General features: G+C 47.9%; 44 protein-coding genes and 1 tRNA gene (1 of these 45 running past the window's edge). 20 read left to right on the top strand and 25 right to left on the bottom strand.

Annotated elements, in window-relative coordinates; translation table 11 throughout:
- Positions 1–448: 448 nt before the first annotated feature.
- From R3289_RS13725 to R3289_RS13755, 7 genes are all read right to left on the bottom strand, one after another.
- A complete protein-coding gene (locus R3289_RS13725; protein WP_318926259.1) occupies positions 449–2,155 on the bottom strand; it encodes an AMP-binding protein in 1,707 nt (568 codons plus the stop codon).
- 30 nt (positions 2,156–2,185) lie between these two features.
- Positions 2,186–3,319, bottom strand: a complete 1,134-nt coding sequence (locus tag R3289_RS13730) for a Glu/Leu/Phe/Val dehydrogenase (RefSeq protein ID WP_318926260.1) — start codon at positions 3,317–3,319, stop codon at positions 2,186–2,188.
- A 505-nt stretch (positions 3,320–3,824) separates the two neighbouring features.
- Positions 3,825–3,909 (bottom strand) — tRNA-Leu (locus tag R3289_RS13735).
- A 195-nt stretch (positions 3,910–4,104) separates the two neighbouring features.
- Complete coding sequence (locus tag R3289_RS13740) at positions 4,105–5,100, bottom strand: LacI family DNA-binding transcriptional regulator (RefSeq protein ID WP_318926261.1); 996 nt, start codon at positions 5,098–5,100, stop codon at positions 4,105–4,107.
- A gap of 181 nt (positions 5,101–5,281) precedes the next feature.
- On the bottom strand, positions 5,282–6,022 hold the full coding sequence (gene chbG / locus R3289_RS13745; protein ID WP_318926377.1) for a chitin disaccharide deacetylase: 741 nt from the start codon (positions 6,020–6,022) through the stop codon (positions 5,282–5,284).
- A gap of 70 nt (positions 6,023–6,092) precedes the next feature.
- Entirely contained in the window at positions 6,093–7,406 is a 1,314-nt protein-coding gene (locus R3289_RS13750) for a 6-phospho-beta-glucosidase (protein ID WP_318926262.1), read from the bottom strand.
- 197 nt (positions 7,407–7,603) lie between these two features.
- Positions 7,604–8,935, bottom strand: coding sequence for a PTS sugar transporter subunit IIC (locus R3289_RS13755; RefSeq protein ID WP_318926263.1), 1,332 nt, complete (start codon positions 8,933–8,935; stop codon positions 7,604–7,606).
- Between the two features lie 578 nt (positions 8,936–9,513).
- Between R3289_RS13755 and R3289_RS13760 the strand changes: the two genes are divergently transcribed.
- Complete coding sequence (locus R3289_RS13760) at positions 9,514–10,005, top strand: RDD family protein (protein ID WP_318926264.1); 492 nt, start codon at positions 9,514–9,516, stop codon at positions 10,003–10,005.
- A gap of 60 nt (positions 10,006–10,065) precedes the next feature.
- On the opposite strand, the gene lptG is transcribed toward R3289_RS13760, so the two are convergent.
- Entirely contained in the window at positions 10,066–11,136 is a 1,071-nt protein-coding gene (gene lptG, locus R3289_RS13765; RefSeq protein ID WP_318926265.1) for an LPS export ABC transporter permease LptG, read from the bottom strand.
- Positions 11,136–12,236 (bottom strand): LPS export ABC transporter permease LptF, encoded by a 1,101-nt coding sequence (lptF, locus tag R3289_RS13770; RefSeq protein WP_318926266.1) that lies wholly within the window; start codon positions 12,234–12,236, stop codon positions 11,136–11,138. Before lptF ends, lptG begins: the two co-directional genes overlap by 1 nt.
- Positions 12,237–12,429: 193 nt before the next feature.
- Here lptF and pepA point away from each other — a divergent pair, with 193 nt between their 5' ends.
- From pepA to R3289_RS13795, 5 genes are all read left to right on the top strand, one after another.
- Positions 12,430–13,938, top strand: a complete 1,509-nt coding sequence (pepA, locus tag R3289_RS13775; RefSeq protein WP_318926267.1) for a leucyl aminopeptidase — start codon at positions 12,430–12,432, stop codon at positions 13,936–13,938.
- 82 nt (positions 13,939–14,020) lie between these two features.
- Positions 14,021–14,473: a DNA polymerase III subunit chi gene (locus R3289_RS13780; protein WP_318926268.1), complete on the top strand. Its 453-nt coding sequence runs from the start codon at positions 14,021–14,023 to the stop codon at positions 14,471–14,473.
- A gap of 28 nt (positions 14,474–14,501) precedes the next feature.
- Positions 14,502–17,363, top strand: a complete 2,862-nt coding sequence (locus tag R3289_RS13785; RefSeq protein WP_318926269.1) for a valine--tRNA ligase — start codon at positions 14,502–14,504, stop codon at positions 17,361–17,363.
- Positions 17,364–17,598: 235 nt separating this feature from the next.
- A complete protein-coding gene (locus tag R3289_RS13790; RefSeq protein ID WP_318926270.1) occupies positions 17,599–18,006 on the top strand; it encodes a DUF2061 domain-containing protein in 408 nt (135 codons plus the stop codon).
- Positions 18,007–18,099: 93 nt separating this feature from the next.
- Complete coding sequence (locus R3289_RS13795) at positions 18,100–19,005, top strand: helix-turn-helix domain-containing GNAT family N-acetyltransferase (RefSeq protein WP_318926271.1); 906 nt, start codon at positions 18,100–18,102, stop codon at positions 19,003–19,005.
- A 69-nt stretch (positions 19,006–19,074) separates the two neighbouring features.
- On the opposite strand, the gene R3289_RS13800 is transcribed toward R3289_RS13795, so the two are convergent.
- Positions 19,075–21,513 carry a beta-mannosidase gene (locus R3289_RS13800; protein ID WP_318926272.1) on the bottom strand — a complete coding sequence of 813 codons (2,439 nt, stop codon included), beginning with the start codon at positions 21,511–21,513 and terminating at the stop codon, positions 19,075–19,077.
- Between the two features lie 201 nt (positions 21,514–21,714).
- Positions 21,715–22,110, bottom strand: coding sequence for a ribonuclease E inhibitor RraB (gene rraB / locus R3289_RS13805; RefSeq protein ID WP_318926273.1), 396 nt, complete (start codon positions 22,108–22,110; stop codon positions 21,715–21,717).
- 752 nt (positions 22,111–22,862) lie between these two features.
- On the opposite strand from rraB, the gene R3289_RS13810 reads away from it, so the two are divergent.
- From R3289_RS13810 to R3289_RS13850, 9 genes are all read left to right on the top strand, one after another.
- Entirely contained in the window at positions 22,863–24,308 is a 1,446-nt protein-coding gene (locus R3289_RS13810) for a YfcC family protein (RefSeq protein WP_318926274.1), read from the top strand.
- 869 nt (positions 24,309–25,177) lie between these two features.
- Positions 25,178–26,398: an arginine deiminase gene (gene arcA / locus R3289_RS13815; protein ID WP_318926275.1), complete on the top strand. Its 1,221-nt coding sequence runs from the start codon at positions 25,178–25,180 to the stop codon at positions 26,396–26,398.
- Between the two features lie 88 nt (positions 26,399–26,486).
- Positions 26,487–27,398, top strand: a complete 912-nt coding sequence (gene arcC, locus R3289_RS13820) for a carbamate kinase (protein ID WP_318926276.1) — start codon at positions 26,487–26,489, stop codon at positions 27,396–27,398.
- A 127-nt stretch (positions 27,399–27,525) separates the two neighbouring features.
- Positions 27,526–28,536 carry an ornithine carbamoyltransferase gene (locus tag R3289_RS13825; RefSeq protein WP_318926277.1) on the top strand — a complete coding sequence of 337 codons (1,011 nt, stop codon included), beginning with the start codon at positions 27,526–27,528 and terminating at the stop codon, positions 28,534–28,536.
- A 534-nt stretch (positions 28,537–29,070) separates the two neighbouring features.
- Positions 29,071–30,000 carry an aspartate carbamoyltransferase gene (gene pyrB, locus R3289_RS13830; protein WP_318926278.1) on the top strand — a complete coding sequence of 310 codons (930 nt, stop codon included), beginning with the start codon at positions 29,071–29,073 and terminating at the stop codon, positions 29,998–30,000.
- 16 nt (positions 30,001–30,016) lie between these two features.
- Complete coding sequence (gene pyrI / locus R3289_RS13835; protein ID WP_318926279.1) at positions 30,017–30,481, top strand: aspartate carbamoyltransferase regulatory subunit; 465 nt, start codon at positions 30,017–30,019, stop codon at positions 30,479–30,481.
- Positions 30,482–30,677: 196 nt separating this feature from the next.
- Positions 30,678–31,475 carry a serine protease gene (locus R3289_RS13840; RefSeq protein ID WP_318926280.1) on the top strand — a complete coding sequence of 266 codons (798 nt, stop codon included), beginning with the start codon at positions 30,678–30,680 and terminating at the stop codon, positions 31,473–31,475.
- A 236-nt stretch (positions 31,476–31,711) separates the two neighbouring features.
- Positions 31,712–32,149, top strand: coding sequence for an arginine repressor (locus R3289_RS13845; protein ID WP_318926378.1), 438 nt, complete (start codon positions 31,712–31,714; stop codon positions 32,147–32,149).
- Positions 32,150–32,313: 164 nt separating this feature from the next.
- Positions 32,314–32,700 (top strand): RidA family protein, encoded by a 387-nt coding sequence (locus tag R3289_RS13850; protein WP_318926281.1) that lies wholly within the window; start codon positions 32,314–32,316, stop codon positions 32,698–32,700.
- 61 nt (positions 32,701–32,761) lie between these two features.
- On the opposite strand, the gene idi is transcribed toward R3289_RS13850, so the two are convergent.
- From idi to nudF, 8 genes are all read right to left on the bottom strand, one after another.
- Positions 32,762–33,289, bottom strand: coding sequence for an isopentenyl-diphosphate Delta-isomerase (gene idi, locus R3289_RS13855; protein ID WP_318926282.1), 528 nt, complete (start codon positions 33,287–33,289; stop codon positions 32,762–32,764).
- Between the two features lie 139 nt (positions 33,290–33,428).
- Entirely contained in the window at positions 33,429–34,151 is a 723-nt protein-coding gene (locus R3289_RS13860) for a 1-acylglycerol-3-phosphate O-acyltransferase (RefSeq protein WP_318926283.1), read from the bottom strand.
- A 222-nt stretch (positions 34,152–34,373) separates the two neighbouring features.
- The gene (gene parC, locus R3289_RS13865) at positions 34,374–36,644 is read right to left on the bottom strand and encodes a DNA topoisomerase IV subunit A (RefSeq protein WP_318926284.1); all 2,271 of its coding nucleotides are present in this window, start codon (positions 36,642–36,644) and stop codon (positions 34,374–34,376) included.
- A gap of 125 nt (positions 36,645–36,769) precedes the next feature.
- Positions 36,770–38,653: a DNA topoisomerase IV subunit B gene (gene parE / locus R3289_RS13870; RefSeq protein WP_318926285.1), complete on the bottom strand. Its 1,884-nt coding sequence runs from the start codon at positions 38,651–38,653 to the stop codon at positions 36,770–36,772.
- A gap of 181 nt (positions 38,654–38,834) precedes the next feature.
- A complete protein-coding gene (gene yqiA, locus R3289_RS13875; RefSeq protein WP_318926286.1) occupies positions 38,835–39,413 on the bottom strand; it encodes an esterase YqiA in 579 nt (192 codons plus the stop codon).
- Positions 39,414–40,238 (bottom strand): 3',5'-cyclic-AMP phosphodiesterase, encoded by an 825-nt coding sequence (cpdA, locus tag R3289_RS13880; RefSeq protein WP_318926287.1) that lies wholly within the window; start codon positions 40,236–40,238, stop codon positions 39,414–39,416.
- 62 nt (positions 40,239–40,300) lie between these two features.
- A complete protein-coding gene (locus R3289_RS13885) occupies positions 40,301–40,729 on the bottom strand; it encodes a DUF1249 family protein (RefSeq protein ID WP_318926288.1) in 429 nt (142 codons plus the stop codon).
- A complete protein-coding gene (nudF, locus tag R3289_RS13890) occupies positions 40,726–41,376 on the bottom strand; it encodes an ADP-ribose diphosphatase (protein ID WP_318926289.1) in 651 nt (216 codons plus the stop codon). The genes R3289_RS13885 and nudF overlap by 4 nt, the downstream gene beginning before the upstream one ends.
- 291 nt (positions 41,377–41,667) lie before the next feature.
- Between nudF and tolC the strand changes: the two genes are divergently transcribed.
- Positions 41,668–42,951, top strand: coding sequence for an outer membrane channel protein TolC (gene tolC / locus R3289_RS13895; RefSeq protein ID WP_318926290.1), 1,284 nt, complete (start codon positions 41,668–41,670; stop codon positions 42,949–42,951).
- A 115-nt stretch (positions 42,952–43,066) separates the two neighbouring features.
- Here tolC and hldE read toward each other — a convergent pair whose 3' ends face one another.
- The 4 genes from hldE to R3289_RS13915 all read right to left on the bottom strand — a co-directional run bounded on the left by hldE (position 43,067) and on the right by R3289_RS13915 (position 51,182).
- Positions 43,067–44,497 carry a bifunctional D-glycero-beta-D-manno-heptose-7-phosphate kinase/D-glycero-beta-D-manno-heptose 1-phosphate adenylyltransferase HldE gene (hldE, locus tag R3289_RS13900; protein WP_318926291.1) on the bottom strand — a complete coding sequence of 477 codons (1,431 nt, stop codon included), beginning with the start codon at positions 44,495–44,497 and terminating at the stop codon, positions 43,067–43,069.
- A gap of 86 nt (positions 44,498–44,583) precedes the next feature.
- The gene (gene glnE / locus R3289_RS13905) at positions 44,584–47,460 is read right to left on the bottom strand and encodes a bifunctional [glutamate--ammonia ligase]-adenylyl-L-tyrosine phosphorylase/[glutamate--ammonia-ligase] adenylyltransferase (protein WP_318926292.1); all 2,877 of its coding nucleotides are present in this window, start codon (positions 47,458–47,460) and stop codon (positions 44,584–44,586) included.
- Between the two features lie 158 nt (positions 47,461–47,618).
- Positions 47,619–49,220, bottom strand: a complete 1,602-nt coding sequence (locus R3289_RS13910; protein WP_318926293.1) for a methyl-accepting chemotaxis protein — start codon at positions 49,218–49,220, stop codon at positions 47,619–47,621.
- Between the two features lie 447 nt (positions 49,221–49,667).
- Complete coding sequence (locus R3289_RS13915) at positions 49,668–51,182, bottom strand: inorganic triphosphatase (RefSeq protein WP_318926294.1); 1,515 nt, start codon at positions 51,180–51,182, stop codon at positions 49,668–49,670.
- Positions 51,183–51,366: 184 nt separating this feature from the next.
- Here R3289_RS13915 and R3289_RS13920 point away from each other — a divergent pair, with 184 nt between their 5' ends.
- The 3 genes from R3289_RS13920 (at position 51,367) to R3289_RS13930 (ending at position 54,080) form a co-directional block, all read left to right on the top strand.
- A complete protein-coding gene (locus R3289_RS13920) occupies positions 51,367–52,047 on the top strand; it encodes a TIGR00153 family protein (protein WP_318926295.1) in 681 nt (226 codons plus the stop codon).
- 32 nt (positions 52,048–52,079) lie between these two features.
- The gene (locus R3289_RS13925) at positions 52,080–53,348 is read left to right on the top strand and encodes an inorganic phosphate transporter (RefSeq protein ID WP_318926296.1); all 1,269 of its coding nucleotides are present in this window, start codon (positions 52,080–52,082) and stop codon (positions 53,346–53,348) included.
- 114 nt (positions 53,349–53,462) lie between these two features.
- Complete coding sequence (locus R3289_RS13930; RefSeq protein ID WP_318926297.1) at positions 53,463–54,080, top strand: TIGR04211 family SH3 domain-containing protein; 618 nt, start codon at positions 53,463–53,465, stop codon at positions 54,078–54,080.
- 93 nt (positions 54,081–54,173) lie between these two features.
- Here the strand turns inward: R3289_RS13930 and R3289_RS13935 are convergent, their stop codons facing one another.
- Both R3289_RS13935 and R3289_RS13940 read right to left on the bottom strand, forming a co-directional pair.
- Positions 54,174–55,055 (bottom strand): general secretion pathway protein GspB, encoded by an 882-nt coding sequence (locus R3289_RS13935; protein WP_318926298.1) that lies wholly within the window; start codon positions 55,053–55,055, stop codon positions 54,174–54,176.
- Positions 55,055–56,722, bottom strand: a complete 1,668-nt coding sequence (locus tag R3289_RS13940) for an ExeA family protein (protein ID WP_318926299.1) — start codon at positions 56,720–56,722, stop codon at positions 55,055–55,057. Before R3289_RS13940 ends, R3289_RS13935 begins: the two co-directional genes overlap by 1 nt.
- A gap of 151 nt (positions 56,723–56,873) precedes the next feature.
- Between R3289_RS13940 and R3289_RS13945 the strand changes: the two genes are divergently transcribed.
- On the top strand, positions 56,874–57,671 hold the 5' portion of the coding sequence (locus R3289_RS13945; RefSeq protein WP_318926300.1) for a multifunctional CCA addition/repair protein. It continues 438 nt past the right edge of the window; only the first 798 of its 1,236 coding nucleotides appear in the window; it begins with the start codon at positions 56,874–56,876; its stop codon lies beyond the right edge, outside the window.

Consider the following 57,671-nt stretch of genomic DNA (forward strand, 5'->3'; position numbering starts at 1 on the left):
CTGAGCCACGCTCAAACACTTCCATCACAGTTTTGTTGTATCCTTCGATACGGCTCAAGGATTTTTACTGATTCTCTTGTTTCAACCGAAGTTGAAGCATAAATTGCCTGTGCCAATATCATTCCTCTGCAGGAATCATACTGTTCGGTCACTCAGTTCATTGATAAATCTTTCGACTTAACCTTTTCACGAGTGCCCACACAGATTGCATGGTCAAATTGTTAAAGAACATACTGACTAGGTTGCTGGCTAAGCGCCGTGCTCCGTGTCAGTGAGGCGGCATTATAGAGACATTGATCGTATTGGCAATAGGTATTTAGAAGAAAATTCAAATAAACTGCCCGTACGAACAAATAACAATCAACCTGATCAAAGGCGCTCATAAAAGATACGCCCTGGCTGTTTTTATCGATTGACCAAATCATTAATATGTATGACTCAATCAACCTCAACCTTGCTCTGAGTGTAATTGTGCCAATTCCAGCTCCTTCATTCGGAATTTTTGCAATTTACCTGTCACGGTCATCGGAAACGTATCAACAAATCGAATGTACTTGGGGATCTTGAAGTGCGTTATTTGCCCTTGGCAATATTCTCGGATGTCGTCTTCAGTAACCGTTTCACCGGCATGCAACTGGATCCAAGCCACCAGTTGTTCACCATAATACTCATCCGGAATACCAAAGACCGCAACCTGCTGGATCTTAGGGTGAGAAAATAAAAACTCTTCGATTTCTCTGGGGTAGATATTTTCACCGCCACGAATAATCATCTCTTTTATTCGCCCGGTAATTTTGACATAACCTTCATCATCCATTGTTCCCAGATCGCCGGAATGTAACCAACCATGCTCGTCTATTGCTTCTTTAGTACCTTTCGTATTGCCATAGTAACCTTGCATTAAGTGATATCCGCGGAAACAAATCTCACCAATCTCACCTAACGGCACGGTTTCTCCGCTTTGAATACTCACTACCTTCACTTCCTGATGGGGTAAGTTTTTACCGACCGTTTCTGTCCGTCGCTCAAGACTGTCATCACGCGAGGTTAAATGGGTTAGTGGCGATGCTTCGGTTTCACCATAACCAATCAGTATTTCACGGCAATGCATATCTTCCATTACCCGTACCATGAGAGGCGGCGGACAAGGCGCCCCTGCCATGATCCCGGTACGCAAGCTACTCATATCATAGCGGTCAAAATCAGCGTGTTCTAATTCGGCAATAAACATGGTCGGCACCCCATGTACCGCCGTGCATTTCTCACTATCAATAGCATGCAATACCGCCGTGGGCTCAAAGTGCTCAGAGGGAATAACAATGCAAGCTCCAACCGAAAAACATAACAGATTTGCCAGAACCATGCCGAAGCAATGATAAAAAGGCACCGGTACACATAACTTGTCCTGTTCGCTAAAGTGCATGGCTTTCGCGGAAAAATACGCATTGTTGAGAATGTTGTGATGACTCAATATCACAGCTTTCGGAAAGCCGGTAGTACCTGAAGTATATTGAATGTTGATCGGATCATCACGGTCCAGACTTTGAGTAATGCTGTCAAGGTCATTATCCGACGTCATTCGACCGCTAGCCAAAACCTCCGGCCAGATTTTAAACCCAGCTGCCGGACGCACAGTCTGTTGCGGGTTATCGGGATCAAAAACAATGACCGCACGCAGGTGCGGAAATGCCTTGCAATTTAACTGAGGCGATGGTGTTTTCAGCTCAGGAATAAGCTCCAGTAACATTGATAGGTAGTCACTATCGCGAAAGGTAGGGATCACAAACACCCCCTGCACTTCGGAGCATTGCAACGCGTAAGCCAATTCCTTTTTCCGATAAGCCGGATTGATGTTGACTAAGACCATGCCGAGACGGGCCGTTGCCATTTGCAACAGTAACCACTCAAGATTATCAGTAGACCAGACACCAATCCGATCGCCTTTGTGAAAACCGCAACCTACCAGGCCTTTAGCCAGCAAATCGATCTCGGCGGATAATGTTTTATACGTTAATCGCTGGTTTTGGGCTAATGATACGACGGCTTCCCGTTCAGGATACTGTTGTACGATATTGATAAAATGCTCAGGAATGGTATTACCGAGCAACGATTGGGTGCCACCACGATGAAAATAACTTTTTGGCGCCATTTTCATAATGTTTACCTCATGTCTGCATATGAAGGTTCAAAGAAAATGAGGGGCCGTCGAAAACAGCGAATAGCGACGGTAAGACATCGCTTTATCTAACCGTTTTTTGGCCAAGGCTATGGCAGCATCGCGAGGCAGCATCGATTGCTCATTGACCCGCTTGAGCACCTGCTCGGTATTGCGACGCACTTTTTCTTCGATTGCTTGAAAAGCTGCCGCCTGAGTTGCACCACGGTATTCCATTGCTGCGCAGATCACCCCGCCCGCATTGGCGATAAAATCAGGAATACATAACACGCCATGCTGATGGAGATATTTTTCAGCTTCTGCCGTACAAGGAATATTGGCGCCCTGCACCATGACCTTGGTGTTCATATGGTGAACATTACCTGTATGGATCACATCCGGCCTGGCAGCCGGGATCCACACATCACATTCAAGACCAACCAGATCTTCCCCCGTGATTTGGGTCGCGTCATTGTAGTCAGTAACAGATTTACCTTCGGTTTTCAGGGTTAACAGTTGCTCTACATCCAGGCCGTTTTGATTACAGATTGCGCCACGGGAATCAGACACCCCCACCAACAACGCCCCCTTATCAACAAGGAACCGACTCACATGCTTACCCACCGCGCCAAAACCCTGCACGACAAATCGCGATCCCTTCACCTTAAAGCCGCACTCTTTCGCTACAACATCAACAACTTGAGTTAATCCCCAGCCAGTCGCCCCCAGTTTGTCGAGGGGGATCCCCCCGAATACATGAGGTAGCCCGACCACCCGGCCAACTTCATCCCGAATCCAGGCCATGCACTCTTCGTCAACTCCCATATCCGGTGCGAAAATATAGGTCTCCTCATTACGTAATCCCTGGGCAAAAGCACGGATTAACTTTTCCTTATCCGCCTTAGGCATTTTGGGATCGGCACATATCACCGCTTTCCCTCCGCCATGAGGCAGTCCCGCAGCGGCATTTTTAAATGTCATAGCCCGAGCAAGCCTGACACACTCCTCCGTTGTGACATCTGGTGCCATACGAATACCACCAATAGACGGCCCCATCGCCACATTATCTACCACCAGCACCGCTTTTAAGTTCACTGAGGGTTCATGCAAATGAATGATTTTAAATGGTCCGAGTTCATCGGAATATTGAAATATCTCGTCCATATTATTTCTTCCGCCAATGACTATTTGTTGTATATAAACCATAGTCACTATTAGCCAAAAATGGCGAGAATAACTGGCACTCCATGGTGTTAAAGTGAAAAATCAGTCAAGCAAAGCCCTCAACATGCCTCTCACCCTAAAACAAAAGCCCGCTTAATCGCCCCGAATACGATAAAGCCTCAGCTTTGTGATAATCAACAACCAAACACCACAAAATCGTGCCGAAAATACACAGGTAATAGTAAAATCAAGATCCAATTTTTTGATGACTGATACGCCGCCCCCTATCTAATCCAAATGCATTATTATTGCTGCTTTTGGCAGATTACCCTGCGCACAGATTCTGCACTTGATGGACCATGGCAAACTTTTCGGAAATGATAACGGGGGGGGGCCTAAACTCGCTTTTCACTGTTTGATGACAAGAAGAAAAGCGAACCTAAGATTTTGATCATGCTAGAAACAACAAAGCCCCGACAAATAGTCGAGGCTTTATCATTTTATCTGGTGCCCGAGGACGGACTTGAACCGTCACGCTCGAAAGCAACGGATTTTGAATCCGTCGTGTATACCAATTTCACCACTCGGGCAGATGCGGCTCATTATACGTATACAAGATTGATGCGCAAGCATTTCTTTCACCGAAACCGTCTCTCGCTGAATTTTCAATCAAGGTGATAACTTATCGCTCACCCATATCCCGTTTTCATCGTTCAAGTCGCCACCGTATGTCGTTACCCTTACGTCAACGCTGCAACAAATGTCCTAGTAAACCAGTACGCGGACTAAATAACTCTTTCGCCTTTGCGGATCCGCAACTCTGGCTCAAAATGACGATTAACGCTAATGCTCTCTTGTTTTATTTGGTTTTTCAGCACTTCAACGGCGACGCGAGCCATATCGCTGATGGGAAAGTGCACCGCTGATACTGTTGGATAAAAACTTGCACAAAGATCGACACTATCAAAGCTAATGAGTGATATCTGCGTTGGTACTTCGATATTATGTTCATGGAAAAACTGTAAAGCCCCCCCTATCATCTCCTCATTACAAGAAAACAATGCCGTCATATCCGGATGATCTTGATAAAGTTTCTGTGCCGCAAGGTAGCCGCTTTCCCGTCCATAGTTACCTTCAATACTCAAGGTCGGTTCAATGGCCATATCTGCGTCTTTCAGTGCATTGATATACCCTTGGTAACGCTGTCTGCTATTGGTACGACTGAGTGGACCCGATATACACCCAATTTTTCTATGTCCTAATTTGATCAGATGACTGACGGCCATATGCCCGGCAAGTGTATGTTCAAACGTAATACATCGGGATTCCAAGCCTTCAACAAAACGATCTAACAAAACAAAAGGGGGCGGTTCCAGAGCCAGTTGTCGCAATTCATCATCACTAAGATAGCGACTGTTAAGCACATACCCATCACAACGAAGATCATGAAATCGGCAAATAGCTTCACGTTCACCGTCAGCACTGTGGCGTCCCTGTGCGGTAATCAGAAACTTCTTATGCAAATCAAGTTCAGACTGAACTTGATCCATCATTTCACCGAAAAAACCACCCGTGTAATTAGTGACCAACAAACCAATCATATTAGATGAAGCCGTTGCGAGAGAACGCGCTATAGCACTGGGACGGTAATTAAGCTCAGCCATTGCTTGTTCGACTTTTCTTTTGGTATCTGCTCTGAATTTACCTTCACCATTAATAATTCTTGATACTGTCGAACGGTTAACGCCAGCTAAAAGAGCAACGTCTTTGATTCTTGCCATAACCTTTGCGTCTTACTTATGATGATTAATTAAGAGGATTATAACAGCTACTTAGCCAGCCCTCGACGGCGTAATGTTGAATCAACACCATGGTTTGCCAGAAAGACGCTCAATCGTGAGTGGTCGCGTAGAGAACACCGTTGCATTATGTCGTTTGTGATATTTGATTTTTTAAACACCGTCACGTATTAGATAATATAGAGAAGTCGCAAACTTCAACACCTTGTCTTCCTAAGGCTTCTTGCAAGTTTTCATCCGTTAAAACAGCCAATTCTTTTGCTCGTATTACATTATAAGTACTCGCATCTAATAAAGGCTGATCAATGAAAGCAGGATGGCACATGACTTCTAATACATCACAGCGATTTTTATGCTTTTTTATAATCCCTAAGAGTTTATTGACACTAATATCATCACCATAAAACTCATTACTGAATATATATCGACAATTACTCGATGTGGCACCATATCCACCGCATTCTCTTAATGGCACTTTATAAAAATGAGCCAGCTCTTGTATTACAGGTAAAATCTGAGGATGAGTATGGGCATGGTGATGACTATCAATGTGACTTAAGCTTAGCCCTGAAGCAAGAAAATGCTCAACTTGCGCGGTGGCTTCATCAGCAATCTGCTGTTCAGAAAAATCCTTCCTCTGCCAAAAATTTTCTCTAACAAAAAATTGGCCACTGTCGCATGTCAAAGAGTGGGCAGCAGTGAGCGGTGCTCCTGCTGTAAATCGCAAATGCAAACCCAGTTTCAGTGACGTCGCAGAAGAGGCCAGATCTATGGCATGTTTATCAGCCGCCATGCCGACCATGAGAGTGGTTGAACGTACCACCCCTGACTGACTGGCAGCGACGATCCCCAAATTAACCCCCGGAGTCAAACCAAAATCATCCGCATTAAAAATCACATGCATAGCATCACCTAAACCTATCAAAAGCGGCTTCCTTGCCGTCCAGTATTTCCAATTCAATTCAAATTAGTTTTTATCCATTGAACTGCGGCAAGTAGTCACGGTTGATTCGCAATATGTCATCCAATATGGCTTTAGCTCGTTTAATATCGGGCACCAGAGGATTATTCGCCAACGCCATTAAGCCTTTGTCATAATCACCATGCACTGCAGCCTCAACCGTCAGCTGTTCGTATGCCTTGACCTGGTGAATCAAACCACTCACCTCTGGACTTAAGTGTCCGACAGCTAAAGGCCGTGCGCCCCAGCTACCGATGACAGCGCTACACTCAATCACTACATCGTCAGGCAAACTTGCAATGGTGCCGTTATTGCGCACATTCACCACATTAACCGTATTAAGGTTGTTGTAGATGGCATCAACCAAGTTGAGTGACGCATCCGAGTAATAGGCACCGCCGCGCTTCTCAAGTTGCTCAGGCTTCCGGTCAAGATTAGGATTCTGATAGAGATCAAACAGCTCACGTTCCGTTTCCATGACCTGTTCTGCTCGCGTTCCTTCGCTTTGTGAGGCTTCCTTTTCTTCTGCGAGCATGGCGTCAGTTTGATAAAAGTAGCGATGATATGGGCACGGAATTGCACCTAAGGCTTTCAAGAAAGCAGGATCCCACGGCTCTTCAAAGATATTTTTCATGCTGAAGTTTGCCCCATCTCCCACTTTTTCGAGCACTTCCGCTGTAATATCCTTGCCATCGAGCCAGACTCGATGAGCCCACACCAAATGATTCAATCCTGCACATTCCAAAGATAAATCATCCGGTGAGCAATTCATCATCTCAGCAATCATCATCTTCATTGAAACTGGCACATTACACAGACCAATGGCTTTAACCTTGGTGTATTTCTGTACCGCCTCTGTCACCAGGCCGGCCGGATTGGTAAAATTAAGCAGCCAAGCATTCGGTGCAAGCTCTTCAATATCTTTACAGATATCAAGGATCACCGGGATCGTACGAAGTGCTTTTGCAAAACCGCCAGGGCCTGTAGTCTCTTGGCCTATCACATCATACTTGAGTGGAATACGCTCATCATTGGCACGAGCCTGCAATCCGCCAACACGGAACTGAGTCATCACAAAATCAGCATCTTTTATCGCTGCGCGACGATCTAACGACGCCTTAATGGTAATGTCGGCGCCAACCTTTTCAACCATACGCCGTGCCAACGCTTCGATAATATCCAGCTTTTTCTGGCCCGGTTCGATATCAACAAAATGGATCTCTTTTACAGGCAAGCGGTCCAGTCTTTTCAATACACCTTCCACCAGCTCGGGAGTGTAGCTACTTCCTCCCCCGATAATGGCCAGTTTTAATGGTAATTTAGTCATAATCCAATCCTTTTACTGATTTCCTTTGTAATGCAGAGCAATCATTTCTGTTGCGAACTCATAGACACCAGTGGATGTCAGCAAGTGCTTTTGCGTATAAGCCATTTCCGGTGTCTTCTGCACCTTACCTTTTCATTATTCAGCTTCAATAAGCTGAATCCGGGTTATAGCAAAACGCTATAACCCGCTGATTATTTTTATGCTGTTGCGGAGGCAGGTGCCTCTTCAGATCCTTGTTCTTTGCGCGCCGATTTACCTTCTTCCTCTAACAGCTGCTTCTCAAACATTTTGAAGAAAGGCAGGTAGATAAATAAATCCATCACGAGTAATCCGATAACAAGTAAGACCGGAGACAGCGTCCAACCTGATCCCCAAGAAGCACCAAGAAGGGCTGGTGCAGTCCAGGCTGTCTGTGAGACGCCCATACCGACTAATCCTGTATGTACCGCGGTATAAGCAACAACTGCATTTAAAACAGGTGCAAAAACAAACGGGATAAACATGGTCGGGTTTAATACGAGTGGGCTACCGAAAATGACCGGTTCATTGATCTGAAAGAAACCGGGCACAATACTCATACGGCCAAGACTGCGCAGGTGAATCGAACGGCTGAACATCATCAGGATCACTAGCGCCAACGTTGCCCCCGAACCACCGATAAAGATATAGAAGTCCCAGAAAGGCTGAGTAAAGACATTGGGGATAGGCTCACCCGCTAAATACGCGGCCTGATTTGCTCCGATATTAGTTAAGAAAATAGGTGAAAGCAGACCAACTACGATGGCTGCGCCATGGATACCGGCAAACCACAACAGTTGACACACTAACAACGCACCAATGATGGCTGGCAATGTATTGGATGCGCTGACCAAAGGCCTGAACATCTCCAGCACCAAGTCTGGGATCAACATATCGTATTGAGCCTGTACAAAGAGACTCAAGGGGAAAATGGTCAGGAATACCACAACCACGGGAATGAGCATTTCAAAAGAACGGGCAATAGCTGGAGGCACTTGCTCAGGCAGCCTGATGGTAATATTGTACTTTTTCAAAATACGGATCAGCTCAACAGAAAAGAATGCACTGATAACGGCAGTAAAAATACCGGTGCCAGACATGTGCCCCATTGATAACGTATCATTTGTTGCCGGTGCCGATGCGACTAAAAAAGACATTAACGATAGCGAGGCACTGGTAATTCCATCCATTTTATAAGCACGCGCCAAGCTATATCCAATTCCCAGTGACACAAAGATGGCCATTAAGCCCATCGTCATTTGAAAGGGCATCATAATGTTGTCAAAGTTAGCCGACGCAAAATCAAGCCAAGCCCGACCGAAGGCATTTTCTGTATCTTCAGCAAATGGTGGAAAAGCTAACACCAAGGCAAAACTACCAACAATAATAAATGGCATCGCGATAATAAAACCATCACGCATTGCACGAACATGCTTCTGATTGCCAACTTTTACTGCGAGCGGTGCAATATTCCTTTCAACGATATTAATTATCGTGTCATAGAGCTTCATAGAACGAATCCTTTTATTTAATATAAAACATCACATTCACAAAATCATGTAGAGATAAACAATATTATTCACCGAAAGTATTAACCAAACAGACACTGGCTAATTAACCATTAACTCAACATCAAATAATTAACGGTAATTACCCCAACACTTACTATCACTATCATCGTTTATTTAGTCACAGCTTATAACGCCGTTAAAATAGTAACAAAACAAAAAATCAAAAAAGCGCAACCGGTTGTGCTTACCGTGAACAAGATCTCAAGTTAATAAGCAAACACTACAACACAGCTAACTTTAACGGTTTTGTGAATATAAAAACCCAAACTGACAGTTGCGTTAATAAGGCGAGCAGAACAACAAAGCCTCCCTGAATGTTTTCATCTTGACGTCATAACGCACATTATTGACATGGTAACAATGTACGTTTTCAGGCTTCTTGGCGGCCGGCAGCAAGCCAAATACTCACATTAAAAAAATAATGTTAAACTGCCCACTGGTACCGAGAAAAATCGGTGAACAAACACGGTCGCCACAGACCTTTCATTTATCGGGCTGGCAACTTACTTGGTGTAAAGATGAGCAAGAAAAAACAACAGGACGTTAAACTGGCAAAACAATACCCGGGCCTATTTCGCCGTCTGGGGGCTTGGGTCTACGACTCTCTGGTCGTAGCCGCTGTACTTATGCTTGCTGGTGGGGCTGCGATGGCCATTATGGTGGCCTTACTCCATTTCGGTATTATCGATCTGGGTGATTACGACGATGTCAGCGCGTACCTGAGTAAACACCCTGTTGCCGGGATCATTTATCCCGCTTATCTCGCAGCCGTCATGATTGGGTTCTATGCTTACTTCTGGTGTAAAGGTGGGCAGACACTCGGCATGCGGGCCTGGAAGCTGCGCATCCAAAATGCAGACGGCTCAAATATTCGTGTGACTCAGGCCTTCATCCGTATGGGCACGTCTGCCTTTGGGTTAGGTAATCTATTGGCTCCCTTTCACAGTCAAAAACAATCATTCCAGGACTTAATGGCCGAGAGTGAAATGATTGTCACCACCGTTAAATAATCGCGAGAATGCGGAACCGGTATAAAAAGAAGAAGGAGCCATCTGGCTCCTTCTTCTTTTTTATAACTTACGTCGCAGCAAATAAAACGTAATCACCAGGAAGACCATACTTGGCCCCAAGGCGCCAATAACAGGATGTAATCGATACACCAGACTCATCGGGCCAAACACTTCATTGGAAATATAGAACGCAAAACCAAAAATAACCCCAGACAGAACGCGTGCGCCCATTGTCACGGAACGCAACGGCCCGAAGACAAATGACAGAGCTAACAGCATCATGACCGCAATCGAGATCGGCTGCAGCATCTTGCGCCAGAATGCCAATTCATAACGAGAGGCATCTTGCTTTGACTCTTTCAGGTACGACACGTAATCATAAACGCCGGAAAGTGACAGCTCCTCAGGTTTTACCGTGACGACGGCTAACTTGTCAGGTGTTAATGAAGTTTTCCAGGCCAAGGTGTCATATTCGGTGTTGGTCTGCTTAACATCCGAAATAGCCGTGACCGTCACATCGGCAAGCTGCCAGCCTTGCTGCTTATCATAGGAGGCTGACTGTGAAAACACCATTTGGCTGAGCTGATCTTGTTCATCAAACTGCCAGATATTAACGGCATCTAGATGATTCTTCTCATGGACACGGCCAATATAAATAAAGTCGTTATCATCTTTTGCCCAAACCCCACGCTGAACTGACAGCATATTCCCCCCAGACGTCCACAAAGCACGAAGTTCGCGCGCTGATCTTTGTGCTTCTGGCGCCCCCCACTGACCTAGCGCCATGACGATAAGCATCAGAGGAACTGCAGTTTTCAGTACTGACAAGCCGATATCAAGTTTAGAGAAGCCTGCCGCCTGCATAACGACCAGCTCAGAGCTCGATGCCAGCGCGCCTAAGCCAATCAATGCTCCCAGCAATACCGCCATCGGGAAAAACATCTCGATGTCACGAGGCACACTCAGCAATACATACACGAGCGCTTTCCATAAATCGTAGGTTCCATCACCCACTTTTCGAAGCTGCTCAACATATTTGATGATGGCGGACAGCCCCACCAGCGTAGATAACGTTAAGGCAGTCGTCGCAATAATCGTTCGGCCAATGTACCAGTCTAAAATCTTAAACATTAACCGCGTCTCCGTAGTTTATCTCTCAGAACCCTCAATGGCATGGTATCCCAGGCATTTAAAGCAATCGCAACTAATAACATCACGCCATTGATTGCCCACAAACCAACAGATGAAGACAACCCGCCATCTTCGACCGAAGATTTAGCAGCGCTAATAGCCAGAAAGTATGCCAGGTATATTAATATCGCAGGGAACAGCTTAGCGAACCGCCCCTGGCGCGGGTTAACGGCCGATAACGGCACAACGACCATGGTCAGCAGAGGAATACACAAGAATAATGAGACACGCCATTGAAACTCCGCTTTCGCCGCCAGCTCTGGATGTTTGATGAGTTCGAGTGTCGGTAATGCATCCCAGTCACGATTTTTTGCGCGAACAGCACGCTGGCCGATCAGCGCTTGATACTCGTCAAATTCAGTTATGGAATAATCAAGCCGGGTCGGGAATCCTTCATAACGGGTGCCTTCTTTCAGATCCAGGACCTGACGACCATCGTTCAGCTCACTGACATAACCACGATCGGCCACCATCACACTCGGACGTAATGTGTCGCGAGCAATCGGCTGTGCCACAAAGACCTTATGCAACTTAGAGCCACTGTCTGTGATGTCATTGACAAAGACGACACCCCTGCCGTCAGGAGCGGTCTGAAACTGACCTTTCACTAACAACTCCAGGCCGGAGTCCGCTTCCACAGCCTCCATCACCCGCGTTTCCTGCTCGGCACTCCAGGGAGCCAGCCACAAGGAGTTGAAAGCGGCCACAGAGCCCGTAAGCATCGCTAGCCACAACGCCGCCTGGATCAGAAACTTATTGCCAATTCCCGTTGCATTCATGACGGTAATTTCACTTTCGCCATACAAACGGCCAAAAGTCAGCAAAATGCCAATATATAGGCTGAGGGGCAGCATCAACAATGTCATTGACGGCATATACAGCCCCATCAATGTCAAAATCAGATCACCGGGAATTGACCCCTCTGTTGCAGAGGCCAGAATACGAATAAATTTTTGACTAATAAATACAAGAAAAAGCACAAAAAGAACCGAAAATTGGCTTTTTAATGTCTCACGTGTCAAATACCGAACAATAATCACGCTTTATATACCCATAGAAAACTTGTTTTTTTACTGGAATCACTATAGTTTTTCGGTAAATCAGTTATTTTTTAATCTTTCGGCTAATTGTTAGCCTGCACTTAATCTTATACCGATAGAGCGGTCCAGCAAGTAAGTGCGGTATTATCTAACATTTAGCATTAATTGTCTTTAGTAGGATGTAGGAGTACGCATGGAGTTCAGTGTAAAAAGTGGCAGCCCCGAGAAACAGCGAAGTGCCTGTATTGTCGTCGGCGTCTTTGAACCACGTCGCCTTTCTCCAATAGCGGAACAACTTGATAAAATCAGTGATGGTTATATCAGCTCATTACTGCGTCGCGGCGACCTAGAAGGTAAGCCGGGCCAGATGCTGCTGCTTCACCATGTACCAAACGTATTATCTGAGCGTGTACTCTTGGTAGGGTGTGGTAAAGAGCGTGAACTTGATGAACGCCAATATAAGCAAATCATCAAGAAAACCATCAGTACATTAAATGAAACAGGTTCAATGGAAGCGGTATGCTTCCTGACCGAACTACATGTGAAAGGTCGCGATACTTACTGGAAAGTTCGCCAGGCAGTAGAAACAACCAAAGAAAGCCTGTACACCTTTAATCAATTTAAGAGCAACAAACCAGAAACCCGCCGTCCACTGCGCAAACTGGTCTTTAATGTGCCGACTCGCCGCGAGCTGTCTCTCGGCGAACGGGCTATTTCGCACGGTTTAGCTGTCGCTTCAGGTGTAAAAGCAAGTAAAGACTTGGGTAATATGCCACCTAACGTAGCCAACCCGGCCTACTTAGCTTCACAAGCACGCCGTCTGGCCGATGATTTTGATACTGTCTCCACCAAAATCATTGGTGAGCAAGAAATGAAAGAGCTGGGTATGACATCCTACCTGGCGGTGGGTCAGGGCTCGAAAAACGAAGCCATGATGTCCGTCATAAAATACACCGGAAACCCAGATTCAACAGCCAAGCCGATTGTCTTAGTCGGTAAAGGCCTGACATTCGATTCAGGTGGTATTTCAATCAAACCATCCGCTCAGATGGATGAAATGAAGTACGACATGTGCGGTGCGGCATCAGTCTTTGGCGCGATGAAGTCACTGGCGAAGCTGAACCTGCCAATCAATGTTGTCGGTATTCTGGCGGGCTGTGAAAACATGCCTGGCGGCAATGCATATCGTCCGGGCGACATTATCACCACGATGTCGGGCAAAACGGTAGAAGTACTGAATACCGATGCTGAAGGTCGTTTGGTGCTGTGTGATGCGCTAACTTACGTTGAGCGCTTTGAACCAGATTGCGTTATTGATGTTGCGACCCTGACCGGAGCCTGCGTTGTGGCGCTGGGTAACCACATCAGCGGCTTGCTAGGTAACCACAACCCGTTGGCTCATGAGCTGATCAATGCGTCGGAACAAGCCGGTGATCGTGCATGGCGCCTGCCAATGTCCGACGAGTACCAAGAACAACTCGAAAGCCCATTTGCTGACATGGCAAACCTGGGTAGCCCCGGTGCCGGTACCATTACTGCAGGCTGCTTCTTGTCCCGTTTCACTAAGAAATATAACTGGGCACACCTGGATATTGCAGGTACAGCGTGGATTGGCGGTAAAACCAAAGGTTCAACAGGACGCCCGGTTCCACTACTGGTCCAATTCCTGTTAAATCGTGCCGGCCTCGAAAACGTCGAATAAGACAGAATACCGACTCGCATCATGATCTGAGTGGGTATAACGGGGCCGAATGGCCCCCCTTTCTTTATTGAGATAAAACACCATGACTCATGCTACGTTTTATATAATTGATGACAAACACCTTGAAGCTGATAATAATTACCAGCTTCATTTTGCTTGTCACCAGGCAGCATTGAGTTACCAGCAAGGCAACAAAGTTTATCTGCTCGCTGAAAGTAAAAAACAGGCAGAACAGCTTGATGAGTATTTATGGCAACAGGAACCTGATGACTTCGTCCCTCACAATTTGATCGGTGAAGGGCCAAGGGGTGGTTCGCCTGTTGAAATTGGCTGGCCCGGTTTACGTCACAGCGGACGCCGTAGCTTGCTAATAAATTTGGCTCAAGATGCACCAAATTTTGCCGTAACCTTCCCACAAGTGATAGACTTCGTCCCTTGCGATGAAAAGCTCAAGCAGTTGGCTCGCGAACGCTATAAGGTATATCGCCTTGCTGGCATTCAATTGCAGACCGCCGCTGCCCCTGAGACGCCCTAATTCCCACATCGATCCTTCTAAGAGCGCTATGGAAAAGACATACAACCCACAATCAATTGAACAAGCGCTATATCAGCGCTGGGAAGAGGCTGGTTACTTCAAGCCTCACGGTGATACATCTAAAGATGCTTACAGCATTATGATCCCACCGCCAAACGTCACTGGTAGTTTGCACATGGGCCACGCGTTCCAGGATACCATTATGGATACCCTGATCCGCTGTGAGCGTATGAAAGGCAAAAACACCCTATGGCAAGTCGGTACTGACCACGCAGGTATCGCAACCCAGATGGTTGTGGAACGTAAGATTGCTGCCGAAGAAGGCAAGACTAAGCACGACTACGGCCGTGATGCGTTCATCGATAAGATCTGGGAGTGGAAAGCTGAATCTGGTGGCACCATCACCAAGCAGCTTCGCCGCCTGGGTGCATCGGTTGACTGGGATCGTGAACGATTCACAATGGATGACGGCCTGTCTAACGCAACCCAAGAAGTCTTCGTTCGTCTGTATGAAGAAGATCTTATCTACCGTGGTAAGCGCCTGGTTAACTGGGATCCGAAGCTACACACGGCGATCTCCGATCTGGAAGTTGAAAACAAAGATAAAAAAGGCTTCATGTGGCACTTCCGCTACCCGCTGGCGGATGGCGTACAGACTGCCGACGGCAAAGATTACATCGTTGTTGCCACCACGCGCCCGGAAACCATGCTGGGTGATACCGGTGTGGCCGTTAACCCTGAAGATCCGCGTTACAAAGATCTGATCGGTAAAGAAATCCTGCTTCCTATCGTTGATCGTCGTATCCCTATCGTGGGCGACGAACATGCCGACATGGAAAAAGGCACAGGTTGTGTGAAGATCACCCCTGCTCATGACTTTAACGATTACGAGGTTGGCAAACGTCATAGCCTGCCGATGATCAACATCCTGACTTTCAATGCTGACATCCGCGACAGCGCGGAAGTTTTCACCACCAACGGTGAAGTCAGTGATGTATACAGCACTGAGCTGCCAGAAAGATACCATGGCATGGAACGCTTTGCGGCACGTAAAGCGATCGTGGCAGAATTTGATAAGCTCGGCCTGCTAGAAGAAGTCAAAGATCACGACCTGACCGTCCCTTACGGTGACCGTGGTGGCGTGGTCATTGAACCAATGCTAACTGACCAATGGTACGTACGTACTGCACCACTGGCAGAGCCTGCGGTAAAAGCGGTTGAAAATGGCGATATCCAATTCGTACCGAAGCAATACGAAAATATGTACTTTGCTTGGATGCGCGATGTTCAAGACTGGTGTATTTCACGTCAGCTTTGGTGGGGTCACCGCATCCCGGCCTGGTATGACAACGATGGCAACGTCTATGTGGGCCGTACCGAAGAAGAAGTACGTGCAAACAACAACCTTGCACCTGTTGTCGTGTTGCGCCAGGACGACGATGTACTCGATACCTGGTTCTCTTCTGCACTGTGGACATTCGGCACCCAAGGCTGGCCGGAAAATACCGATGATCTGAAAACCTTCCACCCTTCAGATGTACTGGTTTCAGGTTTCGATATTATCTTCTTCTGGGTTGCCCGCATGATCATGATGACCATGCACTTTATTAAAGATGAAGATGGCAAGCCACAGGTTCCGTTCAAAACCGTTTATATGACAGGCCTTATCCGCGATGAAAATGGCGATAAGATGTCGAAGTCTAAAGGTAACGTACTTGATCCGATCGATATGATCGACGGTATTGGCCTTGAAGAATTGGTTGAAAAGCGTTGTGGCAACATGATGCAGCCAAAACTGGCCGCAAAGATCGAGAAGAACACCCGCAAGACATTTGAAAACGGTATTGAACCGTACGGCACCGATGCACTGCGTTTCACCCTGGCAGCAATGGCATCAACCGGTCGCGATATCAACTGGGATATGAAGCGTCTGGAAGGTTACCGTAACTTCTGTAACAAGTTGTGGAACGCAAGCCGTTATGTACTGATGAATACCGAAGATCAAGACTGCGGTATGGCTGAGGGTGCTGAGCTTGAGTACTCGCTGGCTGACAAGTGGATCGAGTCTCAGTTTGAATTAGCGGCAAAAGACTTCAATACCCATATCGAAAACTACCGTTTAGATATGGCGGCGAATACCCTGTACGAATTCATCTGGAACCAATTCTGTGACTGGTACCTGGAGCTGACTAAACCGGTTCTTTGGAAAGGCTCTGAAGCACAGCAACGTGCGACTCGCCGGACCCTAATCACAGTGCTAGAGAAAACTCTGCGTCTTGCCCATCCGGTGCTTCCATACATCACTGAATCTATCTGGCAGAGCGTGAAGCCGCTGGTCGACGGTGTTGAGGGTGAAACCATCATGACTCAGGCACTGCCTCAGTTTAACGAAGAAAACTTCGATGCTGACGTAGTCGCTGATATTGAGTGGGTGAAAGCGTTCATCACCAGCATCCGAAATCTGCGCGCCGAGTACGACATTGCGCCGAGTAAAGGTCTGGATGTCATGCTGAAAGTCGCTGACGAGAAAGATGCCGCGCGCATTGCAGCAAATGAAACTGTCTTAGCTGCTCTGGCGAAACTGGACAGCATCAAAGTCTTGGCCGACGGCGAAGAGACTCCTGCTTGTGCAACATCATTGGTGGGTAAATCTACCCTGATGATCCCGATGGCGGGTCTGATCGACAAAGATGAAGAGCTAGCACGTCTAGATAAAGAATCGGCGAAGATCCAAGGCGAAATCAAGCGTATCGAAGGCAAGCTAGGTAATGCCGGTTTTGTTGCGAAAGCACCAGAAGCCGTTGTTGCCAAAGAGCGCGAGAAGCTTGACGGCTACAAAGAAACGCTGGTTAAGCTGGAAGAGCAGAAAGCGACTATCGCTGCGCTGTAAATGCCAGTAGTAACAAGTTTCTAGTTTCTAGTTTCTAGAACATCAGGAGGGCTGACGAAAAATCGTCAGCCCTTTTTAATATCCGACCCAGCTGACCTTTTCATACTCATCTTTTCGAGATCCCTCTTCTCCCCCCACTTCAATTGCTTTTACCTATTAAAACGATAATCACAACCGACTTTTGTTAGTGATAATTATTCGCAATAATAACGCTATTGAGAGAGAGGAAAACATTATGAAAAAAACAATCAGTTTTGCTGCTATTCACTTTTCCGTTGCGTTTACGGTTGCTTACTTACTAACCGGCGACATTCTTATCGGTAGTTTGATCGCTATGATTGAACCTGTGGTTAACACCATCGCTTTCTACTTCCATGAAAAAGCATGGCAGACAAAATCATTAAAACAGTCGCAATACAGCGCGCCTGTTAGCAAAACTATCAGCTTTGCAGCCGTCCATTTCAGCGTAGCATTCAGTGTGGTGTATCTACTGACTGGCGACATTCTTATCGGTAGTGTCATGGCAATGATCGAGCCTGCGATTAATACGGTAGCATACTACTTCCACGAAAAGGCCTGGAACAAAAAGCAGCAACATCAGATTGATAGATCTTTTTTTGACATGATGCAGTGTCATCACTAGCAATAATGTATCAGATCCAAGATAAAGATTGATTGACATGGTTGCTTATCGCAATTAAATTAAGTTGCACACCACAACAAATAAGAAGTCACCATGCAACCACAGCAACTACGTCAACTCTCTCGCCAGCTCGTGCGTCAGCTTGGCTTATTCGAAAGCCATTGTGGCAGCAGGAAGCTGACTCCGGTTCAGGCACATACCTTGATCGAGTTAGAACAAGCACCCTGCACTGTGAATCAAATGGCTGAAAGATTAAAAGTCGATAAATCAAATGCCAGCCGTACCTTAGCGGTCCTGCTCAACTTAGGCTTAGTCACCACCACCCCCAACCCTGATGATAAACGCAGTCAATTGTCCCGGCTCACCGCAGCAGGCGAGCAGACTCTCGGTACCCTACACACACAATTGAACAATCACGTCCAGTTCATCCTTGATCAGATGGACACCGATGAGATTGCGCAGCTTAAAAAAAGCCTTTCCCGCTATACCAAAGCTATCCAGGCTGTCGAGAAGCAGTACGATTACCTGATCCGCCCTCTCCAGCCTCTTGATAATGCATCGGTTGCTGCCGTCGTTCGGCGTGTGTCAGCGGAATATGGGCTGACTGCCGATGAAGGCTATGGTGTTGCAGATCCAACATTAGACAGTATGAGTGATGTCTATAAAGCCGCGAACAGCCAATATTGGGTGATCGAAAAAGATAACCGTATTCTAGGAGGCGGCGGTGTAAGTGCCTTGGCAGGTTCAGATAATCTGTGTGAACTACAGAAAATGTATTTCCTAACCGAATTACGCGGCAAAGGGTTAGCACGGGCCCTTGCCGTTAAAGCGCTGAAATTTGCAAGACTACAAGGTTATAAAGGCTGCTACCTGGAAACTACGGCCAACCTTATAGAAGCCATTGCGTTATACGAATCTTTGGGGTTCGTGCACATTCCACACGCCATGGGCAATACCGGCCACGATGCCTGCGAAGTCCGGATGCTAAAGAGTTTTTAACCGTTAGCACCGAGTCTAACAGGCCCGAATAAGCCCGCTTACTATCTAGCGGGCTTGTTCTGTTCTCTTTTACGCCTGATAGCTTTGGTAAAGATGATAGATGGTTAGACCCGCTACCAGCTCATCGTACGTTGCCGGCCCCAGGTATTTCACCTGCTTTTGATATTCCGGCACCAAAGTAAAACTGGAATCTTCAAACCGGCCGTCACCGGCATATTCCAGATGGACAAAAATCGCCGGCCGACAGCATCCGAGCATCACAAACAGCTGTCCCTCGATCTCTGCCACTTCATAGTGCAGCCCCGGTTCGGCCAGCTCACATTGTTTAGGCCTTAGCGGCAAGTAGGTATTTTCAATCACCTCCTGACCAGAGGTCAGATGGACATGGAAAAATCCATCCGCTTCATGCCCCTCGAGATCTTCCGCCAGCCATTGCCAGGTAACCACGTTTTCATCCGGCTTGAGATAGGTATTCACCGGCTCCCGATAGAGAATTTCGCCCTGCCAGCTTTGCCATACCACTTCCCCTTTCAGTTCAGCGCTCTTACGGCTGTCGTTAATCAGGTGAAGGTCGATCCCCTTATCATTAGGGACAAAAGTCGCCAGCTGAGGCGCAAAGAAACGTCTTGCATGATAATGAAGCTGTTTCCAGCGACCGCTGTATTCCAGTGATGACCACGAACTGACTGGCCAGCAATCATTGAGCTGCCAGTATAAAATCCCTCGGTTCACCGGCTTATGTGCCCGCCAGAATTCACTGGCCGTTTTTATTGCCAGAGCCTGCTGCACCTGACTTAAATACAGCATATTGGCAAAGCCGATCGGAAAACGGAAGTACCGGGTAAACATCTCAGTAATTATCGAGTTACCGCGGTGACTCTTTTGATGCGACTCAAAACTTGGGGAAGTGATGTTCCAGTCTTTCTCCGGTACAAATGTCCGCACCGACGGCAATGATGGCCACGATTGAAAACCAAACTCAGAGCAGAAACGGGGCTTAACCTTCCGGTAGGTGTCGAGATCTTGACCGGAATGCCACACATCCCAGTAATGCATATCACCGCGGCTGTCATCATGCCAGGCATCGCCGAAATCAAGTTCGCCATTACACGGAGAGCTTGCCCAGAAACGGCGAGCAGGATCTTCAATGTTCACGACCTCAGCCAGTGCCCGGTTCAGGCGATCATAGTTGACCACATATTTTTCACGATTCTGGCGTGATTCCGGGTACCAGCCAATCGCACCGATCACTTCATTATCACCACACCACAATGCCAATGAGGGATGATCTTTTAGGCGCCTTACCTGCCACTGTACTTCCTCTTGGACTTCGGCAATAAAATCAGAGGTGGCCGGATAAAGTGCACACGCAAACATCAAGTCTTGCCAGACTAGCAGCCCGAGTTCGTCACAAAGTTGGTAGAAGATATCTTTTTCATACATGCCTCCGCCCCAGACCCGGAGCATATTCATATTGGCAGCAACGGCATCTTCGAGTAACTGGCGGTAACGCTGATTGTTCATCCGACTTGGCAGAGCATCCATCGGGATCCAGTTCGCTCCCTTGGCACTGATCGGCACACCATTGACCTTAAACACCATGCTCTGCCCGGTATCATCGTCGTCGGTACACAACTCTAATTTACGTAACCCGATTTTTTTATGGATTTGATGGCCATCAGCGATGACTTCCAACTCATATAAACGCTGCTTACCATAGCCTGCCGGCCACCAGCGTTTCGGATGATCGATCCGAAACAGCACTGTCGCCTGTTTCGATTGTCGATCTAAGGTTAAGTGATAGGTTTGCGCATCAAAAGTCACGGAGACTGATGCCAGCCCGGTAGTCGCCACGGCTTCATAGTGCACGGTGACCTCAACCTCACAGCGCCAGTCCTGCCAATTTTGCCTGGTACTGACATGGCTGATCCGGACATGTTGGATCGGTTGCAGTTCTATATCCCCGTACACCCCCATCACCGACAGGCAAATCCCCCAGTCCCAGCCGGTATGACACTGGGTTTTACGGATCGTATTCATGTGCGGGATTTGGTTATTTCCTTCGGCCCACGGCACTGGAAACGGTAATTTTTCAGCACGGGACTGAGCCGCCAAATCGGCTCGGTGTAGCACAATTTCAATTCGGTTAGTGCCCACTAACAAACAAGGTAAAATATCGACTTTATGGCGTAAAAACATATTGCTGAAATCGGCAACGGTATGGCCATTGATCCGAATTTCGGCAACGGTATCAAGGTTATCCAGCACTAAATCCATTGCATTGCAGGCTAACTCATTAGCCGTCAGCTCAAAGCTTCGGTAAACAACCCAGTCACACTGACTAACCCACTGCACTTTTGCTTCATTAATGGCCCAGTAAGGGTCAGAGATAATTCCAGCGTTAAGCAGGGCTGAATGGACATCACCGGGTAAGGAAACAGGTATATCAGAAATTGAAGAACGCTGTACACAGGTCAGTAACCACTGACCATTGAGTGAGATTGCCATTGCTAGCTCCGGGAATTAATACCAATTTTAACGGCGATATAGTAAGGCGGGAAAAAAGCAGATGTAGCGGATAAGCGCAAGATATAGCGCAATAAAATGTTTCAATCGCATCTCTGTGATCGAATTAAAACTTTTCTCTGTTCTTTTGGGGCAAAAACAAAAAAGCCGGCCTGTGCCGACTTTTTACATTACCGATTAGGCTTAATCTTCTTCAGGCTCATCTTCGTCATCTTCACCAGATTCGAAGTAAGTGCCCCAACCGTCGTAATCAATGTTGTGCTTTTCCGCCAGCGCAATCAGCTTTTCAGCCTGCTCATCAATTAACTCGGCGTTAAGTGCAGATTCCATCACGGCATCAAAACACACTACTTTACCGCCACCGTCTTCAGGTGCTAGCTCAAGCTCTTCAGCTTCAAGCACTTCAAAGCCCATTTTGAATGCTTCTGCTGCTGCAGCTTCCAGTTCAGCAAAGGTATCCGCTGAGAAGTGGTGCTCAATGGTATAAAGAGCTTCAGGTTCGCTGCCATCTTCCAGCAAAGCTGCAATAATATCGCGGGTTTCTTCCTTTTGCTCTTCAATCAGTTCTGCATAAGACATGGGGTAACTCCACCTATGGAATAAATTTTCACGCAAATATCGCACGGTTTGACTGTAATTACCATATGTTAGTCTGATGGCCGGGAAAAATTGATCCCTGTCAAAGTTCGGTGTGATTCCCACTTCAGTTTAATCACTTTTTCATTGATAAATTAAGTGAATAATATTCCAGCTTATGCACTTCCCCACGACTTCAAAATACGGGTTTTACAACCTAAAATCGCATAAGTACGCGGCCAAACCGTATTCTAACGAGTGATAAGTCGAGCGCCGCCTAAGACTTAGTCATAATCGCCATTATTGCCGCTGCATAATAACAATTACTTTTCAGCGCTCCATCAAAACATATTCACCCAGTTATTGGCGAGAAATACCCTAAAGGCTGATGGCCAGTGATTTTTCAGGGGGATCGCTGCCCTGAAAAAGTGTGAACAACCCCAAGGTTACGCAGGCAGTAGCAGTCTAAAATCAGGGCGTAAAGCAACAACAGACTCGGCGGCAAAGACTGCTGAGCGATAAGTATAAACTTAAGAGAGATATGATCATGAATAAATTCTATGCCGATTCCAAGGCAGAGCACCTACGCTGCATCACCGAGCCCATAGGGTACAGCAGAGCCTAACCCCCTTAACATCCAAGAACACTTTTACTAGGCCTATAGCTTAGCAAACTCTTTTACGCCAAATTCCAAACCTGGCGTGCTGGATCACACCTGAATGCTGAGATTAGGCATAGGGTGCAAGGAGACAATTATGACAACTCAAACGGTAACCAAGGAAGAAAAAGGTGGCTTTTTTGCCAACTTTAAATTCCCTTCCGCCTACACCATTTTATTTGCTCTGATCGCCATTGTGGCGTTGCTGACTTGGATCGTGCCTGCAGGTCAATACGACCGGGTAATGAACGAAGAACTAGGTAAAGAAGTTCCTGTAACCGGTACTTATAAAGCGGTAGAAAGCAATCCTCAGGGTGTTGTCGATATTCTGCTGGCACCGATTGATGGCTTCTATGATCACAACTCATATGAAGCAGCAGCAATCGATGTATCACTCTTCATCCTGGTCATCGGCGGTTTCTTAGGATTAGTTACCAAGACCGGGGCTATTGATGCCGGTATCGAGCGCGTTACCGCTCGCCTGCAAGGCCGCGAAGAGTTGATGATACCGATCCTGATGGCGCTATTTGCCGCTGGCGGTACAATTTATGGCATGGCCGAAGAATCACTGCCTTTCTATACCTTGCTCGTTCCGGTGATGCTGGCAGCACGTTTTGACCCGCTTGTCGCGGCGGCAACCATTCTACTGGGTGCCGGTATCGGTACGCTTGGCTCAACCATCAACCCGTTTGCTACGGTTATTGCAGCTAACGCAGCTGGCATCCCATTCACTGACGGTATCTTACTGCGCGTTGGAATGCTGGTGATTGGCTGGTTAATCTGTGTCGCCTACGTGATGCGCTATGCCAAAATGGTCCGTGCTGATAAGACAAAATCCATCGTTTATGACAAGTACGAAGAGAATAAAGCACACTTCCTAGGCAATCAGTCTGGTGAAATGCTGGAATTCACCACTACCCGTAAAATCATTCTGGCTATTTTTGCCGCTTCTTTTGGCATCATGATCTACGGTGTTGCAGTTGCAGGTTGGTGGATGGCTGAAATCTCAGGCATGTTCCTAGCGTCAACGATCATCATCGGCTTAATTGCGCGAATGAGTGAAGAAGAACTAACATCCAGCTTTATCGACGGTGCCCGTGACCTATTAGGGGTTGCTCTTATCATCGGTATTGCTCGTGGTATCGTGGTTATCATGGACCGCGGTATGATCACCGATTCAATCCTGTTCTCTGCCGAACAAGCCGTCACTGGCCTGTCATCCATCGTATTTATCAACGTGATGTACTGGTTGGAAATTTTACTGTCCTTCCTGGTTCCTTCATCTTCAGGTTTGGCTGTACTGACGATGCCAATTATGGCACCACTAGCTGACTTTGCAGGTGTGGGCCGCGACTTGGTTGTGACTGCATACCAGTCTGCTTCAGGTATTGTGAACCTGATGACCCCAACCTCTGCTGTTGTTATGGGTGGCCTGGCGATTGCTCGCGTTCCTTATGTACGCTGGCTGAAGTGGGTAGCACCGCTACTGGGTATTCTGACTCTACTCATCATGGCTATGCTGAGTATTGGTGCGATGATCTAACCTTAGGCTAGATTTCTACCTCTGATAAAACCGCCGGACGGCGGTTTTATCATTTCTTCACGTCTTGTTTTTCTCGCCTCAGAGCACTTACCGCCTTCGAGGCAACCCAACCAATCAGCCAACCCGCTTTGATGTCAAAGACACATAAAACGGCCCTTCGCTTCTGCGTATATTGCCCTTAAATTGAAGGGCTCATCTCACTCTCAATTCTGTATATTGAGAGTTATTCGGTATTATTATCCCTAATTTAATTTCAACCTCATGATAATGAAAATTTTCTTAACCATACGATGAAAAATAATCACAGCCCTCCATAAAAAGATTATTTAACCCATTAATAAAACCCAATTAATAATAGAGAATAACCACACACACAATTAATCAACCCATCAAAAAGACATGTATTAAAATTACAAAAACAGTAAAATGAAAAATAAAAAGAAAAAATTTGGTTACTATTCCATTAACAACTTAAGTTTATTTAGATAGACAACCAGTTTAATTGCATAAGTTCAACCCCAGGACATATCAATAACCTGAACCCTTTTGAATAAAATTTCACGATATAAAAAATAAAGGATTAAAAACAATATCTTACATAGGGTTTAGTAATTTTAAAGGTAATAACCCAACATAAAAAACCATTAATGAAAACTACCTACAGATGCATGAATAATGTTAATAGAACCGACACCTTAGGTAGTCGTGTTAATAAGTAAAGTGTGACCGGGATCTTAGACTACTATTAACTTAAGAGTAGAATTAAACCCAGAAACGAAACGAAGAATTAAATTAAAATATTAATCTCTTCGAGACAAACAAATAAAGCTAACGATATTACGTTGGCATAAAAATAGAGAGATACGATCATGAGTAAGTTCTATGTAGGTTCTGAAGTAGGTCAATTACGCCGCGTTCTTATCCACCGTCCAGAGCGTGCGCTAACGCACCTAACACCTTCTAACTGCCACGAGTTATTATTTGATGATGTATTAGCCGTTGAGCGTGCAGGCGAAGAACATGATGTATTCGCAAATACGCTTCGCGAGCAAGGTGTAGAAGTTATGCTTCTTGGTGACCTTCTAGCAGATACGCTGGCTGTACCTGAAGCGAAAGAATGGCTTCTTAACACTCAAATCTCTGACCACCGTTTCGGTCCGGCTTTCGCCAATGATGTTCGCTGCTTCCTAGCTGACCTGTCAAACCAAGAGCTCGCTTCAATCCTACTTGGCGGTCTAAGCTATGCTGAGCTGCCTGTTCAGTCATCATCAATGATGCAGGCTATCCACGAGCCTAATGACTTCATCATTGAACCATTGCCAAACCACCTATTTACCCGTGATACCTCTTGCTGGGTATACGGCGGTGTCTCTATCAACCCAATGGCAAAACCAGCTCGTCAGCGTGAAACAAACCATGTTCGCGCAATTTATCGCTGGCACCCAACCTTCGCCGGTCAAGACTTCATCAAGTACTTCGGTGACGAAGAGAAAATCTACGACAACTCGACTATCGAAGGCGGCGACGTACTGGTTATCGGTAAAGGCGCTGTACTTATCGGTATGTCTGAGCGCACAACGCCACAAGGTGTTGAACAGCTGGCTTCTAGCTTGTTCAAGCACGGCGAAGCGAAGCAAGTTATTGCTATGCAGCTTCCTAAGCACCGCTCTTGCATGCACTTAGATACTGTAATGACACACATGCGTGAAGACACTTTCTCTGTTTACCCTGAGGTTGTACGTAAAGACGTTCAATGCTGGAGCCTGACAGGTGACGAGTCTGGCAAAGTAAGTGTTAAAGAAGAAGGTTACTTCGTTAATGCAATCGAAAAAGCGCTGGGTGTAGGTCAATTGAACCTTATCACGACTGGTGGCGACAGCTTCGAAGCTGAACGTGAGCAGTGGAACGATGCGAACAACGTTCTGACTGTGAAGCCTGGCGTGGTTATTGGCTATGAATGCAACACTTACACCAATGAAAAATATGATAAAGCCGGAATCGAGGTACTTTCAATTCCAGGAGATCAACTAGGCCGTGGTCGTGGTGGTGCTCGCTGCATGAGCTGCCCAATCGAACGTGATGGTATTTAAGTCTAACGGCTAATACCTGACACCACACAATATGGCCGGTATCAACGCATATCGGCCAATAAGAAACAAAACCAAGAGAGACGATCCCATGACCAAGCAAACTGTTGTTGTTGCACTTGGTGGTAATGCCCTATTACGTCGCGGCGAGCCACTAGAAGCAGATATCCAGCGCCAGAACATTGCTACGGCAGCAAAAACCATCGCTGAAATCGCGAAAGAATATAACGTCGTGTTGGTACACGGTAATGGCCCGCAAGTTGGCTTACTGGCACTACAAGGGTTGGAATACAAAAAAGTAAGTCCATACCCACTTGATGTACTGGGTTCACAAACCCAAGGCATGATCGGTTACATCTTAATGCAAGAACTGAAGAACATTCTGCCAGAGCAGAACGTATCTTGCATGCTTACGCAAATGAGCGTTGATCCAAACGATCCCGCTTTTGCTGACCCAACCAAGCCTATCGGCCCTGTTTACAATGAAACAGAAGCCCGTGAACTGGCAGAAAAATACCACTGGACAATAAAAGCAGATGGCCAGTACTTCCGTCGTGTCGTACCGAGCCCACAGCCTATCGGCATTATTGAAGATGACGCTATTACGACCCTGATCAAACAAGAGCACCTGGTGATCTGTACTGGCGGCGGCGGCATCCCGGTGAAGAAAGAAAATGGCAAGCTTGTTGGTGTAGAAGCGGTGATTGACAAAGACATGTCAGCAGCCTTCTTAGCGAAACAACTTAATGCCGACGCACTGTTAATCCTGACCGATGCAGATGCTGTATTCCTCGACTGGGGTAAACCAACGCAAAAAGCACTGCGTAACACAACCCCGAGCGAATTAGCGCAATACGAATTTGATGCGGGCTCTATGGGTCCGAAAATTGATGCCTCTTGCGAGTTCATCAAACAAGGCGGCAAGTTAGTTGGTATTGGCTCACTGGAAGCGGGGTTACGCATCCTTAAAGGTGAAGCTGGCACAAATATTATCTCAGAATAACAGAATAGTTATTCACAACAACCCAATAATACGATAAACAATATATATTGAAGGCCGACACTTCGCATCGTCATAACAAAGACCGTGCGTCGGCCAGAGAGATACCGATTATTAAGAGGAAAACATCATGGCTTTTAACCTTCGCAACCGTAACTTCCTAAAATTACTAGACTTCACTCCACGTGAAATTCAGCACATGCTAGAACTAGCCGCTGAGCTTAAAAAAGCGAAGTACAACGGTTACGAGCAGCCTCGCCTGACTGGTAAGAACATTGCGCTGATCTTTGAAAAAGCGTCAACGCGTACTCGTTGTGCATTTGAAGTTGCTGCATATGACCAAGGCGCTAACGTAACTTACTTGGGCCCATCGGGTTCTCAAATCGGTTACAAAGAGTCAATGAAAGATACCGCACGCGTTCTTGGCCGTATGTACGATGGCATTGAATACCGTGGCTTTGGCCAGGAAATCGTTGAAGATCTTGGCGCTTACGCTGGTGTTCCAGTATGGAATGGCCTGACTGACGAGTTCCACCCGACTCAAATCCTGGCTGACTTCCTGACTATGCAAGAGCACGGCCGTGGCAAGCAACTGCATGAAATGACTTTCGCTTACCTGGGCGATGCACGCAACAATATGGGTAACTCCCTAATGGTTGGTGCTGCGAAAATGGGTATGGACATCCGTCTGGTTGCTCCTAAAGCATTCTGGCCTGAAGCTGAGCTAGTTGCCCAGTGTCAGGAAATTGCAGAAGAAACGGGTGCGAAAATCACCATGACTGAAGACGTTCAAGAAGGCGTTCAAGGTTGTGATTTCCTATACACTGACGTATGGGTATCAATGGGTGAAGCGAAAGAAGCATGGGCTGAGCGTATCAACCTAATGATGCCTTACCAAGTCAACATGGACATGCTAAAAGCAACCGGCAACCCACATGTGAAATTCATGCACTGCCTGCCAGCTTTCCACGGTGAAGACACTGTTGTTGGTAAAGAGCTTGCTCAAGAATACCCAATGCTTAAAGACGGCGTTGAAGTAACGGATGAAGTAGTTGAATCTAAGCACTCTATCGTATTCGACGAAGCTGAAAACCGTATGCACACTATCAAAGCAATCATGGTAGCAACACTGGGTCAGTAATCGACTCTCTTGAGTTTTAAAGATTCGACGTAGAACCCCTTAAAGCTCTTATAATTAATGCCATCCTTCGGGGTGGCATTTGCATTTATTGCCACAATGAAAACCACACCACTACTGTGATTAATCTTTATTTTCAAAGCCTTAAAGCCAAAAATCCCATTTACAGGGAAAACTCACGCTTGCATAAAATCCCACAAAATGAATACTTCAGGCAAACGCTTGCGCTCACAGGAAATGGGCGTATAATCCTTCGCAATTTGTCAAAACAGAGTTAAAAAATGAACCAGGCAGTTAAGCACAACTTGACTCACAATCGTCGAAAATCGGCGGTGGTTTTATTTTTCTGTTTTTCCGATTTTAAAAAAAGCCTCCTTTTTCAAGGGGGCTTTTTTTTGTCTGCTTTTTGCGTGAAAGCCGACAACTTTAAACGTTTATCTGGCAGAAATTACATTCGATGAATACATTGGATTAAAAGGGCACCAGAAAGGGTTTAAAAACATTTCTATCAGTTATCTATTATAGGGAAGAGAAGCCATGGCGAACTCGTTGTTTCAAAAACACATCATCTCCATTCCGGAATTAAACCGAAGTGAACTTGAACTTATTGTTGAAACTGCTGGAAAGTTAAAAGCAGAGCCAAATCCAGAACTACTTAAAAATAAAGTCGTGGCGAGCTGTTTCTTTGAGCCATCAACACGGACTCGCCTCTCTTTCGAAACCGCAGTACAGCGCCTGGGGGGAACCGTTATCGGCTTTGATAACGGTGGTAACACATCCCTGGCAAAAAAAGGCGAAACACTGGCTGACTCAGTGCAAGTCATTTCTTCTTACGTGGATGCTTTTGTCATGCGCCACCCGCAAGAAGGTGCCGCACGTCTGGCCTCTGAATTCTCTAACGGCGTACCGGTTATCAACGGCGGCGACGGTTCTAACCAACACCCGACCCAAACGCTGCTGGATCTGTTCTCTATCTTCGAAACCCAAGGTCGTCTTGATAACCTTAACGTAGCATTTGTGGGGGATTTGAAATATGGCCGCACAGTCCATTCACTGACCCAAGCGCTATCGAAGTTTAGCAACATCAACTTCTTCTTCGTTGCACCAGAAATCTTGGCCATGCCAGATTATATTTGCGAAGAATTAGACCAGGCAGGTATCAACTACAGCCTTCACGCCACCATGGAAGAGGTGCTCCCTCAGCTGGATGTTCTGTATATGACTCGCGTTCAGAAAGAACGGTTTGACGAATCAGAGTACGCGCACATGAAGGCCGCATACATCCTGACGGCCCCTATGCTGGCTGAAGCACGCGACAACCTGAAGGTATTGCACCCATTACCACGTGTCGATGAAATTACCGTCGACGTAGATAAAACCAAGCACGCTTACTACTTCCAGCAAGCAGAAAACGGTGTTTACGCACGTGAAGCACTACTGGCACTTGTACTGAACGAACAACTTTAAGCAGGAGATGACAGCAATGACTAAGGAAACTCAACTACAAGTTGAAGCAATTAAAAACGGTTCTGTTATCGACCATATTCCCGCTAACGTGGGGATCAAAGTACTGAAACTGTTCCAGATGCACAAAACCAACCAGCGTGTGACTGTCGGTCTTAACCTGCCGTCATCAGCATTGGGAGCCAAGGATCTGATCAAGATTGAAAACATCCTCCTCAGTGAAGACCAGGCTAACCAGCTTGCCTTGTATGCGCCTAACGCAACCGTTAATCAGATTGAAAATTATGAGGTGGTTAAGAAGCTGACACTGTCGCTCCCAGAGTTCGTTAATGCGATTTTCAAGTGCCCGAATAGCAACTGTATTACCCATAATGAGCCTGTTGACAGCAGTTTTAGTGTCACCGCGAAGAAAGAAGATGTACAACTCAAGTGTAAATACTGCGAGAAAGTCTTCTCACGCGAAATTGTCACCGAGCGTAACTAAAGAGCCGTCGCACCGCACATAAGGCTTAAAGCCGGTTCATAATAAAAAAGCCAGCCCATTATTGAGCTGGCTTTTTTCTCACATCCGAGACACTCCCCTTCAGGCAGCAACTCCTACCTTTGAATTAACTCTTATAAAACCTGATTCAGCCCCTATCGCAGCAACGCTGAACCAAGTCTTTTCAAAGGACTGTAGCATGAAGTTATTTATTGTTTTTTCCTTGTATACATTGACTGCACGCATGATGGCCGCCATATTCCTTGCGGCGGCAGTTACCGGCTGTGTCACGACCAATGGCCCGATCAGCCGCACGCCCGCCAATAATGCTAATCAATTAGTGGTCATTGGGGTGCCCATATTACTGGGCGGATTTGGCTCATCCGTACCTATCAACGATAGCTATCAGATTACCGCCAAGCACGTTGCCCGCTTGTCATGGGATCTTGATGTCATTCACCACCCGTACTGTGATTTGTCCTTAATACGCACTTCTTCTCAGCATGTACCTGACTGGGGGCTGATCTATCCCGACCAGAAGGTCACCCACGAAGGACACTCTTTACTGGGTGGCAGCATCAAAGGTGAAGGGAAATACCTGCAGGATGTTATTGATACCAATACCGACTGTCTTTATTCACTCAGCGATGCCCCGGTAATGTCCGGAATGAGCGGCGGGCCCGTATTCAATGAAAGCGGCGAAATCGTTGGCATTACGGTGGCGATCGTGCATAACCCGGAAGATCTCACGAACTTGCGCCCTGCCGAGCGCTATAGCCAATTTGTCCCTGCGACCTTAATTTTTGACTGGCTCAAACAACTTGGTATCGATACGTCTTATGCCATGCCTGATCTCGCTAACGTACAAGTTTCCTCTTATGTCAATCAGTTAAACCAGCAACAAGCTCGTCAGCCTGAACCCCAGGTGGCTCAGGCAATCCCGTCAAAGTCCATAATAAGCCGTTATAAAAACAACAATAAAAGTCTCACAAATTAAATGGGATATAATTCTTGTTTTTGCTAATGCTGCCAGATTATTGTTTGGTGACAAGGGTCAAATTACCCCGTTAAAGTTACTGTTATTATCCTTATGCAGGATTATGCAACACTTGCATAATTGCTGGGCCATAAAACAATAATGATACGATCTTTGTACCCAATAATAAGGAGTTGCCCGTGAATGGATACGATATACACGGTGCGATAGATGCGGCGGCAGTTGATGAAAGCATCATGACTGCGTGTAAACGCCTACTGCAACAGCAAAGCTTTACCACCCAGGATGATATTCGCCACCGACTCATTGCGCTCGGTTACGACGATGTCAGCCAGTCAACAGTATCACGCCTGCTCTCTCGACTTGGGGTGGCGAAGGTTCCTAATGCCTACGGCAAAAAAGTGTATTGCCTGACGGTGGAAAATGAACCCGTACAGGTTAGCTCATCCATTGCATCACAAATTGAATTCATTACCCATAATCAGCTGGTTGTGGTGGTAAAAACCCACCCCGGCGGCGCACAACTGGTCGCCCGTCTTATCGATATCCAGCCACATGATGAGATTTTAGGGACTGTCGGCGGAAATGATACGGTAATGGTTGCTCCTAAAGATATCAGCCGTATTGAAGAGTGCGAAAAAGTCGTCAAAGCACGGCTCGGTATCCCCGTTTAATTGGGTATCAGCCCCTTGACCATCACACTTTTCTCTTTGATATATGCCATAACACAGCGGCATCAAACCCTTTGACCTGAAAGCCGTTGCGCTGCAAACTAGGACGCCAGTATTAACGACTGGCATGACTACCCACGTTGTGAATGACTTAATAAGGATAATCAATGACTCAAGTTCTACATACTGATCAGGCTCCAGCGGCTATCGGCCCTTATGTTCAAGGCGTTGATCTCGGTAACATGGTGTTGACTTCCGGCCAGATCCCAGTGAACCCGGTTACAGGTGAAGTCGCTGAAGCTATCGCAGAGCAAGCTCGTCAGTCACTGGACAATGTAAAAGCGGTTGTTGAGTCTTCAGGCCTGAAAGTTGCTGACATCGTTAAAATGACCGTTTTTGTAAAAGATCTCAATGACTTTGCAACCGTAAATGAAGTATATGGTAAGTTCTTCGATGAACATAACGCCCCTTACCCGGCACGTTCATGTGTTGAAGTGGCACGCCTGCCTAAAGACGTAAAGATCGAAATCGAGGCTATTGCTGTACGCAAGTAACCCGGTTCAGATCCAAAAAAAGCTGCCTCTGGCAGCTTTTTTTATCTTCATCTCAAACCAATTAATGATGAATAACATGCTTTAGCACCTGTGGAAACCAGGCCGTAAATTGCTCAGGATCCATCGTTAATGCCTGCTCTAATTCTGATTGCGACCACCAGCGATAAGCCATCACTTCATTCAGGTTTGGCGCCACCTCGATTGTTTTAATGCTGGCGACCAATACATGGTCAAGCTCGTGCTCTATCAACTGGTTATCCAGCTCTGCGCGATAGACAAAGCTCGCAATATCATGCAACTGGGTAATACCGGTAATACCCATTTCTTCCTCTAGACGGCGTAATCCCGCTTGCTCTATCGTTTCGTTCTGTCTTGGGTGTGAACAACATGTATTGGTCCACAAACCACCGCTGTGATATTTACCCAACGCACGCTGGTGCATTAAAAATTCTCTTCCCTGTACCGTTTCACGATACAACAAAACAGAAAAAGCCAAATGCAGTGCCCCTTCACGATGCGCTTGCATTTTTTCCTGCACGCCTTGCACCTGACCGTGCGGATCGACTAATACAACCAGCTCTTCAATCATTACTTATCTATCTTCTACACAATATAAAAAATAAAAAGGACATGCCATGAACATGTCCTTGTTTTACAGCGGCACGTTTAATAACAGATCAATCCATCGTGCCCATTAGTGCATGTAATTCTACTATCACAAGCTGATTTTATGCTGAACGCCTTGCGACTTCGGCATTCAATTCAGCGAGTTTATCTTCCATCATTGTACGACATTTATTCGACAGTTCGCGCACGTCTTCTTTCGATAGCCCTTCGGTTGATACTGGCGGCAACACTTCAACGATCACCACGCCATTATCCCAACGGTTCATTTTTACATTTTCTGTCGAACTACAAACAATCGGCACCACAGGTACACCGGCACCAATCGCGGCATGAAATGCACCAGTTTTAAATGGCAGCAAACCACGGCCACGGGAACGAGTACCTTCAGGAAACATCCATACCGAGACCTGCAGTTGCTTGATCTTCTCTACGATCTGGCCGATGGTTCCCACCGCCCGGCTCCGGTTTGCACGGTCAATCAAAATGTTGCCCGTGATCCAGTAAAGCTGTCCAAACAGCGGCATCCAAACCAGGCTTTTTTTCCCGACCGTCACAGTACGTGGCATGATGGCACCAGAGACCGTAAACAGATCATAGGAATTCTGGTGGTTAGCAACATAAATGCTGGCTCCTACATCTTCAGCCCCTTCGGCGAAACGGAGTTCCAGCTTCATTCCCAAGATGCGTGACATCTTGCAAAAAAGACGGCCAACGGTATAAACGTTTTTCGGATTGCGCGGGCTTAATAAGCAGTAGCCACAACCAAAAACAAACATGAATACAGCAAAGATTGCGACTGCTACAACGCGCAATATAAATATCATGGAGCTCTCCTCAGCGTACAAGCGTTCGCTAGTATACTCAGGCAAAGAGAAATTACATCAATTATGTGGATATATTGAAGGTAAATTGCGTGGCTCTCACAATCCTGAACCGATGAAACCAATCGGCAGAAACAACAAACCCTCCGTTGAGGAGGGCCTGTCAAATACACTTACTTTCTGAACGTCCGGTTATCCCAACAGGAACACCTCTCCTGATTGGAATTATTCAGTATTACCTGACGGTTGCTCATTCGATGTCACTTCCAGTCGGGTCACTCGCTGAAGACCACGCGGCAACATCGTCCCCCGGCGTCCGCGCTCGCCGCGGAAGTTATCAAGATCTGTCTGTTTCAAGCCAAGCTTGCGCTTACCGGCATGCAACGTCACCTGGCATCCTTGTGGCAATACGACTAATTGCGACAAGAACTCCTCTCGAGATTTAGAGCGGGCTGCCGGTATGTTGATAATCTTATTCCCCTTGCCTTTACCTAGTTGCGGTAAATCTTTAATCGGGAACAACAACATTCGCCCTTCATTGGTGATCGCCAAAATTTCATCATTATTTAGATCAAAAATTGGCTGGGGCGGCATCACCGCAGAGTTTTCAGGTACCGTTAACAGCGCTTTACCGCTCTTATTTTTCGATACCATATCCGTGCTCTTACAGATGAAACCATATCCCGCATCAGAGCCCATTAACCACATCTGCTCATCTTCAGCCATTAATACCTGACGCATAGTCGTGCCAGGCGTTAAGTTCAGGCGTCCCGTTACCGGCTCTCCCTGACTACGCGCAGAAGGCAAGCTGTGCGATTCAAGCGCATAACTGCGACCATCCGAACCGATCAGGATAGCCGGCAAGTTACTTTTACCACGCGCATGGGCGAGATAATTATCACCGGACTTATAACTCAAGCTGCTTGGGTCAACATCATGGCCTTTAGCGTGACGGATCCAGCCTTTTTCAGACAACACAACCGTGATGGCTTCACTTGGGATCAGGTCACGTTCAGTCAGGGCTTTGGCTTCTTCACGCTCAACGAGCGGCGAACGGCGATCATCGCCATATTTCTCAGCATCAGCTAAGATTTCTTTCTTAATCAGCGTGTTCAGGCGACGCTCAGAGCCCAGCAGTTTTTCCAGGTACTCACGCTCTTGCGCCAGTTCATCTTGTTCGCCGCGGATCTTGATCTCTTCAAGCTTCGCCAGTTGACGCAGTTTGATTTCAAGAATGGCTTCAGCCTGAATCACACTCAATTCAAAGCGCGACATCAGCTCGGCTTTCGGATTTTCTTCGGTGCGGATGATCTCAATCACTTCGTCGATGTTGAGATAGGCCGCCAATAAACCTTCAAGAATATGTAAGCGTGCAATCACCTTATCCAGACGGTACTGCAAGCGACGACGTACCGTAGTACGACGATATACCAGCCATTCGTTGATAATTTCCAGCAACCCTTTGACTTGCGGACGCCCATCAAGCCCCAGCATGTTCAGGTTAACCCGGAAACTCTTTTCCAAATCGGTCGAGACAAACAGATGATTCATCAATTGCTCGCAATCAATACGATTAGAGCGAGGAACAATGACGATACGGGTTGGGTTTTCATGATCAGATTCATCACGCAAATCGTCGACCATTGGCAGCTTCTTCGCCCGCATCTGATTGGCGATCTGTTCGAGCAATTTGGCACCGGATACCTGGTGGGGCAAAGAAGAAATAACGATGTCGCCATTCTCTTTATGCCATACCGCACGCATCTTAATGCTGCCCTTGCCGGTACGATAGACTTTCTTCAGGTCACTTTTTGACGTAATGATTTCGGCTTCGGTTGGGTAATCCGGGCCTTTGACAAATTCCATGATGTCATCGAGATCCGCCTTCGGATTCTCGATCAAGTGCACGGCAGCACCTGCGACTTCACGGGCATTATGCGGCGGAATATCGGTTGCCATTCCCACCGCAATACCGGTAATACCGTTCAGCAAAATATGCGGTAAGCGTGCCGGCAGCATTTTCGGCTCATTCATGGTGCCATCAAAATTCGGCACCCAGTCTGCGGTTCCCTGGCCCAGTTCACTCAGCAGGACTTCAGAGAAACGTGACAGGCGGGATTCGGTATAACGCATTGCCGCGAATGACTTCGGATCATCGGGAGCACCCCAGTTTCCTTGGCCGTCGACTAACGGGTAGCGGTAGGAAAAAGGCTGCGCCATCAGCACCATCGCTTCATAGCAGGCAGAATCACCATGGGGATGGTATTTACCCAGCACATCACCAACGGTACGTGCTGATTTCTTGTATTTTGCCGTCGCTGACAGGCCCAGCTCTGACATCGCGTAGATAATACGGCGCTGTACCGGCTTAAGACCATCACCAATAAAGGGTAAGGCTCGATCCATGATTACGTACATGGAGTAATTCAAATAGGCGTCTTCGGTAAACTTCCGTAACGGAAGCTGTTCAACGCCATCCATTGAGACATCAGTCATGGTAGGGTAATCCGTTTAATATTTTCGTTGTTAATCGCTGCTTGCTCAGGCAAACAGCGATCAAACTCAATCTTGTGCATGTTGGGTATATAGCAGATACGTAATTCGCACCTCGCCTAATTGCATCAGACTTCAGCCATATCGCCTTTATCTTGCAACCAGTGACGGCGATCTTCGGCGCGTTTCTTACCGAGTAACATGTCCATCATTTCATTGGTCTGCTGATCATCATCAATGGTCAGCTGAACCAGACGGCGCGTATTGGGATCCATCGTGGTTTCACGCAGCTGCAACGGGTTCATCTCGCCCAGACCTTTAAATCGCTGGACGTTCACTTTGCCACGTTTGCTGCTGAGTCGCTCTAAGATGCCATTTTTTTCCGCTTCATCAAGCGCGTAGTACACTTCTTTGGCTAAATCGATACGATACAGCGGAGGCATGGCAATATAGACGTGGCCTGCACGAACCAAGGACTGGAAGTGTTTCATAAATAATGCGCACAGCAAGGTGGCAATATGCAGACCATCGGAGTCCGCATCGGCAAGGACGCAGATTTTACCGTAACGTAAGCCACTCAGATCATCACTATCCGGATCAATGCCCAGCGCCACTGAAATATCATGGACTTCTTGTGATGCCAGTACCTGATCGGCAGACACCTCCCAGGTATTCAGGATCTTACCGCGCAGCGGCATAATGGCCTGGAACATCCGATCCCGCGCCTGTTTGGCGGAACCGCCCGCCGAGTCACCTTCGACTAAGAAAAGCTCAGTCCGGTTAAGATCCTGCTGCGAACAGTCCGCTAACTTACCTGGCAGTGCCGGGCCGGAGGCGATTTTTTTACGTACCACCTTCTTACTGGCACGCATTCGGCGATGCGCATTGGCAATACACACTTCCGCCAGCTGTTCGGCAAGTTGCGGCCGTTCATTCAGCCACAGGCTGAAAGCATCTTTAATGACACCAGAGACGAAAGCGGCACACTGGCGGGACGACAGGCGCTCTTTGGTCTGACCCGCAAATTGCGGATCCTGCATTTTCACTGACAGTACGTACGCACAACGATCCCAGATATCATCAGCCGTCAGCTTCACGCCACGCGGCAGCAAGTTACGGAATTCACAGAACTCACGCATCGCATCGAGCAAGCCCTGACGCAGGCCATTAACATGGGTACCGCCCTGAGCGGTCGGAATGAGGTTAACATAACTCTCGGTAATGAGTTCGCCACCCTCCGGCAGCCAGAGCAGTGCCCAGTCCGCGGCTTCTGTCTGGCCAGAGAAGGCACCGGTAAACGGCTCTTCCGGCAGCAAGGTATAACCTTTAACCCCTTCGGCCAGATAATCTTTCAGGCCGTCTTCGTAACACCAGCGAATGGTTTCGCTGTTCACTTTATCGGTAAAGACAATCTCAAGTCCCGGGCAAAGTACCGCCTTCGCCTTAAGAACACTTTTCAACCGGGTAACAGAAAATTTAGCACTGTCGAAGTATTTAGAATCCGGCCAGAAGTGAACGCGGGTTCCTTTGGCACGACGGCCACAGGTACCGACCACTTCCAGCTCGGAGACTTTATCGCCATGTTCAAAAGCGATTTCATAAATCTGTCCGTCACGCTTTACTGACACTTCAACGCGAGTAGACAGGGCATTAACCACTGAGATCCCCACCCCGTGCAAGCCACCAGAAAACTGATAACTGTCACCCGAAAATTTACCGCCGGCATGGAGTTTACATAAGATAAGCTCGACCCCGGATACACCTTCGACAGGGTGAATATCTACGGGCATACCGCGGCCATCATCGATCACTTCCAACGACTGATCAGCATGAAGGATAACTTCGACTTTACGGGCGTGGCCAGCCAGTGCCTCATCGACACTGTTATCAATGACTTCCTGACCCAGATGATTTGGTCGTACCGTATCGGTATACATGCCGGGACGGCGTTGTACTGGCTCAAGGCCATTCAGAACCTCAATGGCTCCGGCGTTATAGCTTTTATCTGTCATATCACGGATAGGTTACTTGAAATTTTTGCAACAATAGTCAGTAACCCCAGCCCGGTTGTCAAGCTGAGGTCTACGGTATTACCCACAATTGTGAGTAGGTTATAGCCTTAATAGCCGGGTTATGCCCTAAATGTCCGGTTATAACCTTAAATAAGTAGCAGGTTACACCTATGGGGTCTGATCACAACCCAAGGAATTGAATAATGTCGGCAGGAAAGCGGTCAAAATCAACAAAACTATGGTCGCCATCAGGCTCCAACGTCTGTTTACAGGCGGCATATTTTGTCACAGCCTGGCGATAGTCCAGCACTTCATCGCCCATTTGCTGTAATAACCAGAGTAACTCAGGATGAGGGATTTGCTGAACATCCATGGCTTTTAATTCATCCATATGATGAGGCTCAAGCCAGTATTTCTCATGAGTATAAGGGTTGGCTTGCTCTCCTAGGTAGTCAACCAGCAGCTCATAAGGCTTCACTGCAGGATTCACCAAAACGGCGGGGAATTGATAACGGCTACTCAGCCACGTTGAGAAATACCCCCCCAGCGAACTGCCCACCAGCCCAATTTTGTATTCTTGTTTCAGCTCACTCACTAATTCGTCAATGAACATTGCTGCTTGGGCCGGATAGCACGGCAGTTGCGGGATCACGACGCAAATGTCAGGCCGATGTTGCTGGCAGTAATCGGCCATCACTCTGGCTTTCAGTGACTGCGGTGAACTGTTAAACCCATGAATATAAAGTAGCAGAGGCTTCATTTAATAACCTACTGCCTCAAAGTCGGGAGTAAAGCCACTGCCCTGCAAACGCGATACCGCAGTATGTAACTGTCCGTCACGGGTTAATTCAAGGTGACGCCAACCCGGGGTGATTTTATCCAGGGCAAAATCACTGGAATCAGGCAGAAACTGGATGCACGTCGATGGCGTGGCGAGCACCCGAACCCCGCGATAAGTCAGATCTAATTCCTGATGAATATGGCCACACAGTATGGTACTGACCTTAGGATATTTGCCAATCACCTGCCAGAAGGCATCACTATTATGCAGCTGATGCTGATCCAGCCAGGTACTGCCAGCATCCAATGGATGGTGATGCAATAATACCAACGCATGGCGCTCAGGATACGCTGCCAGAGCCTGATCCAGCATCATAATCTGCGCTTCGCTCAACTCGCCGTGGGGAACGCCTGGCACTTGGCTATCAAGCAAAATCACCTGCCAGTAATCACCTGCCAGCACTTGCTCGCATGACTTGATTTGCGCCGATGGCAGCACTGACTGCATGCTGGGCTGAAAATCATGATTACCCGGTAACCAGAAGCACGGCTGTGACCATCGTGCAATACCGCCAGCAAAATGCTGATAAGAAACTTGACTGTGGTCTTGTGAAATGTCCCCGGTTGCCACAATCGCATCAAACGGGCGTGCAGCCGCGTCTACAGCATCCAATACTGCATCAAAACTATCTTTAGTCACCACTCCCAACAAGCTACCTGCTTCATCAGCAAATAGATGGGTGTCGGTGATCTGGAGTAGAGCCACACTATCCGGGTTCGTTTGTGGCAGCGAGTACGTCTGCAAAACGTTAAAAACCTTGTCTGTTTAATTCAAATCTAATTAGCTCAGCATACTTCTGTCGCGGTTTAACAAACCGACTGTTTACTGATCCCATTTTTCAGGCAATATGCCAACCAATCCCCCAAAAAGCGATTGACCTGATGCTTCTCATCTTTTTGGTACATCCGCAAATTCGGATAATCATACCTTGGCTTAAGTCTCGAAATCTGCTGGGCGCGACACACTTCTGCCACTCTGGCATCGTGGTACAACCGCACAGTGAGTTGGGGGATTAAGTATTCTGCTACATCACCAGTGTTGTGCTGCCATAAACTTACCACCGTTGTATAACGGGTTGACTCAATAATTTTCAGTCTATATTCATGCTCAAAAACCTGATATACGCACTCATCTCCTACCGCATCATTTTTTGGCAGTAATGGAAGCAACTTCGCATAGTTGGTTTCATATAATCGCATGAGACCAGCAAGATCAACGGTGTATCTTTTATTCAATCGGTGTCCTTAGACCACTGAGTTTGTAATCGAGAATAGTTTAACTGCAACCATTGTAGCGCAATGATCGAAGCCGCATTCTCTATTTTACCCGATTCGACCCACTGGTACGCCTGTTGACGTGTCACAACATGCACCCGAATATCTTCGCCTTCTTCTTCGAGACCATGAATGCCCTGTGCCCCGGTACTATCAATACAACCAACAAACACATCCAGCACCTCAGAACAACCACCGGAACTGGAGAGGTAACGGGTGACTTTATCTAAATCCGTCACCGTCAGGCCTGCCTCTTCGACCGCTTCACGACACACCACGTCCTGGGCTGATTCGTCAGGTTCAATAATACCAGCCACAATTTCCAGCTGCCAGGGAGTGCAATCTGCCGCCATCGCACCAACCCTGAACTGCTCAACCAGTACCACTTTATCCAAGATGGGATCATAGGGAAGCAAAGCCGCTGCATGTCCGCGTTCAAACATTTCACGATCCAGCGTCTTGCTCCAGCCGCCGGCAAATAGCCGGTGACGGAAGCGGTACTTTACCATCCTAAAAAAGCCTTGATATAACATTTCAGTCGACAAAACATCGACATCTTCCTTGCCATACACAATACCATCAAGGCCCGCAGGCATCTTCTTACTCATGCGTGATCTCCATTTAGCCGTATTTTTCCATTCAAAAGGGTCTGCAGCAATGATCAAATTCAACTTTTTTGATAAAAATTATAATTTCTTTTAAGTCCGTACCAATTACAGGGTGAATTACCATCAAGATGTGCTCAAATAAGCAACGTAATATAGAGGTTACAATTACATATGATTAATTATTAAGCTAAATAATGCATAAAACTACGTGTGATCAGTTTCAAGCAAGGTATCTTAAGGTACACTCATTATCTGCGACCATTTTTATTATCAGGATCAGGAAAGGCATCCATGAAAAAATTGCTTCCGCTCATTATCAGCGTTGCGCTTGGCGCTTTAAGCCAGACAGCTCTGGCTGATGATCTCGCTGATATCTACCAACAAGCAAAACAAAACGACCCTCAGCTGTTAAGAGCTGCCGCAGATAAAGATGCAGCCTTTGAGGCAATTAACTCATCTCGTAGCTCACTACTGCCACAGATTAACTTAACTGCAGGCTATAACGTAACCAGTCTGGATGGCGATGATGAGGGGATTAACGGCGGTCTGAGCCTGAGTCAATCTATCTATAACCGTTCTAGCTGGATTAACTTAGACATCGCCGAAAAGGTTGCTCGCCAGAGCGATTCAACCTATGCAGCATCGCAACAAAATTTGATTCTGCGTGTTGTAAGCTCCTACTTTGATGTCCTTAAACGGATGGATGATCTGGAGTTTATCCGCGCAGAAAAAGCGGCTGTTGGCCGCCAGTTGGAACAAACCAAACAACGCTTTGAAGTCGGTTTATCTGCGATCACCGACGTGCATGATGCTCAGGCGCAATACGACAATGTGCTAGCCGATGAAATCATCAAAGAAAATGCGCTGACTAACAGCTATGAAGAACTACGTGAAATAACCGGCCAGGAACATAAAGAGATCAACATCCTGGATACCGCACGTTTCTCCACCAGTGCCCCGCAAACCGGCGTGCTGGATCTGGTCAAAGATGCCGAGAACGAAAACCTGACGCTGTTAACCGCGCGCATTTCACAAGATATTGCGCGTGATAGTATTTCACTGGCGGAATCCGGCCATCTGCCGACCCTGTCGTTTGATGCCGGCTACAGCTACAACGAGTTAAACCAGTTCAATGATGATGGTACTATCACCGCGGGTATCAATCTGAACCTGCCTGTTTATACCGGTGGCAGAACAACCTCAGAAGTGAAACAAGCGCAGTTCAACTACATTTCGGCCAGTGAAAATCTGGAAGGATCATACCGTAGCGTCGTAAAAGATGTCCGTGCGTTCTATAACAATATCAATGCATCTATCGGTTCTGTGCGTGCTTATCAGCAATCCGTGATTTCTGCCCAGTCCGCACTGGAAGCAACAGAAGCCGGATTTGATGTCGGGACACGTACGATTGTTGACGTATTAGATTCCACCCGTCGCCTTTACGATGCTAACCGCCAGCTGGCTAATGCCCGCTATGATTACATCTTGAATCAGATCCAGCTTAAACAGGCCGTTGGTTCGCTCAATGAGCAAGACATCATCGATATCAATGTCGGCTTGATGAACAGTAAATAATACGCTGACCGTCGTATTCAATAATGAATACGACGTCAGGTAGGACGTATAAAAAAAGCGCCATTTTCTGGCGCTTTTTTATGAGACTTTTTTATGACACTACTTGGAAAAGTGCTTACCCACGTCCACCGCGGATAGATTCAATAATTTCGGTGGTGGAACAACCATCTTCAAAATTCAGCACCCGCACCTCTCCACCAGCGGCAATCACTTCTTTACCGCCAGCAATTTCTTCCGGTTTGTAATCGCCACCTTTTACCAGCAGCGTGGGCAGAATTTCGCTAATTAAGCGTTGCGGCGTTTCTTCGGTAAAGGAAACAACCCAATCAACAGCCCCCAATCCGGCTAACACTGCCATCCGGCGATCTTCCGGGTTGACCGGACGGCCCGGGCCTTTCAATGCCCGCACCGATGCATCTGAATTTACAGCAACAATCAGACGATCGCCCAATTTTGCGGCCTCATTTAAATAAGCCACATGGCCGGCATGCAGAATATCGAAGCAACCATTGGTCATCACCACTTTCTCACCGCGCCGTTTTGCCGCCTCCACAGCCAATTGCAGCTGCTGTTCGGCCATCACACCGAACCCCGTATCCTGACAGCCATAGATCGCATCAGTCAATTCAATCGTCGAAAGGGTTGAGGTACCCAGCTTAGCCACCACAACACCTGCTGCGGCGTTAGCCAGCTTACACGCATCAGACAGCGATTTACCCGCCGCCAGTGATGCCGCTAATACGGAGATCACCGTATCGCCAGCCCCTGTCACATCATAAACTTCCTGAGCCTGAGTAGGCATATGCAGGGGCTCCTGACCTTTTTGCAGCAACGTCATACCATGCTCACTACGCGTTACCAGCAGCGCATCGAGATCAAACCGGTCAATCAAGGCCAGGCCTTTTTCGACTAACTCTTCTTCGCTACGCACCTTACCGGCCACGGTTTCGAACTCGGAAAGATTTGGTGTCAGCAGGGTCGCACCGCGGTAGCGCTCAAAATCAGCACCTTTAGGATCGATAAGTACCGGTACCCCCGCCTCATGGGCAAGTTCAATCATACTACGGATATGTTCAAGGGCACCTTTGGCATAATCCGATAAAATGACCACTTTCACATGGGGCAGCGACTGTTCCAGGCGCGGTAGTATCTGTTCGGCATCCACATCGTGGAAGCCTTCTTCAAAATCAAGTCGAATTAACTGCTGCCCACGACTCATCACCCGTAGTTTGGTGATCGTAGGATATTCAGCCAGTGACACAAAGTCACAGCGCACATCCAGCGAAGAGAGCTTTTCTGTTAAGGCTTTAGCCGCTTCATCAATCCCGGTCAACCCGACTAAACGCGCATGGCCCCCCAACGCAGCAATATTCATCGCCACATTAGCCGCTCCACCAGGACGTTCTTCAACCTGATCAACCTTTACAATCGGTACCGGCGCTTCCGGCGAAATGCGTGCGGTTGGCCCATACCAATAACGGTCTAGCATGACATCACCAACAACCAGCACATCAGCTTGATCATAGTCTGGAAGAGTCAGTTTCATTTTTATCTCCGGGATAGTAAAAACAGCCAGATACTAACATAAAGGTATATACCCAAACCACCTCATGATGGCTTTGACCTGATTCATTATTCAGCCTGTTCCGCCGGCTCCAGGTACTGCTGCCAGATCTGTTTGACAACCTCTCGCTCTGTGCCAAATTGCTGTTCATCCACGTAGGCAGGTAAGCCCAGTAAATTGAGGCGATGAACTTCGTCTCGCATACTGCAATAGGCCTGCTTCAGCGCAGTAGCCTGAGACAGGCTCAGGATCTCATATTCAGCCATGGTATCGAAAATACGCACATTGTCAGACCAGCGGGTTAACGCCGGCTGCTGGCTTGCATGTTGCAAAACCAGGTACTGAGCAATAAATTCGATATCGGTAATTCCGCCTTGGTCCTGCTTCAGACCAAACATGCCCGCTTTTTTGCTCCCCATATGCTCTCGCATTTTGTGGCGCATCGCCACCACATCATGCTGCAGCTGGTGCGGCTCCCGGCATTGCGTCAGGATCTGCCGGCGGACATCAGCAAATGCCTGCTGCAAAGGCGCGTCACCATACACCATGCGAGCCCGTACGATGGCCTGATGCTCCCAGGTCCAGGCTTCTTTGTGCTGATATTCAGCAAACGCTTCCATGGTGCTGACCAGCAGTCCGGATGCACCTGACGGGCGCAGACGAACATCAACGTCATACAATACGCCGGATGAAGTGCGGGTTGAGAACAGATGAACAATACGTTGTGCCAGCCTCAGATAAAACTGACGACCATCAATCTCTTTTTTCCCCGTGGTATTAACATCAGCCGGGCAGTCGTGCAAAAAGACCAAGTCAAGATCAGAGCCGTACCCGAGCTCCCAGCCACCGACCTTACCATAACCAATCACGCCAAAGCCTTTGCCGTCACGATCTGTCAGGTGGCTAGGTTCACCGTATTTTTCAGCTATTTGCAGCCAGGCCTGATTCACCACTGCGGCAATAATCGCTTCAGACAAGTAGGTTAGATGGTCGCTGACTTTCATCAAAGGCAGAGCACCTGCAATATCTGCCGCCGCAATCCGCAGCAACTGCGCCTGCTTAAACTGACGGATCGCTTCCATCTGCTGCTCCATGTCTTCTTCGGGGATCCGCGCAAGATATTCGCGAAGCTCCTCGCCGTACTGGTTCAACGGCGTTGGATTATAGAGATGTTGCGGATCAAGCAACTCATCAAGCAGAATCGGATATTGTGTCAATTGGTTGGCGACCATCGGACTGGCGGCACACAGACGCACCAGCTGGTTTAATGCAGCGGGGTGCTCACTCAGTAATTCGAGATATGTGGTACGGGTCGCCACACGCACAATTAACTTGATCACTCGCGCTAGCACCGGTGCCGCATCCGGACGCAATACGATCCGCGCCAGTACCTCCGGCATCAGTTTGGCCAGAACTTCCCTGCCGCGAGGCCCTAGCGTACGCTTTGCCAGCTCAGCTTTCATTCCCAGCAAAGTACTGGCTTGACCGGCCTGGTCCGGCGCATTCAGCTCCGCCAGAATATTAAGCAGTACTTCTTCATTTTTCGCCATTGCCCACAATTCATGGTATTGCGACTCAGCAGAACATTGGCTGTCATCATCATCAGTACCAATAATGTGATCAAACACCTGGTGTACGGCAACCATATGCTGCTGAGTCGCCGCGTGTAAGCCCTGCCAATCTTCATAGCCCATTGCACACGCCAAGCGCATCTGATCCAGAGGCTTATCCGGTAAGGTTTGAGTTTGCTTGTCATCAATAGCTTGCAGCAAATTTTCCAGCTTACGCAAAAAGCAGTAGCCCTGTTCTAAATCGCTCACTTGCTCGGCGGGTAACAGTGCTAACTGTTTAATTGCCGATAATGTTTCCAGTAGCCCCCTGCTGCGCAGGCTCGGCTCGCGGCCACCGCGTATTAACTGAAAGGTCTGAGCAATAAATTCAACTTCGCGGATCCCGCCGGCACCCAGCTTAATATTATTTTGCAGGCCGCGACGACGGACTTCGCTGCTGATCATTGATTTCATCCGGCGTAATGACTGTATGGCACTGAAATCGATATAACGACGGAAAACAAACGGCCGCAGCATCTGATGGAGTTCCTGATACTGGGTAAAGCTTTCGCGGCCCATCACCCGCGCTTTAATCATCGCATAGCGTTCCCAGTCCCGTCCCTGCTCCTGGTAGTAATCCTCCAAAGCAGCATAACTCATCACCAGCGGCCCGCTATCGCCAAAGGGCCGCAGACGCATATCAACCCGGTAACAGAAACCATCATAAGTTTGCTGATCGAGCGCTTTGATCAGTCGCTGCCCTAAGCGGGTAAAGAACTGTGAATTGGCGAGACTGCGTCGCCCGCCGCGAGTCTCACCGTTTTCCGGAAACGTGAAAATCAAATCGATGTCAGATGAAAAGTTCAGTTCGCCACCGCCCAGCTTTCCCATCCCCAGAATAAGCATCGGCTGTGCTTCGCCGTCAGCATTGGTTGGTGTCCCCCACTCTTTACAGCATTGGGTATAGATCCACTGATACGCTTCCATGATCAATGCTTCAGCCAGCAAAGAGAGGTGGGCCAGACTTTGTGCCAATGTGGCTTTCGCGGTGAAATCCCGCCAACCTATCCATACCATTTCCTGGCGGCGGAACGCCCGTAACCGGCGCATAAGCCCCGCTTCATCCGTGGCCGTGGCCAGCAACTGCTGCAACTGATGACGGTAGTGTTCACCATGCTCAGCATCATCAACATGTTCAGCCAGCCAAGGCAATAGTTGCCCGTCACGTACCATCGAGCCGGAGATGAAGTCACTCAACCCAATGACCTTATGCAACTCGGCCTGACGCTCTGCCGGCCATAGGGAAAGCAGCTCAGGATGAGCGTGTTGAAGTTTCTCCAGCGCCTTGGCTGAAGCGGCAGAAAGTAGATCCGGCTGCTCTTGATGTTGTGTCATAGCGGTTCCTTTGATTATTTCCTGGCGAGCGTATACCCAAGCTACCTTGGGTATAATACCAATTCCATTAATAACTAAGATACCATACAACAACGCCCACCAAAGGTGGGCGTTGTTTCTTTAATGACAGGATGTGTGAGCCGTCAGATATTGCCAGATCAGATCCGGAACGACTGAATTTTGCTTTCCAGTTGATTGGCTTGATTTTGCATGGTGTCTGATGTTTCAGAAAGCTCTGTCACGACCACGACCGATGCTTCTACCAGCTCGCGAACGTTGGTCAGGTTCTGATTCATCTCATCGGCCACCGTCGTTTGCTGTTCGGCGGCAGAGGCGATATGGAAATTCATATCATTGATCCGCTGGACCTGCTCAACAATTTTATCGAGCTCCCCCCCCGCACTGGTCACCAAATCAACACCTTCCGCCGCTTCCACCACACTCTGCTCCATCAGCGAAACCGCTTGTTGGGCACTGTTTTGCAGCTGGGAGATCATCTCCTGTATTTCAACGGTCGCTTTCTGGGTACGCTGCGCCAGGTTACGCACTTCATCGGCAACGACAGCAAACCCCCGGCCGGCATCACCGGCACGAGCCGCTTCAATCGCCGCATTCAGTGCCAGTAAGTTCGTTTGCTCAGAAATACTCTGGATTGTCACAATCACACTGCCAATCTGCTCTACGCGCTCTTCAACCTGATTCACCGCACCGGCTGACTGGCTGATATCCTGCGATAACTGATTAATAGTCACAATGGTCCGAGATACAAACTGCTGGCCCTGGGCCGCTTGTGCTGAGGTCCCTTCCGTTGTGTTGGAGGCATCACGGGCATGTTCCGCAACAGTCTGTACCGTTGACGTCATCTCACTCATGGCGGACGCCAGCTGATCAATCTCGTTAAACTCTTCTTGGGCCGACTCTTTGGTTTCTACCATGCTGATCGACATCACTTCCGCCAATGCCGACAACTCCGAAGACGTGTCGCGTTGGCTACTCATAACATCCCGTAACTGAAGACGTGTTTTTTCCAGCTCTCTGGCCAGATCACCGTACTCATCACGGCAATCCATTTCAATCGCCTGAGACAAGTCACGGGTTGCCAGAGACTTAATACTCTCAGCCAGATAATGAGTCTGGCGCAGCATGATCCCCGCGCCCCCCAGAAGGATCACGATGAAAACCGCAATCATCAAACCCGTCTGCCATGCCACCTGGAGCAGAAAACCACGGTAATAGCTCTCTGCCTCAGAAGCCGATTGCGAAGCGACAACCACCCAATTCCGGCCCGGTAATTCAATCACATATTCAAAGCGCTCTTCTTCATTCAGCACGACTGGCCCCGCGCCCGTGTGTTGCATCAGGTAACGGGGCAAATCCATCCCCTGAGCGGTAATATCGGTCAGTTCACTGATTGTGCGAACATTCGGATGGCCTAATACCTTGCCGCTGTCACGCTCGACCAGATAAAGGTAGGCACCTTTTTGCCAGCTTGTCGCCTGCGCCTTAATCGCCTGCTCAGCCAGTTGTTTGCCGTCTTCCCCCCGGGCGAGCAAAGTGCCCAGTAATGCCGCATTTGTTTGCGCCAGCTCTTCCGTGCGGTCTTGCTGGATCTGTACCACTGACTGGTAGAAGGTATTTGCATCCCACAACTGCTTACCAATAAGCAGCAGGGTACTAAACACCATCAACACAATAAGCTTAGGCACGAGACGAATGTTCGTGAGTCCTTTTTCCCATGGTTTAAACACCATCTTGGCCATTTTAAATCTCCGTATTGTAAGCATGCCAGCCGTTAAAAATTATGTAATTTATAGTGATACAAGATCTTCAAGGCTCAAAACCAGAAGTTAGAACGAATTATTTTTGAGCTCAAAACAATTAGGCCATTCTATATCCTTGCTATGGATTACGAAAATTTAATGATGAAAAAGATCGATGCCGTCAAACATGAATTCAATCCGATAAGCCTGGTGGCCTGAGTACTCTCTTTTATGCCGGAGCAATTGCGACCCGCTTCATGTTTATGCCGCAAGATAAATATCTTTACATTCTTTCGTGGCTATCGACATCATCATTTACCCGCGGCTCTGGTGCGTTCAATCACTTCAGATCCAGGGAAGCAGAAAGAGAACGGTGATAGAAACAGAAACGCCCCAGAAGAGGGGGCGTTTTAATGGGGGCAGCTTAAATAGCAGGGGCCGGAAACATTACGGCCAGTATGGGATCAGTTCGACCCCCATCTGGCGAGTCTGATCCATGGCATGGAGTAATGACTCTTCTTGACGACTGAGCCATTTCTCAAGCTGTTTACGGTCGTCGTCGTCATACTGTTCGACCAGTGCCCGAACCGGCTCTAACTGACGCAAATCCTCGATGCCGCGTAACAAGTCTAACCACGGCATTCTGAAGGCTGCACGTTTTTCTTTATCATACAGTTCGGCAAAACAAGTGCCGCTCATCAGGTTGCGAAATAACCGCGGCTGCTGATCAAAATAATCAATCCGATTTAATGTTCGCTGAGAAGGGAAAACGTCAAGTAGTTCATCCCATGAACGCGACAGCACGGCATCAGCAAAAGGCTTAATACTGCCCGCTAATTTGATACGCGCTTTATCGTCAAGGAACGGCTGCCAGCCACGGCTTAAAATCCAGCGACTGAAATCGAGTAACAGACCACAGTAACGAGCCGATGTCAGCAGCCGCAAGATATCGTCCGCCTCGGGCAACTCATCAAGCCGTGTTTGCAACTGCTTCTGGAGTGACTTACGCATATTCAGCTTTTTCAGCACCTGGCCTTTCTCTGCTAATAGCTGCGTAATGCAGGCCGCTTCTTCCAGCCAATCCAGCTCACCTTCCAGCCAGTGCAGTTCTTGGCGCAACAACGCACTCGCCCGGCGAGGGATCAAACCACCAAATACCACCAGTGCCTGACGAATTAACGCTAATGCCTGGCTGATTTGGTGCAGCGCTTCTTGATCTTGGCACTCAACATAAATCTGTTCATGATAATGCCAATGGGCTAACGCATGCTCTAAGGTGTTGACGAAAACTGTCTCAACCGACTGCTGGGCGTTAACGGCGACAAAAGGCAACGCTTTCACCTCGTCACCGACATAACCTGCGGCCAGGCGGTAACCACGGGCAGCCTTGCTTAAATTGCCCAGCCGCATGCCCCCTTCCGCACATAACTCGCGTGCCAGCGTAAACAACGCGTCGGTTTGACCGGATTTCAGTTCTAATTCAACTTCACAGATAGAATCGGTTTTACCGTTCGTACTCACTTCCCCCTGATCAAAAGCCAATTCGATCTGGCTACCATCTGGCATGGCGATCAGCCATTGCTGACGTTCAAAGTCAGTAGAAAACAGAGGGCTGAGCTGTTGCTGCACGAGAGCAACATTAACGCTCTCAGGCCACGCATCGGCGGGATGCAAGAAGAGATCCGGATCGGTTCCATTGGTTTCAGCATTATATTCCGGACGTTGGTGCAACCCTGCAACCACCCGTCCCGCTGTCTTCAAGGTCTGAACAAAAACATCATCAAAGCGGCGGATCCGCAGTCCAATATCATGCTGGCGAAGAATTTGGTCTGGCGTATCAAAGTAGGTATTACCTAAAATTCGACTACTTTGCTGCAAAATTTTCGCATCGCTAATCACGCGTAGAAGCTGATCTGAAAATTCTGGTGAGACGAAAAACTTCAGTTCTATCTCGGTTTCCATAGTTGTCCCTATAAACAGTGGCAAACCAAGGATATTTCCTTATGTGCCTGGGGGCAAGTGAGAAATATCAACAAAACCTTGATCAAAAGAGGTTCCCCTCTCCGAACATATACGTTAACATGCGCGCCTCAATGACCATCGCTCAAGAATTAGCCATTTAAGGCACTCTCTAGGTTGATCGGCTATGCCAGTAAATACAATTATGGGGCTCTTTGCTAAATCCCCAATCAAACCACTGCAACGTCACGTTACTCGCGTAAATGAATGTTGCGATTTGCTCGTTCCGTTCTTCGAGGCATGTCATGCCGGAGACTGGGATAAAGCATCTCACTTACGTGAACAGATCTCGCAGCTTGAAAAAGATGCGGATGTGTTGAAGCGTGAGATCCGTCTGAAACTTCCTCGCGGTCTTTTCATGCCAGTCGATCGTACTGACATGCTAGGGCTTCTAACTCAACAGGATAAACTAGCTAATCTGTCCAAAGATATCGCAGGTCGAGTCTTAGGTCGTCAGCTACAAATCCCTGTCGCCATGTATCCTGATTTCGTCGCATACGTCCAACGTTGCCTTGACGCCGCTGACCAAGCTCGTCGAGTGATCAATGAACTGGACGAACTGCTAGAAACAGGTTTCAAAGGCAGAGAAGTAACGCTAGTTGCTGAAATGATTAATCAGCTTGATGTCATCGAAGATGATACTGACAGCATGCAGATTATTTTGCGTCAACAACTTATGTCCATCGAAGACCAATATAACCCGGTGGATGTAATGTTCCTGTATAAAATTCTCGAGTGGATTGGCGGTATCGCTGATCAGGCACAACGTGTCGGCTCGCGACTAGAAATAATGCTATCGCGCTCATAAGCACGAGAATTTAACAATAACAAGGTTTTACAATGGAAATCCTGGCTAACTACGGCACCATTCTTATTATGGTGGCGGCTATCTTTGGTCTTTTGATGGCGATTGGTATTGGTGCAAATGATGTTGCCAATGCTATGGGTACTTCAGTAGGTTCAAAAGCACTTACCGTTAAACAAGCAATCATCATTGCGATGGTCTTCGAATTCGCAGGTGCTTACCTTGCCGGTGGAGAAGTCACCGATACCATCCGTAAAGGTGTTATCGATATGTCATTCTATACAGCCCAACCAGAAGTTCTGGTTTACGGCATGATGTCTGCACTGCTTGCTGCCGGTACATGGCTACTGCTCGCTTCTTATATGGGCTGGCCAGTATCAACAACACACTCCATCATCGGTGCGATCATCGGTTTTGCGTGCGTGTCTGTCGGAACTGAGGCTGTTGACTGGAATTCAGTACAAGGTATCGTCGGTAGCTGGCTGATCACGCCATTGATCTCGGGCTTTTTTGCCTATGTGATTTTTAACAGCGCCCAGCGTCTGATCTTTGATACTGATAACCCCTTGATTAATGCCAAGCGTTTTGTCCCTATTTATATGTTTATCACTGCGATGGTCATTGCGTTGGTGACAATTAAAAAAGGTTTGAAACACGTTGGATTACATTTATCAAGCGGTGAAGCATGGGCTGCATCAATTGCGGTTTCTGCACTGGTGATGATGTTTGGCTATGCTTATATCAGTAAGAAATATACCGATGATGGCAGCTCTGTTGATAGCAACGGCTATGCTGGCGTAGAACGCGTATTCAGCCTGCTAATGGTTGTGACGGCGTGTGCGATGGCATTTGCTCATGGCTCTAACGACGTAGCGAATGCGATTGGCCCACTATCCGCGGTTGTATCCACGGTTCAGAATATGGGTCAAATTACCGCGAAAAGTGCCATTGCATGGTGGATACTGCCATTAGGCGGCATCGGCATCGTGATCGGTCTGGCAACAATGGGCCATAAAGTAATGGCAACCGTCGGTACTGGTATTACAGAGCTTACCCCGAGTCGAGGCTTTGCTGCTCAGCTAGCAACAGCATCAACGGTAGTATTGGCTTCTGGTACAGGTTTGCCTATCTCGACCACACAAACCCTAGTGGGTGGTGTGATCGGCGTTGCTTTTGCTCGTGGTATTGCAGCATTAAACTTAGGTGTCGTACGTAACATCGTCGCATCCTGGGTTGTAACGCTGCCAGCCGGTGCCCTGCTTGCAGTCATTTTCTTCTATGTAATGCAAGCTGTCTTTGGTTAAAAGTGGCTCAGGTTCAAAAGAGGGAGGCTTTGCCTCCCTTTTTCTTGCACCCAAGAGATAATCTTTTTAGTATCTGTGGCTCTTAAAGAATACAGGCTCCTCAAGGATCAAATTGTGAAGCATCTAATCAGCATTTTATTATTAGCTTTCGCTGTTGTGGCCGCACCCGTGAAAGCAGAGCAGGTTCGTTATATTTCAGACGATCTGTTCACCTATATGCACCGCGGCCCAGGCACCCAATTCCGTATCATGGGTAGTGTTGATGCCGGCACCAAAGTCGCGCTACTTAAAACCGATAAAGAAGCCGGTTTTAGTCAAATCACTGATGATCGCGGCCGTAGCGGCTGGGTAGATTCAAAGTTCATTTCCTCTCAGCTTGGACTGAAAGACCGTTTCCCAGCACTGGAAGCGGAACTGAAAAAAGTCAAAGCAGCACTTGCAGAAGCAACTAAATCAAGTGATGAGCAAAATGCCGGCCTTAAAAACTCACTGAAACTACGTAATACGCAGATCAGTGAACTGGAAGAGCAGAACATTAACCTCAATAATCAATTAACGTCATCTCAGGCTGAAATTCGCGAGCTACGTGCGAAGATCGATACTCAGAAAGACGACTTGCTGATGAAGTGGTTCACTTATGGCGGCATGGTAGCTGGCGTCGGTTTATTGCTGGGGCTGATTCTGCCACACCTGATCCCGCGTCGCCGCAAGCGTAATAACGGTTGGACATAATCTGACTTTATCGGATTAACGAGACAAAAATGGCAGCCATCTGGCTGCCATTTTTTATTCTGCTGCTTTTAGTGATTCGGCGATTCCGACCAATTACCACTCAGACAATGCAGGCATCACAATATGGTAAGACTCAAAATCAAACACCACCTGACGGGGCTCGATACGGCGTAATACCACCCCGGGTGCCAACTCATCTCCTTCATACGCTTCCCTGCCATTCACTTTCACCCAGCGGCTATTCGCTGTTGATGAATATATATGGGTTTGAAAGTCGAGTGTTGGTATTCGATTCTGCACCGCGGCAGGTAAGTCACCAATGGCGATTGCGGCCTGTGCGTTATTTACATTATCTGCGGCCGTGTTATTGACCGTTTCCATCTCTTCTTGCAACGGCTCACCATCTGTCGCGGCAATCGCTGATTGCAACTGCCGTGCTAACTCCGGTGACAGCTCAGAAAGATCGAGATCATCCAGCTCCCAGTTATTTGAACCGGTATTATTACTGGCTGTATCGCCCGCTAGACTGCTACTGCGCCCATTACGCCGGCCATCTGTGGCCGCTTCATTCTGATAAGAAGTATTATTCAATGTCACCGCATATGACATTGCCCCCACAGTTAACGGTTCGGTAACCAAATTTGGGTAAGGGAGAAATTCAACACCAGGGATCTTTCCGGCGATGTCCGGCACAGCTGCAGGTGATACAGCCGATACGGCACTGCGCTCTGCCGGGATCACCGATGCTAACGACGATGATTGAGTTTGTGTTGCAGGCGTCAGCCGGGTATAGCCAATCGCACCCGCCACGGGCAAAGCGACAATCAGTACTGGCAGTAACCAGACTGGCAAACGACGAGGCCGAGTGGCTCTGAGCGAGCTGACCATAGCAGCCCCAGAATGATGGCTTGCGGCCTGATGATGAACCGAATGGCTTTGTTCTGAGCGCTCAATCGCCTTAAGCAAATTCGACATTAACGTTTCTCCGGTTGCAGCGTAGGGCCCGGCAAGTTCAGCGCGGAATCAAGCACCATCAGGGTCATAGGCCCTGCTATACCATCAGCAGTAAGATCTTGTGAACGCTGAAAGCGACGCAGGTTCGCCAGCACCGATTGATCAAAATAATTCTGCTTATTTTGTATATTGCCAAGAAAAACATTGAGCTGCTGATTCAGCCACTCAACCCTTGGGCCGCGCTGGCCATAACGAATGCTGGTCTTGCTTCCCAAGGGCGGGCGCCACAGCAGAGTATAATCCCCCTGCCAGTGCCGTTCAAACCAGCGATGTTCAACCGCAATCCGCTCTCCGCCAAACAGCAGCTCAACGGTTTTACGGTTCAAGGCGTAGATCACGGCATAGAACTCTTGCTGCTGATTGTCACGCAGCGTCACCATGACTGGCCGGTTAATAATATTAAGCTGCTCTAACCGGGTCTTGCCCTGATGACAGGTTAGCTGGATACGCTGGCTGGCTGCACAATTCGCCTGGTTAATCGCCGTCTCATACCCCCAGAGCTGATACAGGGTCTGCATGGCCTGACGCTCATAGCGACTCTGGCTGATCGCTTGTTGCAACTTCTCAGCCTGTGTCGCGACAGGCTGAGGCTGCGCCTCTGACGGTATGACCTCAACAGGTGATGTGGTGAGAGCCGATGGCGCTTGCTGAACAGAACGCTGTTCACGGCTTTCCTGGGCAAGCGAAGCCGTCTGTTGAAAATGCCAATACAGCACCCCCGCAGATAATACGGCCCCCAAGGCAATGGCGCCGCCCCAGCGTACGATACCCGAACTTCCCCCTGCATATTGACTGCCGCCGTTCTGGTGAGTCGTCGGCAGCTGCCAGTTCAGTGTATCTTCACACGCTTTGGTTACCATGGCCTTAGTAACCTGATGAGAGGCATGCTGACAGGCCAGCTGCATTGATTTATCGCACACCAGGTTGATCAGGCGCGGGATCCCATTAGTCGCTTTGGCTATCTGGCGGATCAGTGCCGGCTCAAACACCGGATACAGGCAGTCAACTGCATGCAGGCGATAACGGACATATTCCCCCACTTCAGCGGCGGACAGTGGGATCAGGTGATAGCGGGAAGTTATGCGCTGAGCCAGCTGACGCAAGCGATCTTGCTGTAATAACTGGTGTAATTCAGGCTGACCAATCAGCACTACCTTTAGCAGCTTACGACTGTCGGTTTCTAAATTAGTCAGCAGGCGTAGCTGCTCTAGCACGTCGGGCATCAGGTGCTGGGCTTCATCAACCAGCAGCAGGGTTTGCTTTCCCTGGCTGTGGTTTGCTAATAAGTGCTGATAAATCTTGTCGGTTAAGACTTTAAAGCTGGCTTCTTGCGAATAACCCAGCCCCAGTTCATCACAAATCGCCGCCAGCAAATCATGTGCCGATAAGGCGGGGTTAAGAATTACCGCAACTTGTGTTTCCTGAGTCAGACGAGAAACCAATGCCCGCAGGACGGTCGTTTTTCCCGTGCCAACCTCCCCGGTCAACAAAGCGAACCCGCCGCCGTCTGACAGACCGGCCAGCATATGCGTTAATGCTTCACTGTGCCGTTCACTGAGATAGAGGAAGCGAGCGCTGGGTACAATTGAAAATGGTGTTTCAGTTATCCCGAAAAAATCCTTGTACATACCTTATACTCTTGTACCTGATCCACACAGATCAAATTACCTGCGATGACTATCATTGTATACCTTGATGCCGTATTGCAGCGACCAATGTCGAAAAAGGTAGTCATTCAAAAATGTTATAGTGATTCAATCAGCACGATAGGAGTAAAATTTGCAGACATATCTTGTTGGCGGTGCGGTACGCGACGCCCTGCTGGGGTTATCGGTCGAAGATAAAGACTGGGTCGTTGTCGGTGCCACCCCCGAGCAAATGCTGGCGCAGGGATATACCCAGGTTGGCAGTGACTTCCCGGTGTTTCTGCACCCCAAAACAAAGCAAGAATACGCCCTTGCCCGTACCGAACGGAAATCAGGTCACGGCTACACCGGATTTGTCTGCTATGCGGCACCCGATGTCACTCTGGAGCAGGATCTGCTACGCCGGGACCTGACTATCAATGCCATTGCTCAGGCCGACGACGGGACACTGGTTGACCCCTACCACGGCCAGCAGGATCTCAACAATAAAGTCTTGCGCCATGTCTCACCAGCATTCGCCGAAGATCCGCTGCGGGTACTGCGCGTGGCTCGCTTTGCCGCCCGCTTTGCCCATCTAGGTTTTACCGTGGCCGCAGAAACCATCGCCTTAATGCAGGAAATGGTCGTCACCGGTGAGTTAGCCGCCTTAACCCCCGAACGGGTTTGGAAAGAATGGGAGAAATCCCTCTCGACCCAGCACCCTGAAATTTTTTTAACCGTCTTGCGCCAGTGCGGCGCGCTGGGACTCGTGATGCCTGAAATTGATGCCTTGTTTGGCGTACCACAGCCCGAACAGTGGCACCCGGAAATTGACACCGGCCTTCACACATTGCTGGTAGCGCAACAGGCCGCGTTATTAAGCCAGGATAAGGCGGTCCGTTTTGCCGCCCAGGTACATGATCTCGGGAAAGCGTTAACTCCCCAGGAAGAG

Source organism: Photobacterium sp. (assembly GCF_033720175.1).
GTDB lineage: Bacteria > Pseudomonadota > Gammaproteobacteria > Enterobacterales > Vibrionaceae > Photobacterium.

Excerpts from the sequence above, each read along its gene's own strand:
- R3289_RS13725 (WP_318926259.1), bottom strand. The coding sequence starts at position 2,155 with ATGAAAATGGCGCCAAAAAGTTATTTTCATCGTGGTGGCACCCAATCG.
- R3289_RS13730 (WP_318926260.1), bottom strand. The coding sequence starts at position 3,319 with ATGGACGAGATATTTCAATATTCCGATGAACTCGGACCATTTAAAATC.
- R3289_RS13740 (WP_318926261.1), bottom strand. The coding sequence starts at position 5,100 with ATGGCAAGAATCAAAGACGTTGCTCTTTTAGCTGGCGTTAACCGTTCG.
- chbG (WP_318926377.1), bottom strand. The coding sequence starts at position 6,022 with ATGCATGTGATTTTTAATGCGGATGATTTTGGTTTGACTCCGGGGGTT.
- R3289_RS13750 (WP_318926262.1), bottom strand. The coding sequence starts at position 7,406 with ATGACTAAATTACCATTAAAACTGGCCATTATCGGGGGAGGAAGTAGC.
- R3289_RS13755 (WP_318926263.1), bottom strand. The coding sequence starts at position 8,935 with ATGAAGCTCTATGACACGATAATTAATATCGTTGAAAGGAATATTGCA.
- R3289_RS13760 (WP_318926264.1), top strand. The coding sequence starts at position 9,514 with ATGAGCAAGAAAAAACAACAGGACGTTAAACTGGCAAAACAATACCCG.
- lptG (WP_318926265.1), bottom strand. The coding sequence starts at position 11,136 with ATGTTTAAGATTTTAGACTGGTACATTGGCCGAACGATTATTGCGACG.
- pepA (WP_318926267.1), top strand. The coding sequence starts at position 12,430 with ATGGAGTTCAGTGTAAAAAGTGGCAGCCCCGAGAAACAGCGAAGTGCC.
- R3289_RS13780 (WP_318926268.1), top strand. The coding sequence starts at position 14,021 with ATGACTCATGCTACGTTTTATATAATTGATGACAAACACCTTGAAGCT.
- R3289_RS13785 (WP_318926269.1), top strand. The coding sequence starts at position 14,502 with ATGGAAAAGACATACAACCCACAATCAATTGAACAAGCGCTATATCAG.
- R3289_RS13790 (WP_318926270.1), top strand. The coding sequence starts at position 17,599 with ATGAAAAAAACAATCAGTTTTGCTGCTATTCACTTTTCCGTTGCGTTT.
- R3289_RS13795 (WP_318926271.1), top strand. The coding sequence starts at position 18,100 with ATGCAACCACAGCAACTACGTCAACTCTCTCGCCAGCTCGTGCGTCAG.
- R3289_RS13800 (WP_318926272.1), bottom strand. The coding sequence starts at position 21,513 with ATGGCAATCTCACTCAATGGTCAGTGGTTACTGACCTGTGTACAGCGT.
- rraB (WP_318926273.1), bottom strand. The coding sequence starts at position 22,110 with ATGTCTTATGCAGAACTGATTGAAGAGCAAAAGGAAGAAACCCGCGAT.
- R3289_RS13810 (WP_318926274.1), top strand. The coding sequence starts at position 22,863 with ATGACAACTCAAACGGTAACCAAGGAAGAAAAAGGTGGCTTTTTTGCC.
- arcA (WP_318926275.1), top strand. The coding sequence starts at position 25,178 with ATGAGTAAGTTCTATGTAGGTTCTGAAGTAGGTCAATTACGCCGCGTT.
- arcC (WP_318926276.1), top strand. The coding sequence starts at position 26,487 with ATGACCAAGCAAACTGTTGTTGTTGCACTTGGTGGTAATGCCCTATTA.
- R3289_RS13825 (WP_318926277.1), top strand. The coding sequence starts at position 27,526 with ATGGCTTTTAACCTTCGCAACCGTAACTTCCTAAAATTACTAGACTTC.
- pyrB (WP_318926278.1), top strand. The coding sequence starts at position 29,071 with ATGGCGAACTCGTTGTTTCAAAAACACATCATCTCCATTCCGGAATTA.
- pyrI (WP_318926279.1), top strand. The coding sequence starts at position 30,017 with ATGACTAAGGAAACTCAACTACAAGTTGAAGCAATTAAAAACGGTTCT.
- R3289_RS13840 (WP_318926280.1), top strand. The coding sequence starts at position 30,678 with ATGAAGTTATTTATTGTTTTTTCCTTGTATACATTGACTGCACGCATG.
- R3289_RS13845 (WP_318926378.1), top strand. The coding sequence starts at position 31,712 with ATGACTGCGTGTAAACGCCTACTGCAACAGCAAAGCTTTACCACCCAG.
- R3289_RS13850 (WP_318926281.1), top strand. The coding sequence starts at position 32,314 with ATGACTCAAGTTCTACATACTGATCAGGCTCCAGCGGCTATCGGCCCT.
- idi (WP_318926282.1), bottom strand. The coding sequence starts at position 33,289 with ATGATTGAAGAGCTGGTTGTATTAGTCGATCCGCACGGTCAGGTGCAA.
- R3289_RS13860 (WP_318926283.1), bottom strand. The coding sequence starts at position 34,151 with ATGATATTTATATTGCGCGTTGTAGCAGTCGCAATCTTTGCTGTATTC.
- parC (WP_318926284.1), bottom strand. The coding sequence starts at position 36,644 with ATGACTGATGTCTCAATGGATGGCGTTGAACAGCTTCCGTTACGGAAG.
- parE (WP_318926285.1), bottom strand. The coding sequence starts at position 38,653 with ATGACAGATAAAAGCTATAACGCCGGAGCCATTGAGGTTCTGAATGGC.
- yqiA (WP_318926286.1), bottom strand. The coding sequence starts at position 39,413 with ATGAAGCCTCTGCTACTTTATATTCATGGGTTTAACAGTTCACCGCAG.
- nudF (WP_318926289.1), bottom strand. The coding sequence starts at position 41,376 with ATGAGTAAGAAGATGCCTGCGGGCCTTGATGGTATTGTGTATGGCAAG.
- tolC (WP_318926290.1), top strand. The coding sequence starts at position 41,668 with ATGAAAAAATTGCTTCCGCTCATTATCAGCGTTGCGCTTGGCGCTTTA.
- hldE (WP_318926291.1), bottom strand. The coding sequence starts at position 44,497 with ATGAAACTGACTCTTCCAGACTATGATCAAGCTGATGTGCTGGTTGTT.
- glnE (WP_318926292.1), bottom strand. The coding sequence starts at position 47,460 with ATGACACAACATCAAGAGCAGCCGGATCTACTTTCTGCCGCTTCAGCC.
- R3289_RS13910 (WP_318926293.1), bottom strand. The coding sequence starts at position 49,220 with ATGGCCAAGATGGTGTTTAAACCATGGGAAAAAGGACTCACGAACATT.
- R3289_RS13915 (WP_318926294.1), bottom strand. The coding sequence starts at position 51,182 with ATGGAAACCGAGATAGAACTGAAGTTTTTCGTCTCACCAGAATTTTCA.
- R3289_RS13920 (WP_318926295.1), top strand. The coding sequence starts at position 51,367 with ATGCCAGTAAATACAATTATGGGGCTCTTTGCTAAATCCCCAATCAAA.
- R3289_RS13925 (WP_318926296.1), top strand. The coding sequence starts at position 52,080 with ATGGAAATCCTGGCTAACTACGGCACCATTCTTATTATGGTGGCGGCT.
- R3289_RS13935 (WP_318926298.1), bottom strand. The coding sequence starts at position 55,055 with ATGTCGAATTTGCTTAAGGCGATTGAGCGCTCAGAACAAAGCCATTCG.
- R3289_RS13940 (WP_318926299.1), bottom strand. The coding sequence starts at position 56,722 with ATGTACAAGGATTTTTTCGGGATAACTGAAACACCATTTTCAATTGTA.